Raw genomic sequence first — 56,278 nt, forward strand, 5'->3', positions numbered from 1 at the left:
CCTCGGCCAGCCGCCAGCGCGACCGCGCCTGCTCGTAGACGTGCCCGAAGCCGCCGAACGCCTCGACGCACGTCCGCCACAACTCCGGGGCGACATCCCCGCGCAGCCGAGCAGTCTCGGCCAGCACGCGCGCGTGCCAGGCCTTGCCCTCGAGTCCGGGCTCACCGAACGCCTCGACGTAGATGTCGACGGCGGAGCGGGCCAGCTCCACGAGCGGTTGCGCTTCCTTCATCCAGTGCTCCGCCGTCGCGGTGTCACCCACGAGCCGGGCGGCGCACGCGGCGTCAGCGGCCGGGGCGAGCGCGGTGGCGACCATCCGGAGCACGCCCAGGTGGTCGGTGTCCCAGATGGCCCGCAGCCGGTCGGTGGCGGTCGTGCAGGCCTCCAGCGCGGTGGCCGGATCGCCGGACCACGCCGCGAGGTCGATCTCCGCCGCCGACGTGACGAGGATGAGCATCACGTGGGCTTGGAGCCTGGACACGAGGGCGCGAGCCCAGTCCAGCCGCTCCCGGGCCTCCGGCGCACCGCGCCCCACCAGAACGAGCAGCGCCGCGGCTCGCAGGTGCGCCGCCATGTCCGGTACCCGGGCCAGCTCGTCGGCCTCGGCCAGGCTCTCGTCCCAGCGGCCGGTCATGTACAGGGCGGTGACCCGGAAGTGCCGTAGCTCCACCGGGTAGAAGGCCCACTCCATGCCCTGCTCGCGGGCCTGCTGGATCCCGCGGCCGGTCAGGTCGACGACGTCGTCGAGCCGGCCGTCGTCGAGCGCGAGAGTCGCCAGGTTGAACAGGGCCCGCATCTCGACGTCGACGTCACCGGCGCGACGGGCCCGCACCCGGGCCTCCTCCAGCCGCCGCGTGACCCAGGCGATGTCCTCGCCCGGCCGGTTGCCCGTCTGCGAGATCGCGGTGTCGGCCCACGCGCTGTCGAGGCCCAGCGCGTCGGCCGCGGCCAGCGCCTCCTCGGCCGCCGCGTCGCCTTCCTCCAGCCGACCCATCGCGTAGCTCATCCGTGCGTGCGTCGCCGCGGCCCAGGTGCGCGCCTCCGACGGCGGGTCGGCCGGTACCAGCTGCAGCGCGGCGGCGCTCTGCTCGGCCGCACCGGCCAGGTCCTCGACCCGCACCATCGCCTGCGCGAGCGTGTAGTGCACCCGCGCCCTCGCCGCCGGGTCGCCGTCGGGGCCGAGGGTCTCCAGAGCGGACCGGAGCAGCGCCAGGGCGCGGTGCATCTCACCAGCCGCCCGCGCGGCCACGGCGGTCTCCAGCAACAGCGCCGCCTGGTCTCGGCCGGCGCGCTCCTCGGCGTCCGGCACCGCCGACCACAGCGCCAGAGCGGACTCGAGGTGCTGGAGCTGTTCGGCGGGAGCGCCGACGCAGCAGGCGTCGTCGGCCGCTTCGAGCGCGGCGGTCAGCGCCCCGGGCAGGTCGTTGCTCCCGCGGGAGTGGTGCACCCGCTCGGCGGCGGTGCCCGCACTCGGGTGGGCGGCCAGGTAGGCGGCGATCGCGGCGTGCAGCCGCACCGCCTCGCCGGGGAGGAGGTCGGCCAGCACGGCTTCGCGGAGCAGGGCGTGCCGGAAGCGGTAGCGGCCGTCGTCGTGGACGACGAGGAGGTGGTGGTGGACGGTCTCGGCGAGCGCCCGCTGGACCTCCTCCGGCGTGAGCTCGACGACCGCTGCCAGCCACTCGTGCCGCACCATGCGGCCGGCGACGGCGGCCACGCGCAGCACCTGCTGCGCGGCGGGCGATCGCTGCTCCACCCGCGTCATCAGGACGTCGGCCAGCGCCCACGGCAGTGCCTCGTCGTGCACGCCCGCGGCCAGCAGCTCCTCGGCGAAGAACGCATTGCCCTCGGCCCGGGCGACGACGTCGTCGAGCGCGCTCTCGGTGAGCCCGCCGACCTCTCCGGCGAGCCCCTGCACCAGCTCCCGCACCGCGGTGGAGGGCAGGGGCGAGAGCTCGATGCGCTCGACCCCGGGCAGCCGGACGAGCTCGGCGAGCAGGGGCCGCAGCGGGTGCCGCCGGTGCAGGTCCTCGGAGCGGTAGGAGGCGACCACGAGGATCGGCTCGTCGACCAGCCGGGCCAGCAGGTACCGCAGCAGGTCGCGGCTGGAGCGGTCGGCCCAGTGCAGGTCTTCGAGCACGAGCAGCAGCGGCGCCGTCGCAGCCAGCTCGCACAGGAGATGCGCGGCCGACTCGAACAGCTGCAGACGGCCGTCGTCCACCGGCTGCGGGGCGGCCCGGTTGGGCAGCGGGCGGCCGAGGTCCTGCCCCTCCCCCGGTGGCCGGACGGGCGCCACGGCCCCGGCGCCGGAGAGCAACGCGGTGAGCACCGGGTGCTCCCGCGCGACGGGAGCCAGGCCGGGATCGGCGGCGACCGGCCGGAGCAGGTCGACGAACGGAAGGTAGGGCAGACCGACGTCGCCCAGGTCGACGCAGTGACCGGTGAGCACGCGCAGCCCGGACGCGGCGGCGCGACTGCTCAGCTCGTCGAGCAGCCGGGTCTTGCCGACCCCCGCGTCACCGGCGAGGAGCACCGCGGACGAGCGCCCGGCCACCGCGCGGTCCACGTGCGCGAGCAGCCGGGCGAGCTCCTCGTCCCGGCCGACCAGCGGCGCGTCGTCCCAGCGTGACACGTCGGTGATCGTTCCACGGGGCTCCGACATCTCCGAGGTCCCCGGCCGGGAGGATGTGGTCAGCGGATCTGCCGCCGACGGCGCCACCAGGAGGGTCCGCCGGAGGGACGACGCCGGCCGATGTTCTGGAGGACCTCGCGGCGGTAGCGCAGCTCGGCCTCGAGGCCCGGGTCGATGTAGTAGTCGGTCATGGCCGTTCCTCTCGTCGTCCGGAGTGGACGCGAGGAACGTTCGTCCTGAGTGCACGCCCCGGGCATCGGGCGACCACGCAGTCCTGGTGCTCCCGGCGCCGGCCGAGCGTCTAAGGCCCCTCAGACACACCCCGTTCGAGGGATACGGGCAGGTCAAGCGGTTGGGCCGGCGTTCGGCCGGGCATGCCTCGGCCGCGGCGACCGCCGCCGGTCGGCCTGCCCAGCGTCGTGCGCGCCGGACCGTGAGGAAGGGAGTTCGGCATGCGACTCGGAACTGCCATCGTCCTGCTCGCGCTCGGCGCGATCCTGACCTTCGCGCTGGAGGTGGACGTCAGCGGCGTCGACCTGCAGGTGGTCGGCTGGATCCTGATGATCGTCGGTGCGCTCGGCATCGTGCTCGAGATGGCCGTCTGGGGCCCCCGTCAGCGACGGGTCACCCGGACCGATGCCCACGGCGATCCCGCCGGGGGCGCCCCGGTGCGGCGGAGCACCACCGAAGAGACCTACTGAGCAGCGCTGACCCGCTGCACGGACGAGCCCCGCTCCTGCTGGAGCGGGGCTCGTCTGCGTTCAGGTCCGGACCGGATGACGGCCGCCTCGCGGCGAGATGCACAACGCGGCTCCAGCCCCCGGCCGAGGCCGGGGCGGTAGTCCGTGAAGGCGTAACCAAATGGCACCCGGGGGCACGATGCACCCGGCCCGGACAGGACCCAGGCTACGCGCTCCACGAGGGCCCGTCCTGTCACGCCGAGTGGGCCCCGAAGGGGTCCGCGCAGGCGTGACGCAGCGGCTCCGCGGCGGCCGGGAACGGCAATTGGCCGCGGTGCAGTCCGGAGGACTGCCGTTCAATTGAAGCCGCGGTCGTCCTGCTTGAGCGCCGTGTCGACCGTCAGCGCGGAGGCCAGCACCATGCTCGCCAGCGGCTCGGGCAGCCGGAAGTGGACCAGGACGACGTACCGGTCGGCCGTGGTGAACATCGTGCGGGCCAGGCCCTCCCACTTCTTCGTGATGCGGGCGACCTCGGTGCCGGTCGCGTCGGTGATCGCGAAGTCCCAGGCCCGCCAGTTCTCCGCCTGGATCGCCCCGACCACCTGACCGCCGGCCACCAGGTCGAAGCGGATCTTGCCGAAGACGTTGGCCTGCACGATCTCACCGAGCGGGGTGCCGTCGGGGCGCTCGACGACGACCCGTGACTTCATCAGCTTGGCCGGCCGGGTCAGCACCAGGACCGGGCCGCGGGCGTCGCGCACCTCGAGCCGGTGGGTGAGGAACTGGTCGAAGCTGCTGAACAGCCGCACGGCCTTCTTCATCGTGCTCTGCCCGACCTGGACGACGGCGCCGATCTGCCGGCCGTCGCCGTCGAGCACCGCGTACTCGTTGGTGAGCTCGATCAGCTTCGTCTTCTGGTTCACCAGCAGCACCGGCTGGTCGTACAGCGACGGACCGGTGCCCTGCGGCGCTGCCGGAAGGGGTGCGGGGGGCGGCGGTGGCGCCGCCGGCGGGGCTGCCTGCTGGACGTGCTCGGTCCAGCCCTGCCCGTCCCACCAGCGGGTGCCGGGAGTTCCTGCGGGGTCGGGGTACCAGCCCGGAGGGGGCGGCGGCTGCGTCACGGCCGCACGGTATCGGGACGACATCCGAACGCCGTCCTCCCTCACCGTGCGCCGTCCTCCCTCACCGTGCGGCGTCCTCCCTCACCGCCGACGGCGAGGGAGGACCCTCGATGATCAGGTCACCTGATCATCGCCGGCCCCCCGTGCCAGACTGCCCGGGTGAGCGACCTGGTCGGCTTCGACGCGTGGGCGGCGGTGGCCGGTGACTCCCCCACGTCCCGCACCGAGTGGGCCGCCGTCGTCGCCGCGTGGAGCGAGCCGCACCGCCGGTACCACGACCTCGCCCACCTGGCTGCCGTCCTGGGTCTGGTCGGGCAGCTGTCCGCCGAGGCACCCGATCCGGACGCGGTGGCGCTGGCCGCCTGGTACCACGACGTCGTCTACGACCCGCAGCGCAACGACAACGAGGCGGTGAGCGCCGGGCGCGCCCGCGCGGGGCTGCGCGGCCTGGTGCCGGACGAGCGGATCGCGGAGGTCGAGCGGCTGGTGCTCCTCACCGCCGGGCACGCGGCCGAGCCCGGCGACGAGAACGGCGCGGTGCTCTGCGACGCCGACCTGGCCGTGCTGGCGGGGCCGCCGGACGCCTACGCCACCTACGCGTCGGCCGTGCGGGAGGAGTACGGGCACCTGTCCGACGAGGTGTTCACCGCCGGCCGGATCGCCGTCCTCGAGCAGCTGCTGGCACTCCCCCGGCTGTTCCACCTGCCCGCCGTCGCCGGCGAGTGGGAGCCACGGGCGCGGGCCAACATGACCGCCGAGCTCACCCTGCTGCGGGGTCGCGCAGCTTCCGGACCCGCAACCCCGCCGCCAGCAGGCGGCTGAGCAGCTCCCTGCAGTCCACCGGCTGCGCGCCGGCGGCCACCGCGGCCTCGTAGAGGTCCTCCGGGACGTCGTAGTGGTCGCCCTGGAACGCCCGTCGCGGGATGCCCAGCTCGGCGCCGACGAACGCGTGCAGCTCCTCGTAGGAGACGTCGCTGACCAGGTGCGACCACCTGCGCCCCCGCCACGGCCACACCGGGGTGTCGATGAGCACGGCCACGGCAGCAGTCTGCCTGCCGCGGCTAGCGTGGGAGCGGTGAGCGCGGAGATCCGGTGGGGCGTCGTGGGTCCGGGGCGCATCGCCGAGAGCGTCCTGCCCGACTTCGCGCACGTGCCGCACGCCCGCGTCACCGCGGTCGCCTCGCGGTCGCAGGAGCGGGCCGACGCCTTCGCCGCCCGGCACGGGCTGGAGCGGGCGTACGGCAGCTACGCCGAGATCCTCGCCGACCCCGAGGTCGACGTCCTCTACGTCGCCACCCCGCACGCCCAGCACGCCGCCTTCTCCCTCGCCGCCCTGCGCGCCGGCAAGGCGCTGCTCGTGGAGAAGTCGTTCACGGCGACGACGGCCGGTGCCGCCGAGGTGATCGACGCCGCCCGGCGGTCCGGCGTCTTCGTCATGGAGGCGATGTGGACGCGCTTCCAGCCGGTGGTCGTCACGGTGAACGAGCTGATCGCCGACGGCGCGATCGGCGAGGTGCGCTCGGTCCAGGCCGACCTCGGCGTCTCCCGCGAGTACGACCCGGTGGACCGGCTGTTCGCCCTCGATCTCGGTGGCGGCGCGCTGCTCGACCTCGGCGTCTACGTCGTCTCCTTCGCCCAGATGCTCCTGGGCACCCCGCAGCGCGTCGTCGCCACCGGCTCCCTGTTCCCCACCGGTGTCGACGCCGAGGCCGCGCTGCTGCTCGGCTACGACGACGGCCGCGCGGCCACGTTGCTCGCGTCGCTGCGCCAGGCGCTGCCCGGTCAGGCGCGGGTGTTCGGGACCGCCGGCTGGATCGACGTCCTCCCCCGGTTCCACCACCCGGACACGATCGTGCTGCACCGGGCCGGCGCGGACCCCGAGAGGATCACCCGGCCGCAGACCGGCGTGGGGTACGCGCACGAGCTGATCGAGGTCACCGAGTGCCTGCGCGCCGGCCGGACCGAGAGCGCGGTCATGCCGCTGGCCGACACCCTCGCCGTGCAGGACGTGCTGGGCCGGGCGGCCGAGCAGCTCGGCGTCCGCCACGCCGAGGGCACCGCGGCCTCCATGGCTCCGTTCGGGTGACATCGCTGAAGGTGGCCGTCCGTCCTGCCGAAGACAGGGGGAACGCCGCATTCGCAGCGCCCGCCCGGAGGAGCACAGGTTCATGGCAGTTCTCGAGACACTGGCCGCCGTCGCCGCCAAGATCACCGGTGGGAGCGCCGTCGCCAAGGCAGCTGCCGGTCTGGGGATCGCCGCGGCCAGCGTGACCGGCGCGGGAGCAGCGGGCGTGCTGCCCGCCCCGGTGCAGGACACCGTGGCCGGCGCCGTCGAGACGGTGACGCCCTTCGAGCTGCCCGCGTCGGACGACACGACGCCCGCGGACGACGTGGTCGAGGTCGAGGTGCCGGTCGTCGAGGAACTGCCCGGGGACGACGCCCCGGAGGGCGCTCCCGAGGACGGCACCGCGGACGACGTGACCGACGCCGGTGCCGCGCACGGCCTGGAGAACGCTCTCCAGCACGCGAACGAGAACGCGCACGCCACGCTGCAGCGGAACCTGGAGCGGCACGAGGCGCACGAGGCCGAGAAGGCCACCCGCGAAGCAGCGCGGGCGCAGGAACATGCCGCTCGCGAGGCCCAGCGGGGCTCACGGACGGGAGGCGGAGCGGCGGCCGAGGGGCCGGCCGCCACCTCCGAGCAACCCGCCGGACGTCAGGGTCGGGGCCCCGGCCGCACGGACTGACCACCGCGCGCCCGGTTCACACCGGGGCCCAGGCAGCTCCGGTCGCCTGGTCGGCGGTGGGCACCCGGGTCGGGGTGCCCCCGGCCCGGCGGACGGCGTCGGCGAACCGCACCGCGTCGATGACGGCGTTGCAGCCCGGGTCGTTGTTGAAGTAGACGAGCACATCGCCGTCGCCGTAGGTGCTGACGACGCGGTCCGCCCACAGCTGCAGGGTCTCCTCCCGATAGCCCCAGCTCTCGAAGCCGTGGTGGAAGCGCAGGTAGCCCCAGTCGGTGGTGCGCCACAGCGAGGCGATCGGCTGCTCGTCGCGGTCGGCCCAGCACAAGGCCGCGCCGTAGCGCTCGAGCAGCGCGCGGATCTCGTCGGTCCACCACGACTCGTGCCGCGGCTCGACGGCGACCCGCGTCCCGGGCGGGAACTGCGCCAGGCACTCGCGCAGCAATTCTGCGTCGGCCTTCAGGGTGGGCGGCAGCTGCAGCAGGATCGTGTCGAGCTTCGCGCCCAGGCCGGCCGCCCGGTCCATCAGCCGGCCGACCGGCTCCTCGGGCTCGCGCAGCCGCTTGATGTGGGTGAGGAACCGGCTGGCCTTGACCGCCCAGCGGAAGTCCGGCGGCGTGCGGTCGCGCCACTTCTCGAACGTCTCGCGCTCCGGCAGCCGGTAGAAGGCGTTGTTGCTCTCGACCGTGTCGAAGTGCTCGACGTAGTGCTCGAGCCACAGCCTCTGGGCGAGCTTCGGCGGGTAGAAGGCGCCGCGCCAGTCGCGGTACTGCCAACCCGACGTCCCGATGATCACGGCCACGGATGGCCGCCTACCCTGCCTGCTCATGGCTGACGCACCGGCACGTTTCAAGGACCTCTGCCTCGACGCCGACGACCACCACGCGCTGGCCGACTGGTGGTGCAGTGCGATCGGCTACGTCCGGCGGGACGCGCTCGAGGACGCCGGGACCCCCGAGGACGACGAGCCCCGCCCGCACGACTGGCCCATCCCGATCGTCGACCCCGACGGCGAGGGTCCGCTGATGTGGATCGTGCCGGTGCCCGAGCGCAAGACGATCAAGAACCGCATGCACTTCGACGTCGTCGGCGAGACGTGGCCGCTGCTGGCGGCCGGCGCCACGATGGTGCGCGAGGCCGACGACGAGATCGAGTGGAGCGTCCTGGCCGACCCCGAGGGCAACGAGTTCTGCGTCTTCGCCCCGGAGGAGTGACCGAGCACCGTCCGGACGGACGCGCTCCATGATCAGCACCGGTCCACCGGGGTCTCCCACGCGGGGAGGGCCCGGTGCGCCGGTGGTGATCACGAACTCGTCCGCGAACGCCGACAGGGGCGGCCCGCTCGCAAGCGGACCGCCCCTGCCGGGCAGTGCTGGTGTTACGTGACGGACCTGGAACGGCCCTGCTGCAGGGTCCCGCGCCGAGCGTGCGAGGCGTGGGGGGCAGCGGGGTCCTTCGTCAGAAGTCCATGCCGCCCATGCCACCCATGTCGCCGCCGCCGGGGGCCGGAGCGTTCTTCTCCGGCTTGTCGGCGATGACGGCCTCGGTGGTGAGGAAGAGCGCCGCGATGGAGGCGGCGTTCTGCAGCGCGGAGCGGGTCACCTTGGCGGGGTCGATGATCCCGGCCGCGACCAGGTCCACGTACTCGCCGGTGGCGGCGTTGAGGCCCCAGCCGGTCTCCGAGTTGCGGACCTTCTCCGCGACGACGCCACCCTCGAGGCCGGCGTTGATCGCGATCTGCTTCAGCGGCGCCTCGAGCGCGACGCGCACGATGTTGGCACCGGTCGCCTCGTCACCCTCGAGCTCGAGCTTGTCGAACGCGACGGCCGTGGCCTGCGCGAGAGCGACGCCACCACCGGCGACGATGCCCTCCTCGACGGCGGCCTTGGCATTGCGCACCGCGTCCTCGATGCGGTGCTTGCGCTCCTTGAGCTCGACCTCGGTCGCGGCGCCGGCCTTGATGACGGCGACGCCACCGGCCAGCTTGGCCAGGCGCTCCTGGAGCTTCTCGCGGTCGTAGTCGGAGTCCGAACGCTCGATCTCGCTGCGGATCTGGTTGACCCGGCCCTGGATCTGGTCGGTGTCACCCGCACCCTCGACGATCGTCGTCTCGTCCTTGGTGACGACGACCTTGCGGGCGCGGCCGAGCAGCTCGAGGTCGGCGTTGTCGAGCTTGAGGCCGACCTCCTCGCTGATGACCTGGCCACCGGTGAGGATGGCGATGTCGGTCAGCATGGCCTTGCGGCGGTCACCGAAACCCGGGGCCTTGACGGCGACGGACTTGAAGGTGCCACGGATCTTGTTCACGACCAGGGTCGCGAGGGCCTCGCCCTCGACGTCCTCGGCGATGATCGCCAGCGGCTTGCCCGACTGCATGACCTTCTCCAGCAGCGGGAGCAGGTCCTTGACGGTGCTGATCTTCGAGTTGACGACGAGCACGTACGGGTCGTCGAGGACGGCCTCCATGCGCTCGGTGTCGGTGACGAAGTAGGGCGAGATGTAACCCTTGTCGAAGCGCATGCCCTCGGTGAGCTCGAGCTCGAGACCGAAGGTGTTGCTCTCCTCGACGGTGATGACACCTTCCTTGCCGACCTTGTCCATGGCCTCGGCGATGAGCTCACCGATGGCGGGGTCAGCGGCGGAGATCGAGGCCGTGGCCGCGATCTGCTCCTTGGTCTCGACGTCCTTGGCGGTCGAGAGAAGGTACTCCGAGACCGAGGCGACGGCGGCCTCGATGCCCTTCTTCAGGGCCATCGGGTTGGCGCCGGCGGCGACGTTGCGCAGACCCTCGCGCACGAGCGCCTGGGCCAGCACGGTGGCGGTGGTGGTGCCGTCACCCGCGACGTCGTCGGTCTTCTTGGCGACCTCCTTGACGAGCTCGGCCCCGATCTTCTCCCACGGGTCCTCGAGCTCGATCTCCTTGGCGATGCTCACACCATCGTTGGTGATGGTGGGCGCACCCCACTTCTTCTCAAGAACGACGTTCCGGCCACGGGGGCCGAGGGTCACCTTGACGGCGTCGGCGAGGGTGTTCATCCCTCGCTCGAGGCCGCGGCGCGCCTCTTCGTTGAACGCGATCATCTTGGCCATGTGGTGATGTCCTCCGAGCATGGATCGCTGCACGGCCGGGTGGGTGCCCGCGACGGACGACACCGGGGGACGCGGACTCCCTTTCGTCCGCGCGCCGGTGCCTCACCGTTCCGACCTGATTGGCACTCAGGAGCCCCGAGTGCCAGAAACGAGTTTGGCACTCGGCCCCTGCGAGTGCAAGAACGGGGGTCGGAGGGGGCTCTTCCACCCGGGAGCGGGAACGACGGAGGCCCGGCCCCCCGCACGGGGAACCGGGCCTCTGCCGGGCGATCGGTCAGGCGCTGCGCACCGCGTCGGCCTGCGGACCCTTCGCGCCCTGGACGACCTCGAACTCCACCCGCTGGCCCTCGTCGAGGGACTTGTAGCCGTCCATCTGGATGGCCGAGTAGTGGACGAAGACGTCCTGGCCGCCGTCGACGGCGATGAAGCCGAAACCCTTCTCGGCGTTGAACCACTTCACGGTGCCCTGTGCCACGTGTGCTCCCACGTTCGTGCGTGCGGTCACCCCACCGCTGCTGATGGGGCGAGGTCTCGCTCTTCCGCCCGCGAACACGAACATGGAGGTCGAACCGAACGGGACCGTACAGGAACGAGTGGCCAAGGTCACTCTCCGAACGCGCACGAACCCGCAAGGTGTGATACGGCGTGGCGGCCCGACCGTCAGCCGATGAGGCCGGCCTGCCGCGCCGACTTCAGCGACGGCTCGACGTGGTGCGTCGGGCCGACCACCGGCTCCAGCGGGTCGAGCGTCTTGAGCCCCTCACCGGTGTTGAGGACGACGGTCTCCTTGGCCGGGTCCAGCCGCCCGTTCTCCACCAGCTGCCGGAGGACGGCGACGGTGACGCCGCCGGCGGTCTCGGCGAAGACGCCGGTGGTGCGGGCGAGGTCGCGGATGCCCTGCACGATCTCGTCGTCGCCCACCCGGCCGACCGCGCCGCCGGTGCGGCGGATCGCGTCGAGGGCGTACGGGCCATCGGCGGGGTTGCCGATGTTCAGCGACTTCGCGATGCCCGTGGGCTTCACCGGCTTCACGACCTCCCAGCCGTTGTCGAAGGCCGTCGCGATCGGGTCGCAGCCGGCCGACTGCGCGCCGAAGATCGTCCACCCGGTGTCCTCGACGATGCCGGCGGCGGCCAGCTCGCGGAACGCCTTGTCCACCTTGGTGAGCAGCGACCCCGACGCCATGGGGATGACGACCTGGGCCGGGATGCGCCAGCCCAGCTGCTCGGCGAGTTCGTAGCCCATCGTCTTGGAGCCCTCGGCGTAGTAGGGCCGCACGTTCTGGTTGACGAAGGCGGTGTCCTCGAACTCGTCGGTCTCGGCGAGCTCGCTGGTCAGCCGGTTGACGTCGTCGTAGGAGCCGTCGACAGCGACCAGCGTCTGGCCGTAGACCGCCGACTGCACGATCTTCCCCGGCTCGAGGTCGGAGGGGACGAAGACGAAGGAGGGCAGGCCCATCCGCGCGGCGTGGGCGGCGACGGAGTTGGCCAGGTTGCCGGTGGAGGCGGCGGCGATCTTGCGGTATCCGAGCCCCTTGGCGGCGGTGGCGGCGAGGCTGACCACGCGGTCCTTGAACGAGTGCGTGGGGTTGGCCGAGTCGTCCTTGACCCACAGGCCGCCGGTGATGCCCAGCTCGTCGGCGAGGCGGTCGGCGCGGACCAGCGGTGTCATGCCCGGGTCGAGCGAGACGCGGTCGGCGGGGTTCTGGCCGACCGGCAGCAGGGCCACGTAGCGCCAGATGTTCTGCGGGCCGGCCTCGATCTGCTCCCGGGTGACGGCGCGCATCACCTCGGGGTCGTAGTCGACCTCCAGCGGGCCGAAGCACTCGGCGCAGGCGTGCTCGGCGATGAGCCCGAACGTGGCCCCGCAGTTGCGGCAGACCAGGCCGCGGGCGGGACAGGGCGGCACGGGGCCGCCGGCGCTCGAGTCCGCCTGGGCGGCTGCGCTGATCCTGGTGCCATCAGGAGCGGTCAGTGTCATGCGACGACTACCTCCTCATCTTCCCTGCGTCGGGCCGTCGAGCCGCACAGGACGGAATTGGCACCTCCCGCTGCGCTGACGCGCAGGCGGCGGTTGCCGGGGCTTCATCGGGCCGTGTCCCTCTGCCCCTCTGGATGAGTGAACGCCCGAACTCTACCCACCGGATGCGGCGGCGAGGGCGGCGGACAGGATGGAAGGCGTGGCAGCCCGCATCGTCTACACCGACCTCGACGGCACGATGGTGGGTCCGCGCGGCTCCTTCTGGCACACGGCCGCACGCGACCTGACCGCGGATCCGGCCGCGGCCCTGCTGGATCTGCACCGCGCGGGCATCCCGCTGGTGCTGGTGAGCGGGAGGACGTTCGAGCAGGTCGTGGAGGCCGCGCGCATCTTCGCCGCCGACGGCGCGATCGCCGAACTGGGCGCGACGGTCGCCTGGGACGCCGGCCGGAACGTGCACCGCCTCCGGGGCGACTTCCCCGAGGGGTTCGGCGACCGGACACCGATGGCGGCCATGGCCGAGCTCGGGATCGTCGAGGAGCTCATCGCCGCGCACCCCGGAGAGCTGGAGTGGCACGCGCCGTGGCACACCACGCACGACACCGACGCCCTGCTGCGCGGCCGGGTCGACCCGATGGCCGTCGACGCGTGGCTGGCCGAGCGGGGAGCAGGCTGGCTGACGCTCAAGGACAACGGCGCCATCCCGGCGACGTCACGGATGTCGCTGGACCCCGACCCCGCGCCACCGCGGGTCTACCACCTGATGCCCCGCGGCATCTCGAAGGGCGCAGCGATCGCATGGGACCTGGAGCGCCGCGGCATCGCGGCCGCCGACGCGGTGGCGATCGGCGACAGCGTGAGCGACCTGGAGATGGCGCCGGCGGTGGGCCGGCTGTGGATCACCGCCAACGGTGCGGGGGTCGACGGGATGACCGACCGGATCGCCGCCGTCCCCAACGCGACCGTCACCGACGGGGCGATGGGCGAGGGCTGGGCCCAGGCGGTCCGCGCGGGCCTCTAGATCAGGGCTGCCAGTCCCCGGCGGCGACGATGACCAGGCCGGGCGCGGTGACGTCCGCCGGGAGCTCGAAGAACCGCGGCGCCGGGCCCTGCAGCTCGGGGAACTGGTCGACCAGCTGGATGGCGGCCTGGCGCTGGGTCTCGTCGCCCTCGGTGAAGAAGACCGTCGTCACGGGGACGTCGGTGCCCTGGTAGGCGCCGACACCCGCCGACTCCCAGCCGCCGGCGCCCACGGTGCCGGCGATCTTGGCCGCGAGTCCGTTGACGGTGGTGGCGTTCAGGACGACGAACGGCGCACGCACCGGCGTCGTCACGGGCGGCTCCACGGGCGCGGTGTCCTCGGGCAGCTCCGGGAGCGGAGCGACCGGGGCGACCGGAGCCGGTGCGGGGGCCTGCTGCGTCGTGGCCGCGGCCTCGTCGGTCTGCGGCGAGGTGAACTGGTAGACGCCCAGCACGCCCAGGGCGACGACGCCCATGGCGACCAGGCCCTTGGCCATGCGGCGGGGAGCGCGGCGGGGCTCCTCGTCGAGGAGGTCGACGCCGCCGGCCTTGGCGGCCTTCTTGCGGGCGACCTCGGCGGCCTGCCGCTCGGCGCGCAGCGCCGCCCGGCCACCGACCGGAGGGCGGGAGGACGCGCGCTGGGCACGCGGCGCGGGGTAGTCGTCGAGGAACGGGATGTCCTCGTCACGAGCGGCCACCGAGCGGTCGGGGATCGCGGAGGTGGCCGGAGCCAGGGCCGCGCGCATCTCCTCCTCGGAGGGCAGGCCGCGGGGCGCCCTGGTCCAGTCCCCGTGGTGCGAATCGGAGGCGCTGGAGGACGTGGTCTGCCGGGGGACACGCGGCGCGGGCGCGCCGGACCGGACAGCGGAGCTCGCCGGCTTCGCCGGGCGGCCCGACGTGGGCACGGGCGGCAGCGGGAGACGCGAGCGGGAGACCTGCGGCGGGTCGACGGTGCGGGCGGCGACGGCGGCCGCGGTGGGACGCCGCGAGGGCGCCGCGCTCACCCGGGCGCGGTCGCGGCCGGGGGCGGTCGGATGGTCGCTCAGCCGCTCGTCGGTCCCATGCCAGAGACCGTCGGGAAGGTCCGTCCGACGACGGCCACCGGCCACCGGAGCGCCCATCCCGTCACTGCCTGATCCCGCGTGCCTGCCCACGGTGACGGAATCTAGTGGTTGAGAGCCTCATTGCCCAGGACCTCGGGACGGACGCGTCCGTTGCCGCGCCGCGCGGACGCGTCGGAGCCGCCGCACCAGGAGAGGGTCCGCCGCCAGGGCCTCGGGGCGGTCGACCAGGGCGTTGAGCACCTGGTAGTAGCGGGTCGGCGCGACCTCGAAGAGGTCCCGGATCGCGGTCTCCTTGGCGCCGGCGCGACGCCACCACTGACGCTCGAAGTCGAGCATCGACCGCTCCCGCGTGGTCAGCCCCACCGTCGTGACCTGCGCAGATGCCGGCTCGGCCGGGATCGCGGGCACGTCGGCCACGGACGAGGCCATCGCCGTCGACGGGTCGGTGCTCATGTTCGGTCCATCTCCTGCCGGGCTCCGCCGGCCCTGGGTGCGGGCGGCTCGGGAGGAACCGTAGACCGGCCCACCGACGGTTTGCTGCTGCGCCGCGTGGGACGAGCGTGACGACGACGGGCGGCGGCGCAGGTCACAGACCGGCCGGCACGACGGCCGGAACCGCCCGGCGTGTCCCCGCACGGGCGTGTCGCAGGGTGTCCGCCGTGAAGACGGCCAGCGCGAGCCAGACGACGGCGAACCCGGCGAGTCGCGCCGGAGGCATCGGCTCGTCGTAGACGAAGACGCCGACGGCCAGCTGCATGAGCGGCGTGAGGTACTGCAGCAGGCCGATCGTCGACAACGGGATGCGCCGGGCCGCCGCGGCGAACAGCAGCAGCGGGACGGCGGTCGCGATCCCGGAGGTCACCAGCAGCAGCGCGTGCCCCGCGCCCGCGTTGCCGAACGTCCCGGCGCCGTCGGCGTGCAGGAGGGTCAGCACCGCGACGGCGGGCAGCGTCACCAACGCCGTCTCGACGAGGAGCCCGGGCGCGGCCTCCACCCGCACCAGCTTCTTCATCAGCCCGTACAGCCCGAAGGTGCCCGCCAGGCTCAGGGCGATCCACGGCGGACGGCCGTAGTCGATCGTCAGCACGGCGACGGCGACGGCGGCGATGGCGACGGCGACCCACTGCCAGCGGCGCAGCCGCTCGCCGAAGACCACGACGCCGAGCAGCACGCTCACCAGCGGGTTGATGAAGTAGCCCAGCGACGTCTCGACGACGTGCCCGGAGTTCACGCCGTACACGAAGATCAGCCAGTTCCCGGCGATGAGGACGGCGGCGCCCGCGAGGACGAGCAGCGTCCGACGGTCGGCGACGGCGGAGCGCACGTGGGGCCAGCGGCGGACGGCCGTCAGCAGCAGGGCGACGAACAGCAGGGACCACAGCACGCGGTGCGCCACGATCTCCAGGCCGCCGGCGGGCTCCAGCAGCGGGAAGTACAGCGGGAACAGACCCCACATGGAGTAGGCGGCCAGCCCGAAGACGACCCCCAGGCGACGCTCGTCCACGAGGCGCCACCGTACGCGGGGAACGGCCCCGCCCCGCCGACCCGTACCGGCCTACCGTCGGAGGCGTGAGCGGCGAACGACCCAACCCGGCGCAGTGGGTCTGGTACGCCCTCGGCGGGGGGCTGCCGCGGCACCTGTCGCCGTGGGTGCTCTCCGACACCACGGGGCGCACGTGGGTGTGGCGGCACCTGGCCCGTGCGCTGGTGCAACTGCTGCCGGTGCTCGTGCTCGTCGTCGTGGTCGTCCCGGTGCCGTTGCCGTACCGGGTGTCGGCGGCCGTCGGCGGGCTGCTGCTCGGGCTCTTCTTCTCGACGGCGTACATGACCGAGACGACCGAGCACCGGGTGGTGAAGGCCGGCTACCCGCCGGGCACGGCCGGGCGGGTCCGCGCGGAGCGAGCCGAGCGGGAACGCCTGGAGCGGCGCTCGCGCTACCGCCGCGACGGCGCCGGGAGCTTCGACTGAGCCGACGAGGGGACTTGAACCCCTAACCGCCCGATTACAAGTCGGGTGCGCTACCAATTGCGCCACGTCGGCGGAAGAGCGGGACCGGGTCCCGGCCCCAGGATAGGTACAGCGCGCGGATGGACCGTCCCGGCGCCGTACACCCCTTCCCCGGGGCCGCGCCTGCTCACCGGTCCCCCGGCCGCCAGACGTAGCGGACGTCGGGTTCGCCCTCCTCGTTGCCCGCCCCGTCGGTCCGCTCGACGGCGTCGAAGCCCTGGCGCTCGTAGAACCGCTGCGCGGCCCGGTTGACCTGGAAGGTCCACAGCTGCAGCCCCGCGGACTGCCGCTCCTTGGCCAGCCCGACGAGGCGGGCGCCGACGCCGCGCCCCCACCAGGAGGGGGCGAGGTAGAGCTGGTCGAGCCAGCCGTCGGAGAGCGCGAGGACGCCGATCACCGCGTCGTCCGCGGTCGCCACCCACGCGTCGTGCCGCGGGAGGAGGACGTCGCGGATCCAGCGCCGCACGTCGTCGTCGGGATGCGCGCGGCGCACCGTCGGCAACGCGACGTCGAAGGCGCGCAGCCACACGTCGGCGACGGCCCCGGCGTCGGCGGCCGTCGCGGGGCGGAGCACCACGGGTGGAGCGGTCACCCGGTGGACGCTGCCAGGTTCGGCCGTCGCCCTCGACCGGATTGCGCCGGGTCAGGCGGCGCCGGTGCCCGCCGCCGGGAGATCGCGCACGTGGTCGGCCGGATTGCCCGGTGCCGGTCCGGCGGCCAGCCAGCGCGCGAAGCCGCCCGGGTCGCGACGCTCCAGCTCGTCGAGCACGGTCGCCCGGCGCGCGACGACCGCCTGCCGGACGACGGGATCCAGGCGCCCCGCCAGCGCGGCACTGGTACGCATCCACTCCTGCCCGAGCGAGTCGGTCGCGAGCCCACCCACCGGGGGCAGGAGCAGGGCCATCGGCCGTCCGGACGGGCTCGGTGCCGGGCCCGGGGGCCGTGCGGCGGCACCGCCCGGACCGCCGGCCCGCGTGCCGGTGCCGCCCGCCGCAGCCGGGCCACGACGATCCACGCGACGACGGCGGCGATGACGAGCGCAGCCACCACGCCGCCGGCGAGGGCCGACGTCCCGACGAGCACCAGGACCAGGCCGGTGGTCCACCCGGCGGTCCTGACACCGACGTCGGCGGCCGAGTGCCGGGTCCCCGGCACCTCCCGCGCCATGACGGCCGCGCCCGATCCCACGACCGCCGCCGTCACCAGCAGCAGGACCAGCCCCGGCCCGCGGAGGACGAACGCTCCGGCGACGGCCAGGACGAGCCCGGCACCCGACACGAGCAGGAGAGCGGACCGGGCGAGCGGACCGGGCACGGGCGGCCTCCGAGGTGCGCGGGGACGGCCGGTCGGCCGTCCGCCCGGGCCCCCTACCCGGTCCGCGCACCGGCCACGCCCCGACACGGGGCGGCAGGCAGGATCGACGCCCGTGGGCTCATCCGTCGTCGACCCGGACCTCCGGCTGGCCCTCGTGCTCGTCGCCCTCACGGTGATCGCGGCGGCCGCTGGATGGCTCTCCGGTCTGGGCGAGCACCGGTCGATCCTCGTCGCCGCGGCCCGCGCCACGGTGCAGCTCGCGGTCGTCTCCGCCGTGCTGGTCGCCGTCGTCGGGTCGCTGGCCCTCTCCGCCGCCTTCGTCGTCCTCATGACCGGCATCGCGTCGGTCACCGCCGCCGGGCGGGTGACCGGACGTCCGCTGCGCTCCCCCGGTGTCCGCGGCCGGCTGGTGGCCGCCGCGCTGCCGATCGCGTGCGGCGCCGGACCCGTCGTCCTCCTCGTGCTGGCCAGCGGAACCGTTCCCCTGCGCGGCGAGGCGGTCATCCCCATCGCCGGCATCCTCATCGGCGGCGCCATGACGGCCACCTCCCTGGCCGGACGCCGGCTGCGCGAGGAGCTCGGCCAGCGGCGGGGCGAGGTGGAGGCGGCCCTCGCCCTGGGACTGATGCCGCGCGACGCCGTCCTGCTCGTCGTCCGGCCGGTCGCGGCCACCGCGCTGATCCCGCCGCTGGACCAGACCCGCACCGTCGGTCTGGTGACCCTGCCCGGCGCCTTCGTCGGCGTCCTGCTCGGCGGCGGCACGCCGCTCGAGGCGGGAGCCGCTCAGCTGCTGGTCCTCGTGGGGCTGCTCGCCGCCGAGATGCTCGCGGTCTGGATCGTCACGGAACTCGTCGGCCGCGGGGCATTGTTGGACGACGTCCCGCGTTGACCCGTCCAGGCACCTCACAGGGAGCCTCCAGCCGCGCGGCAGCGCGTGGCGGGACAGTGGGGCCGTGGCGCCGGTCGGATGGCCGCGCCAAGGGAGGAATCGACCAGTGAGCGAACACGGACCCTCGGGTCCCACCGGCCCGGCCGAGCCGTCCGACGGCGCCGTCGAGCGGCCCGACGACGGCCAGCAGCGGCCGGAGGCCTCGGCGGCTCCCGGACCGCAGCCCTACGGCTCCGGTCCGTACCCCCGGACTCCCTACGGCCCACCCGCGTACGGGCAGTCCCCGTACACCCGCCCCTACGGCCAGGCCGGACCGGGCCAGCCGGCACCGCAGCCGTACTGGGGCCCCCCACGGATGCAGACGACGCCCGTGCCCACCGGCTACGGGACGCCGCCGCCCGCCGCTCCCGGCGCGTCCGAGCCGGCAACGCGCCGCACCGGTCGCTTCCGCACGGGGCTCGCGGGGCTCGTGGCCGGCGCACTGATCGGCGGAGCCGCCGGCGCCGGCGTCGTCACGCTCGTCGACGACGGCGGCACCTCGGGCGGTTCACCCGCCGCGGCCCAGAACGTCGTCATCGAGAACCCCGAGTCGGCGACCACCGCGACCGCGGCGGCCGCGAAGGCCGCGCCGAGCGTCGTCACCATCTACGTCACCGGGACCGGGGGCTCCGGCAGCGGGTCGGGCGTCGTCCTCACCGAGGACGGCTTCGTCCTCACCAACAACCACGTCGTGGCCGGTGAGGACGGGCGCTCCGGCACGGTGCAGGTGCGCACCAGCGACGGCACCCTCTTCGACGCCGACGTCGTCGGCACCGATCCCGCCTCCGACCTGGCAGTGGTCCGCCTCGACGCCGAGGGGCTGACCCCGGCCACCTTCGCCGACTCCGACGACGTCCAGGTGGGCGACATCGCCGTCGCCATCGGCGCCCCGCTGGGTCTGTCGAACACGGTCACCGACGGCATCGTCAGCGCCACCGGCCGCGCCGTAGCCACCGGCGGGGGGCAGGACGAGGCCACGGTCATCGACGCCATCCAGACCGACGCCGCGATCAACCCGGGCAACTCCGGGGGCGCCCTGGTGAACGGCGCCGGTGAGGTCATCGGCATCAACACCGCCATCGCCACGGTCGCCTCGGGCAGCTTCGGCGGCGAGGCGCAGAGCGGCAACATCGGCGTGGGCTTCGCCATCCCCAGCAACAGCGCCAAGCGGATCAGCGACGAGCTGATGGAGACCGGCGAGGCCACCCGCGCCTACCTCGGCGTCAGCGCCCGCACCGCGTCCGACGGCGGCAACCGCGAGGTCGGCAGCGGCGCGGAGGTCGTCAGCGTCGAGTCCGGCACCGCCGCCGAGGACGCGGGCATCGAGGTCGGCGACGTCGTCACCGCGGTGGGCGACCGTCCGGTGACCACCTCCACCGAGCTCACCGCCGCGGTGCGCAGCCAAGCCCCGGGCGAGACCGTCGAGCTGAGGGTCCGGCGGGACGGGAACACCCGCACCATCGAGGTGACGCTGGGCTCCACCAGCTGAGTCCGCCGGCGCGGGTGGCGGGTCGGGGTCCTTAGGCTCGGTGCGTGCCGGACCTCCTGCCGTCCCTCCCGCTGACCGCCTCGCTGGACGATCCGCAGCGGGCGCGCGACCTGGCCCGGATGAAGCGGATGGCGACCGGGCTGTTCGTGCTCGCCGCCGTCGTCTTCGTCGTCTGCACGCTCGTGGGCACCGAACAGGGCGCCTGGATCGGCTACGTGCGCGCCACGGCCGAGGCGTCCATGGTCGGCGCCCTGGCCGACTGGTTCGCCGTCACCGCGCTGTTCCGGCACCCCTTGCGGCTGCCGATCCCGCACACCGCGATCATCCCGCGCAAGAAGGACCAGATCGGCGCCAGCCTGGGCACCTTCGTGCAGGAGAACTTCCTCACCCGCACGGTGATCGAGGAGAAGCTCGGCACCATGGACGTCCCCGGGCGGCTCGGGATCTTCCTCGCCGCTCCCGGGCGGGCCGAGCGCCTCTCCGGGGACGCAGCCGCCGCGCTGTCCGCCCTCACCGACCTGCTCCGCGACGAGGACCTCGAGCCCGCCGTCGCCGCCCTGGTGCAGCGCAAGCTGCACGAGACCCCCGCCGCCCCGGCGCTGGCGCGGGTGCTGGAGCTGGTGGTCGACGGCGACCGGCACCAGGAGGTCCTCTCCGCGGCCCTCCGGCTGATGTCCCGGTTCCTCGAGGACAACCGGCTGGTCTTCCGCGCCCAGCTCGGCGACGCCTCCCCCGCGTGGGTGCCCGACTGGGTGGACGACCGGGTGTTCGACCGTGCGTTCGCCGGCATCCAGCGCTTCCTCGACGAGGTCGGCGCCGACCCGCGGCACCCGCTGCGCCACGACTACGACGTCCGCCTGCGGGCGTACGCGGAGGCGCTGCGCACCGACCCGGACGCGGCCGCCCGCGTCGAGGGGCTGAAGAAGGAACTGCTCGAGCACCCGGCGGTGCGCACCTGGTCGGGCTCGCTCTGGGGCAACGCGAAGACCGCCGTCCTCGCCGCGGCCGCCGACCCGGACTCGGAGCTGCGCGCCCGGGTCACCGCCCTGATCCTCGAGGGCGCCCGCATGCTCGAGTCCGACCCCACGGTCCGCGAACTGGTCCAGCGGCACGCGGCCGGCGTCGCCGGCTACCTGGCGGAACGGTTCTCCGGCGACGTCGCCGACCTGGTGAGCAGCACCGTGGCCCGCTGGGACACCGACGAGACCAGTCGCCGGATCGAGCTGCAGGTCGGCCGTGACCTGCAGTGGATCCGGGTCAACGGCACCGTCGTCGGCGGGCTCGCCGGCCTGGTGATCTACACCGTGGCCCAGCTCATCGGCTGAGCCCGCCGGCCGTCAGGGCGTCTGGATGTAGTCGACGAGCTGCCGGCGCTCCGTCTCCAGCTCGTCGAGCCTTGCCTTGACGACGTCGCCGATCGACACGATGCCGACCAGCGCCCCGTCGGCGACGACCGGGACGTGCCGGACCCGCTGGTCGGTCATCGTCCGCGCGAGGCCGTCCACGCTGGCGTCCGGCGGGCAGGTGTGCACCGACTGCGTCATCACGCTGGAGACCGGTTCGGCGAGGAGCCCGGCCCCGTGCTCGTGGAGTCCGCGGGCGACGTCCCGCTCGGAGATGATGCCCTCGACGCGGCGGCCGTCGGAGGACACGACGAGCGCGCCGATGCCCTTCTCGGCCAGCAGTTCGAGTGCGGCCCGGACGCTGTCCGACGCATCGATGGTGGCGACCTCGGGACCCTTGCGGCGGAGCAGTTGGCTGATCTGCACAGGTTCCTCCTCGGGAGCGGTGCCGCGGAGTGTGCCCTGGATCACGTGGTCAGGGCAACGTTCGCCGGATCAGCGGCGGGCCATCCCCGCGGCGTACAGCGCGATTCCCGCCGCGACGCTGACGTTGAGCGACTCGGTGTCGCGATCGATCGGGATGCGGACGACGACGTCGCACTTCTCCCGCACCAGCCGCGACAGCCCGGTGCCCTCGGCCCCGACGACGAGCGCCACCGGGTCGGCGAACCCGTCGTACTCGTGCAGGTCGACGTCGCCGTCGCCGGCCAGACCGACCGTCTGCAGGCCGGCGTCCTGGTAGCTCCCCAGGGTGCGGGCCAGGTTGACCGCCCGCGCCACCGGGATGCGCGCCGCGGCGCCGGCGCTCGTCCGCCAGGCCGAGGCGGTCATCCCCACCGCGCGACGCTGCGGGACGACGACGCCCTGGGCGTCGAAGGCGGCGGCCGACCGGACGACCGCACCCAGGTTCCGCGGATCGGTGACGCCGTCCAGCGCCACGATCAGCGGGGGCCGGCCGGAGTTGCGGGCCAGGTCGACCAGGTCGTCCGGGTGCGCGTAGTCGTAGGGCGGCACCTGCAGGCCGATGCCCTGGTGCAGCGCGCCCTGGGACATGCGGTCGAACTCGGCCTTGCCGACCTCCATCAACGGCAGCCCGCGGTCGGCGGCCAGGGCCAGCGCCTCGGTGATCCGCTCGTCGGTGGCCCGTGCGGTGTCCCCGGTGACGACGTACAGCGCGGTCGCCGGGATCTGCGCCCGCAGCGCCTCGACGACGGGGTTGCGGCCGAGGAGGAGCTCCGGCGACTCCTCCTGCCGCTGGCGGGCACGGGCGCGGTCGGCGCGCTGCCGCTCCTGGGCCTGCGCCTTGCGCTGGGCGGGATGGCCGTAGCGCTGCTCGGCCGGCGGGGTGGCACCGCGTCCGGCCAGCGAGCGACGGTTCTTGCCGCCGGTCCCCGCGGTGGCGGTCTTCTTGCCGGCGCCGGTCGAGCGGCCGCGGCGCTGGCTGTTGCCGGCCATCAGCGGGTCAGCTCCCATCGGGTTCCTTGCGGGGTGTCCTCGACGGAGACGCCGAGAGCGGTGAGCCGGTCGCGGATCGCGTCCGCGGCCGTGAAGTCCTTGCGGGCGCGGGCGGCCTGGCGCTGCTCGAGCGCGAGCGCGAGCAGCCCGTCGGTGGCCCGCCCGAGGCGGTCGTCGGCGCCGGCCGCCCACTGCGGGTCGAGCGGATCGAGGCCGAGGACGCCGAGCATGGCGCGGGTCGCGTCCAGCGCGGCGCGGACGGCCGCGTCGTCGTCGTCGGCCAGGGCGGTGTTGCCCTGTCGCACGGCCTCGTGGACGGCGGCGATCGCCGCCGGCGTCCCCAGGTCGTCGTCCAGGGCGGCGCGGAAGGCGTCGGGCAGTTCGTTGGTCGCGATGTCCCCGCCCACCCTCTCGGCGGCGCGCTTCACGAACGACTCGATCCGCCGGTAGCCGGCGGCCGCCTCCTCGAGCGCGGTGTCGGTGAACTCGATCGCGGAACGGTAGTGCGGCGCGACCAGGTAGTAGCGCAGCTCGACCGGTCGCACCCGCTGCACCACCTCGTCGACCAGCGCGGTGTTGCCCAGCGACTTGCTCATCTTCTCGCCGCCGAGGGTGACCCAGCCGTTGTGCAGCCAGTACCGGGCGAAGCCGTCACCGGCGGCGCGCGACTGCGCCTGCTCGTTCTCGTGGTGCGGGAAGCGCAGGTCCAGGCCGCCGCCGTGGATGTCGAACTCGGCCCCGAGGTACTTGCCGACCATGGCCGAGCACTCGAGGTGCCAGCCCGGACGGCCGCGGCCCCACGGCGTGTCCCACGACGCGGTCTCGGGCTCGCCCTCCTTGTGGGCCTTCCACAGGGCGAAGTCGCGAGGGTCGCGCTTGCGGTCGTCGCTGTCGGTGTCGGCGGCGGGCTCGAGGTTCTCCAGCTTCTGCCCGGTCAGCGCCCCGTACTCGGGGAAGGAACGGACGTCGAAGTAGACGTCGCCGTCGACGGCGTAGGCGTGCCCGCGGTCGATCAGCCGCTGCATCAGCGTGACCATCTCCGGGATGTGGCCGGTGGCGCGCGGCTCGTACGTGGGCGGCAGGACGCCGAGGACGGCGAGCGCCCGCGTGGCGGCCAGTTCGTTGTCGTACGCCCAGGCCCACCACGGGACGTCGTGCTCGGCCGACTTCGCGAGGATCTTGTCGTCGATGTCGGTGACGTTGCGGACGTAGGTGACGTCCAGGCCGCTGTGCGTCAGCCATCGACGGAGCACGTCGAAGGCGAGCGCGGCGCGGACGTGACCGATGTGCGGGCGTCCCTGCACGGTGAGCCCGCAGACGTAGACGGAGGCCTGACCGGCACGCAGGGGCGTGAAGTCGCGGACCGCGCGGGCGGCCGTGTCGTACAGGCGGAGGCTCACCGCCCGGAGTCTACGGAGTGGCGGAGGGCCCTTCTGCCTGCGGAGAGCCCGCATCCCTCGTCCGGACCACCAGCGCGGTCGCCACGGCGGCCCGCCCCTCGCCCCGGCCGGTCAGCCCGAGCCCGTCGGTGGTGGTGGCGCTCACGCTCACCGGGGCACCGAGCGCGGCGGAGAGCACCGCCTCGGCCTCCGCCCGGCGCGGGCCGACCTTGGGGGTGTTCCCGATCAGCTGCACCGACGCGTTGCCGACCTGCCAGCCGGCGTCCGCGAGGACCTCCCGGACGTGGGCGAGGACGTCGGCGCCCCGGGCGCCGGACCAGCGCGGGTCGTCGGTGCCCAGCAGCCCGCCGATGTCGCCCAGGCCCGCGGCGGAGAGGACGGCGTCGGTGAGGGCGTGGGCCACGACGTCGCCGTCCGAGTGCCCGGCGCAGCCGTCGGCGTCCGGCCACTCCAGACCCGCCAGCCAGCAGGGGCGACCCGGCTCGACCGGGTGCACGTCGGTCCCGGTGCCGACGCGGGGCAGCCCGGTCACCGGGCCACCTGCGCCTCGGCCAGCGCGAGGTCGTGCGCGACGGTCACCTTCGCGGCCCGCTCGTCTCCGGGGACGGTGACCACCGGGACCCCGGCGGCGCGGACGACCGCGGCGTCGTCGGTGAGATCGGCGTCGGCCGGGAGACCGGAGTACGCGGCGGCGAGGACGGCGCGGTCGAACCCCTGGGGGGTCTGCACCCGGCGGAGCGTCGCGCGCGGAGGCACCTCGGTGATCACGCCGGCATCGTCCACGACCACCGTGGTGTCCACGACCGGCAGGACCGGGACGACGGCCGGGTGGCCGTCCCCGAGGGCGGCCAGGACCCGGCGCACGAGGTCCGGCGGGGTCAGCGGACGGGCCGCGTCGTGCACGAGGACGACGTCGGCGCCCGCGGTCGCGGCGGCGAGACAGGCGCGCACCGAGCCGGTCCGGCTGGCCGCTCCGTCGACGAGGCGGACACCGGGCAGGGCGGCGGCGAACGCGTCCCGCTGGGCCGCGGGCACCGCGACGACGATCTCGGCCACCCCGCCGGCGCGCAGCGCGTCGACCGACCAGGCGACCAGCGGTCGACCGGCCAGCGGAACCAGCGCCTTCGGCAGGTCCGCCCCCAGACGCGAACCACTCCCGGCCGCTGCGACGATCGCGACAGCGTGCACGGGAGTGGTCCGGTTCGTCCTGGGGTGCTGAGGAGTGCTCAGCTGGCGAGGACCTCGTCGAGCAGGATCTCGGCCTTGTCCTCGTTGGTGCCCTCGGCGAGCGCGAGCTCGCTGACCAGGATCTGGCGCGCCTTGGAGAGCATGCGCTTCTCCCCGGCGGAGAGCCCGCGGTCCTTGTCGCGGCGCCACAGGTCGCGGACGACCTCGGCCACCTTGTTCACGTCACCCGAGGCCAGCTTCTCGAGGTTCGCCTTGTAGCGGCGCGACCAGTTGGTCGGCTCCTCGGTGTGAGGCGCGCGCAGCACCTCGAAGACCTTGTCCAGGCCCTCCTGACCGACGACGTCGCGGACGCCGACGATCTCTGCGTTGTCAGCCGGTACCCGCACGGTGAGGTCGCCCTGGGCGACCTTCAGCACGAGGTAGGCCCTCTCGACGCCCTTGATGGTCCGCTGCTCGATCGCCTCGATCAGCGCGGCACCATGATGCGGATAGACGACGGTCTCGCCGACAGTGAAGCCCATGTGAATGTGACCCCTTTCGCTGACTCCAGGCTACCACGGCAGACTGACCGAACGGACCTCGGTCGTGCCGTAAAGGTGCAGGTCAGAGGCCCGATCCGCTTCGGAGAGGGGGTTGACAGAGCCATGCCCGGTGTGCGTCAGCCCACGCCGCGGACCCCGTCGGCGGCCGCACTGGCGCGCGCGACGCACCTCGGTCCGGCGGTCGCGGTGACCACCGTGGCGACCCTGCTCGCCGTCGCCGCCGGCGCGGGCGCCGGCCGGGCGGCGCTCGTCTGCGCGGCCGTTCTCGCAGGTCAGGCGTCCATCGGCTGGAGCAACGACTGGCTCGACGCCGACCGGGACCGCGCCGTCGCGCGGCCCGACAAGCCGGTGGTGCAGGGTGCCCTCGACCCCGCGGCCCTGCGCGCGGCCGCCCTCGCCGCCGTCGCCGCCGCCGTTCCGCTGTCCCTGCTCCTCGGGGTCGTGCCGGGGTTGCTGCTCCTGGTCCTCGTGGCCAGTGGCTGGGCGTACAACGCCGGGTTGAAGCGCACCGCCGCGTCCGTACTGCCCTACGTCACCGGGTTCGGGGCCCTGCCGGCCGGAGTCGTCGCCGCGGCCCCCGGCACGCCGTCGGCCCCCTGGTGGCTGGTCGCCGCGGGCGGCGCACTGGGGGCCGCGGCCCACTTCGCGAACGTGGCCCCCGACCTCGAGGACGATCTCGCCACCGGGGTCCGGGGACTCCCCCACCGGCTGGGCGCCGTTCCCTCCGGCGCGCTCTGCGCCGCGCTGCTGCTGGCCGCGTCCGTCGCACTGGTCCTCGGCCCCGACGGCCCCCCGACCGCGGCCGGCTGGACGGGGCTCGCGATCGCCGTCCCGGTCGCCGCCACGGCCGCCCTCGCGGGCACCGGTCGAGCGCGGCGGCTGGCCTTCCCCGCCGTCATGCTGCTCGTCGTCCTCGACGTGGTCCTCCTGCTGGCCGGCGGCGCCGGCGTCACCTGAACCGCGCCCGCGCGCGGGCCCGGAAGGATCGCCCCCCTTCCCTGCGGGCGGTCCCCCGGGGGCGACCGTTAGGCTCCAGTCGATCCTCGCGCCACCCGTCCCGCGGTGGCCGGACCGAACCTGTGTGGAGGTCGACGGCTGTGAACCGCGCTCTGCGCGCCGCCACCCTGTGCGTTGCGCTGCTCTCCCCCGTCGCGCTCTCCGCGTGCAGCGCGGGGCAGGTCACGCAGACGGCGACCCAGGACCGGGACCGGACCGGGGCGATGGCCCAGGTCGGCGACATCACCCTGCGCCAGGTGCAGGTCGTCAACCCGCGCGGCGGAGGCTCGTACGACGCCGGCGACGACGTCGATCTGCGGATGGCGATCGTGAACACCGGTCGGGAGGACGACACCCTCACCTCCATCGAGGGTGAGGGCTTCTCGTCGGTCGAGATCACCGGCAGCGAGACGGAGGCAAAGAACCGAGGCGTCTCGCTGGGCCAGCTGCCCGTCGGGTCGTCCGGCGAGATCGAGGTGCCCGCCGGCACCACGCTGATCATCGGCGAGGACGACCTGACCGTCACCCTGACCGGCCTGGACGAAGCGCTCACCGTCGGCAAGTACCTCACCCTGGTCCTCACCTTCGAGAACGCGGGTGAAATCACCGTGCAGGCCACGGTCGCCACCCCGTCCCGGACGATCGAGCGGGCCGAGAGCTTCGACTTCCACCACTCGGAGGAAGCCAGCGAGGGCGCGGAGGACATCGCCCGCGAGCGCGAGTCCGACATCGGCGACGAGGACTGACCTCCCGGCCCCCCGGCGCTTCCCGCTTCCTGTCGTAGGCGCGGGTTAGCGTCGCCGCGTGCCGCCCGCCGGAGTGAAGACAGCCCGCCCTGCCCACCGCTGCACGGAGTGCGGCTACGCCTCGGCGAAGTGGGTGGGTCGCTGCCCGGAGTGCCAGGCGTGGGGCACGATCCAGGAATCCGGCTCGACCGCTCCTGCGCTCCGGTCGGTCGCCGCCGGCCCCGTCACCGCCCCTGCCCGGCCGATCGCCGAGGTGGAGCTGGCCGGCGCCCGCGCGGTGCCGACGGGCATCGGCGAGTTCGACCGGGTCCTCGGCGGCGGGCTGGTCCCCGGCGCCGTCCTGCTGGTCGCCGGCGAGCCCGGCGTGGGCAAGTCCACGCTGCTGCTCGAGGTGGCCCACCGCGTCGCGGCGAACAACGGCCCGGCGCTCGTCGTCTCGGGCGAGGAGTCCGCCGGCCAGGTACGCCTGCGGGCCGAGCGCATCGGTGCCCTGCACGAACGGCTCTACCTGGCCGCCGAGACCGACCTGTCGGCCGTGCTGTCCCACGTCGAGCAGGTGAACCCCACGCTGCTCGTCCTCGACAGCGTCCAGACCGTGCGCTCGCCCGGCGAGGGCACCGACGGCGGCGCCACGCAGGTGCGAGCCGTGGCCGGAGCGCTGACCGCCGTCGCCAAGAGCCGCGGCATGACCACCATCCTGGTCGGGCACGTGACCAAGGACGGCGCCATCGCCGGCCCGCGCACCCTGGAGCACCTCGTCGACGTCGTCATCGCCTTCGACGGCGAGCGGCACTCCACGCTGCGGCTCGTCCGCGCCACGAAGAACCGCTTCGGCCCGGCCGACGAGATCGGCTGCTTCGAGATCGGGGACGCCGGCGTCGTGGGCGTCCCCGACCCGTCGGCGTTGTTCGTCTCCCGCCGCGCCTCCCCGGTCCCCGGCAGCTGCGTGACCGTCACGATGGAGGGCAGCCGGCCGCTGCTCGCCGAGGTGCAGGCGCTGGTCGCCAGCTCCAGCGGTGGTGGCTCCCCGCGTCGGGCGGTCAGCGGCCTCGACGCCCAGCGGGTGGCGATGGTCAACGCCGTCGTCGAGCGCCGAGGGGGCGTGAAGCTGGCCGACGCCGACGTGTTCGCGGCCTCCGTCGGCGGCGTGCGCATCGCCGAGCCCGCGGCCGATCTCGCCCTCGCCCTGGCCATCGCCTCGGCGTCCCGGGACCGCGCGCTCCCCTCCGGGATGATCGCCCTGGGCGAGGTGGGGCTCTCCGGCGAGATCCGGCGGGTGGGCGGGACCGGCCGTCGCCTGGCGGAGGCCGCCCGGCAGGGCTACCGGGTGGCGTTCGTGCCCGAGGACTCCGGCAACCCGCCGCCCGGGATGAGGCTGATCGAGGTGCCCGATCTCGGCTCGGCCTTCCAGCGGGTGTTCTGAACCCGACCGTCTCGCATCTGGCATCCTGACCCCGGGCCGATGACCGGACGGTGCTCCGGAACCGCCCCGGCACGTAGACTCGCCTCGTCCACCCCGACCGTCAGGAGTGCTCGTGCCAGCCGCTGAGGACCCCGACGTCGCACTGCGCGAACTCCTCGGTCGCATCGCCCCAGGGACCGCGCTGCGCGACGGGCTGGAGCGGATCCTCGCCGGTCGCACCGGTGCGCTGATCGTCCTGGGCTACGACCGGGTGGTCGAGTCGCTGTGCACCGGCGGGTTCGCCCTGGACGTGGCCCTCTCGGCCACCCGGCTGCGCGAGCTGGCCAAGATGGACGGCGCGGTCATCGTGTCCTACGACGGCTCCCGGATCGTGCGTGCCGGCGTGCACCTCATGCCCGACCCCACCGTCCCCACCGAGGAGTCGGGCACGCGGCACCGCACGGCGGAGCGGGTGGCGATCCAGACCGGCTTCCCGGTCATCTCGGTCAGCCAGTCGATGCACATCATCAGCGTGTACGTGGCCGGACGCCGCTACACCCTCGAGCACCCCACCACCATCCTGGCCCGCGCCAACCAGGCCCTGGCCGCCCTGGAGCGCTACAAGCTGCGCCTCGACGAGGTGGCCAGCACGTTGTCGGCGCTGGAGATCGAGGACCTCGTCACCGTCCGCGACGCGATGAGCGTCAGCCAGCGGCTGGAGATGGTCCGCCGGATCGCGGACGAGATCGAGGGCTTCGTCGTCGAACTGGGCACCGACGGCCGCCTGCTCGCGCTGCAGCTGGACGAGATGCTGGCCGGCGTCGAAGAGGACCGCGGCCTGCTGGTCCGCGACTACCTGCCCGGCGGCGGGCGCCGGACCCGCTCCATCGACCAGGTCCTCACCGACCTGCGGGCGCTCTCGGCCACCGAGCTGCTCGACCTGTCCGCGGTGGCCCGCTGCTACGGGCTGCCCACCTCGCCCGACGCCCTCGACTCCCCCGTCAGCCCACGCGGCTACCGGCTGCTCAACCGGGTGCCGCGGCTGCCCTCGGGGATCATCGACCGGCTGGTCGACCACTTCGGCGGCCTGCAGAAGCTGCTCGCGGCCACCATCGAGGACCTGCTGGCCGTGGAGGGCGTGGGCGAGGCCCGCGCCCGCGGCATCCGCGAGGGCCTGTCCCGCCTCGCCGAGACCTCGATCCTCGACCGCTACAGCTGACCGAAGACCCCGTCGCTCAGGTGAGCGCGAGAGACGCGTCCGGCGAGCTCTTGGTGTCCAGCCGGCCCCGCACGGCGTAGCTGCCCGGGGGCGGAGTCGACCGCGGGGCCGCGCAGCCCGGCAGGCTGGTCAGCCCGCCCCAGACCACCGGGAAGACGACCGCCTCGCCAGGCGCGAGCGTGCGGACATCGCTGCTGGCCTCGGGGAAGCAGTCGTTGCTGCCCCAGACCCGCTCGCCGGCGGCGTCGAGCATGATCAGCTCCTGCAGGTTCTTGTCCAGCGCCCGGACGCACGGCACCGCCGACGCGTTGGTGACCACCAGGTCGAACGTCGGCTTGCTGCCGACGGCCGCGGAACCGGGGGTGCGCACCTCGATCGCCAGCATGTCGTCCGTGCAGGGTCCACCGGCCACCGGGGCCGGAGGTGCCGCGGTCACCGGCTCGGCCGCCGCCTCCGCCGCCGCGGCAGCGGGCGGGACCGGCGCCGGCGTGCGCACGGCGGTCAGCGACGGGACGACCTGCTCCAGCGCCGGCGAAGGCATCTGCCCGCCCACGGTGTCCGTCGCCGTCGTCGCGCCGCTCGTGGCCCGGCCGGACACCAGCGCGATCCCGCCGACCGCAGCCCCGCCCAGCACGGCCACGAGCAGGGTCAGCACGAGCAGCCGGCGGCGCCAGTAGACGCGCGCCGGCAACGGCCCGACCGGGTGCAGCACGCGCGGAACGCTAACGGCGGCCCACCCCCGCCCCGCACCGGCACGCCGCTGCCGGGACGGCACACTGGACACCCGTGACCAGCCTTCCCACCCGCCCCCCGGGTCCCGACGTCGGTGACGTCGTCGTCGACTGGTTCGCCACCGCCGCCCGGGACCTGCCGTGGCGTCGGCCCGGCGTCGACGCGTGGGCGGTGCTGGTCAGCGAGGTGATGCTCCAGCAGACACCGGTCGCGCGCGTGGAGCCGGTCTGGCGGGAGTGGCTGGAGCGCTGGCCCACCCCGTCGGCACTGGCCGCCGCGAGCCCCGCCGAGGTGATCCGTGCCTGGGGGAAGCTCGGCTACCCGAGGCGGGCGCTGCGGCTGCGCGACGCCGCCGCGGCGATCGCCGAGCGGCACGGCGACGTCGTCCCCGCGGACGTGACCGCGCTGGAAGCGCTACCCGGCATCGGCACCTACACCGCGCGGGCGGTGGCCTGCTTCGGCTACGGGCAGCGGCAGCCGGTGGTGGACACCAACGTCCGCCGGGTCGTCGCCCGCCTCGCACACGGCCGGGCCGAGGCGGCGCCGGCGCGGGCCGCCGACCTGTCCGACGTGGCGGCGCTGGCACCGGACGACGACGCCCGGGCGGTGCGCTTCTCCGTCGCCGTCATGGAACTGGGGGCGCTGGTGTGCGTCGCCGGCACGCCGCGCTGCGGGGCCTGCCCGGTCCGCGACCGGTGCGCGTGGCGGCTGGCCGGCTCCCCGCCGCACGACGGGCCGGCCCGGCGGGTGCAGAAGTTCGCCGGCACCGACCGGCAGGTGCGCGGCCGGCTGCTCGACATCCTGCGCGCGGCGTCCGAACCGGTGGACGCCGCCGCGCTGGAGCCGGCGTGGGACGACGCGGTCCAGCGCAGCCGCTGCCTGGACTCACTGCTCGCCGACGGCCTGGTGGAGCAGACCGAGGACGACCTCTTCCAACTCCCGGGCTGAACGGCGAAGGGGCCGCCCCCACCTCGCGGTGAGAGCGGCCCCTGTCGTTCGTGCCGGGTTACTCGGCGGCCGGGCGGTCCTCGTCACCCTCGGCGCCCGAGAGGGCCACCGGCGGGGTGTCGGGGAGGTCGATCGGCTTGGCCTCGCCGCGGAAGGTGAACTTCTGCGCGGCACCCTCGGCGTCGTCGACGTCCACCACGATGATCTGACCGGCGGTCAGCTCGCCGTAGAGGATCTTCTCGCTCAGTGCGTCCTCGATCTCGCGCTGGATGGTCCGGCGCAGCGGCCGGGCACCCAGGACGGGGTCGAAGCCCCGGGAGGCCAGCAGTCGCTTCGCCGCGGGCGTGATCTCCAGCGCCATGTCCTTGTTCCCCAGCTGGGTCTCGAGCCGGGCGACCATCAGATCGACGATCCGGATGATCTCGTTCTCGGTCAGCTGGTGGAACACGACGATGTCGTCGATGCGGTTGAGGAACTCCGGCCGGAAGTGCTGCTTGAGCTCCTCGTTGACCTTCAGCTTCATCCGGTCGTAGTTCGACTGGTCGTCGTTGCCGGCCTGGAATCCGAGCCCGACGGCCTTGGAGATGTCCCGCGTACCAAGGTTGGTCGTGAGGATCAGGATCGTGTTCTTGAAGTCCACGATCCGGCCCTGGCCATCGGTGAGGCGGCCATCTTCCAGCACCTGCAGAAGTGTGTTGAACACATCCGCGTGCGCCTTCTCGATCTCGTCGAAGAGCACCACCGAGAACGGCTTGCGGCGCACCTTCTCGGTCAGCTGACCACCCTCGTCGTAACCGACGTAACCGGGAGGGGCACCGACCAGACGCGAGACGGTGAACTTGTCGTGGAACTCGCCCATGTCGATCTGGATGAGCGCGTCGTCCTCACCGAACAGGAACTGCGCCAGAGCCTTCGCCAGCTCGGTCTTACCGACACCCGAGGGGCCGGCGAAGATGAACGAGCCGCCCGGACGGCGGGGGTCCTTGAGGCCCGCCCGCGTACGCCGGATCGCCTGGCTGACGCTCTTGATGGCCTCTTCCTGGCCGATGATCCGCTTGTGGAGCTCGTCCTCCATGCGGAGCAGACGCGAGGTCTCCTCCTCGGTGAGCTTGAAGACGGGGATGCCGGTCCAGTTGGCCAGCACCTCGGCGATCTGCTCGTCGTCGACCTCGGCGACGACGTCCATGTCGCCGGCCTTCCACTGCTTCTCGCGCTCGGCCTTCTCGCCCAGGAGGGTCTTCTCCTTGTCGCGCAGCGACGCGGCCTTCTCGAAGTCCTGCGCGTCGATCGCCGACTCCTTCTCGCGGCGGACGGCCGCGATCTTGTCGTCGAACTCGCGCAGGTCCGGCGGGGCGGTCATCCGCTTGATCCGCATCCGGGCGCCGGCCTCGTCGATCAGGTCGATCGCCTTGTCCGGGAGGAAGCGGTCGGAGATGTACCGGTCGGCCAGCGTCGCGGCGGCCACGAGCGCGCCGTCGGTGATGCTGATCCGGTGGTGCGCCTCGTACCGGTCGCGCAGACCCTTGAGGATCTCGATGGTGTGCTGCAGCGTCGGCTCGCCCACCTGGATCGGCTGGAAGCGGCGCTCGAGCGCGGCGTCCTTCTCCAGGTGCTTGCGGTACTCGTCGAGCGTGGTGGCACCGATGGTCTGCAGCTCGCCGCGGGCCAGCATCGGCTTGAGGATGCTGGCGGCGTCGATCGCGCCCTCGGCGGCACCGGCACCGACGAGGGTGTGGATCTCGTCGATGAACAGGATGATGTCGCCGCGGGTGCGGATCTCCTTGAGCACCTTCTTGAGGCGCTCCTCGAAGTCACCGCGGTAGCGGGAACCGGCGACCAGGGCGCCGAGGTCCAGCGTGTAGAGCTGCTTGTCCTTCAGCGTCTCGGGCACCTCGCCCTTGACGATGGCCTGCGCCAGGCCCTCGACGACGGCGGTCTTGCCGACGCCGGGCTCGCCGATGAGGACCGGGTTGTTCTTGGTCCGCCGCGACAGGACCTGCATGACCCGCTCGATCTCCTTGGCGCGCCCGATGACCGGGTCGAGCTTGGAGTCGCGCGCGGCCTGGGTCAGGTTGCGGCCGAACTGGTCGAGGACCAGCGAGGTCGACGGGGTGCCCTCGGCGGGGCCGCCGGCCGCGGCCGGCTCCTTGCCCTGGTAGCCGGAGAGCAACTGGATGACCTGCTGGCGGACGCGGTTGAGGTCGGCGCCGAGCTTCACCAGGACCTGGGCGGCGACGCCCTCGCCCTCGCGGATCAGGCCGAGCAGGATGTGCTCGGTGCCGATGTAGTTGTGGCCGAGCTGGAGCGCCTCGCGCAGCGAGAGCTCGAGCACCTTCTTCGCCCGCGGGGTGAAGGGGATGTGGCCGGACGGGGCCTGCTGGCCCTGGCCGATGATCTCCTCGACCTGCTGGCGGACGCCCTCGAGCGAGATGCCGAGGGACTCCAGTGCCTTGGCAGCGACGCCCTCACCCTCGTGGATCAGACCCAGGAGGATGTGCTCGGTGCCGATGTAGTTGTGGTTGAGCATCCGGGCCTCTTCCTGGGCCAGGACGACGACACGGCGGGCTCGGTCGGTGAACCGTTCGAACATCTGCTGCTTCTCCTTCGACCGGCTGGTCCGGCACTGCCCTCCCCGTGCTGGGAAGGAGCACCCGACATTCCGTCGGCGCTGGGGGCACCGGTCATTCCACTGTAGTCGCGAACCATGCCGTCCTGTCGCGGTGCGACCGGTGCGGTGGATGGCTGCTCGGTGCAACCGAGGGTGCCCAACAGGTGTTCCGATCCCGTTACGCCGTCAGCGGACGACCCGGCGCGTCGTCCATCCCTGCGCTGGCGCCCCAGGACACACGTTCGGCCCGGCTCCCCGAGGGGGAACCGGGCCGAGACGGTGACCCGTCGGTGCGACGGGTGCTGGTTCAGTGAGCGGCTTCGTAGGCCTCGACCACGCTGGCCGGGATCCGGCCGCGGTCGCTGACCTGGTGGCCGTTCTTGCGCGCCCAGTCACGGATCGCGCCGGCCTGCTCGCGGTCCATGCGGCCGCCGGTGGCCCGCGAACGACCGCCGCCGGAGGCGCCGCGGCTGCCGCGACCCACCTTGCGAGCGGCGGAGACGTACCGCGAGAACACGTCGCGCAGTTCCTTGGCGTTCTTCTCCGCCAGGTCGATCTCGTACGAGGTCCCGTCCAGCGAGAAGCTCACGGTCTCGTCGGCGGGGAGATTCTCGTCGAGGTCGTCGCTCAGAATGACCTGAACCTTGCGCGCCATCGAGTTCCTCACATTTCATTGCAGGCCGGAAGGCCGTTGGGAATCGCCCTCCGAAGAGAGCCGACGTGATCATTGCACCATACGGCGCTGCAATTCCACCACAGCGGGGGCGCGCGATCCTTTGTGGTGAATCGGATCCGATTGGTTCCACTCAGGAACTGATTGGCCTGACCAGCGGGAACAGGATGGTCTCGCGAATTCCGAGTCCGGTGAGTGTCATCATGAGACGGTCCATCCCCATGCCCATCCCGCCGGTCGGTGGCATTCCGTACTCCAGGGCCTCGAGGAAGTCCTCGTCGAGCGCCATCGCCTCCGGATCGCCGGCCGCGGCGAGCACGGCCTGCGCGGTGAAGCGGTCCCGCTGCACGACCGGGTCGACCAGCTCCGAGTACGCCGTCGCCCGCTCGATGCCGCCGATGTAGAGGTCCCACTTCTCGGCCAGACCCGGCGACGAGCGGTGCCCCCGCGTCAGCGGCGAGGTGTCCAGCGGGTAGTCGACGACGAAGGTCGGCGCCTGGAGGGTGTGCTGCACCAGCGCCTCGAACAGCTCCTCGACGACCTTGCCGTGGATCCATGCCGGGTCGATGCCGACGTCGTGCCGGTCGGCGAGGGTCCGCAGCACCTCGATCGGGGTCTCGGGGGTGATCTCCTCCCCCACCGCGTCCGACACCGCCGTGTAGAGCGGGACCTGCGGCCACTCCCCCGACAGGTCGACCTCGGTGCCGTCGTGGTGGCGGGCGGTGTGGTCGCCGAACAGCGCCACCGAGGCGTCCTGGATCAGCTCGCGGGTGAGCGTGGCCATCACCTGGTAGTCGGCGTAGGCCTGGTAGGCCTCGAGCATCGCGAACTCCGGGGAGTGCGAGCTGTCGGCGCCCTCGTTGCGGAAGTTCCGGTTGATCTCGAACACCCGGTCCAGCCCGCCGACGATGCACCGCTTGAGGAACAGCTCCGGCGCGATGCGCAGGTAGAGGTCGAGGTCGAACGCGTTCATGTGCGTCCGGAACGGCCGGGCGGCGGCACCGCCGTGCACGGTCTGCAGCATCGGGGTCTCGACCTCGAGGTAGCCGCGGGACACCAGCCCGGCGCGCAGCGAGGACATCACCGTCGCCCGCTGGCGCACGGTGCGGCGCGCCTCGTCGCGCACGATGAGGTCGACGTAGCGACGTCGGACCCGCAGCTCCTCGCTCATCGGCTTGTGCGCCACGGGCAGCGGGCGCAGCGCCTTGGCGGTCAGCTGCCAGGAGTCGGCGAACACCGAGAGCTCGCCGCGCCGCGACGTCCCCACCTCGCCGCTGACGAAGACGTGGTCGCCGAGGTCGACGTCGGCCTTCCAGGCCGCCAGGGACTCCTCGCCGACGCGGTCGACCGACAGCATGACCTGGAGCTCGGCGTCGCCCTCGCGCAACGTCGCGAACGCCAGCTTGCCGGTGTTCCGGGAGAAGATGACCCGGCCGGTGATGCCCACCTGCTCGCCGGTCATCGTGTCCGGCTCCAGGTCGGGGTGCGCGGCGCGGACGGCGGCCAGCGTCGTGGTGCGCGGAACGGTCACGGGGTACGGGTCGATGCCCGACTCCCGGAGCCGGTCGAGCTTGGCGCGGCGGACCCGCATCTGCTCGGGCAGCTCGTCGTCCAGCGGACCAGGGGGTTGCTCGCTCACGGGCACGGAGCCTACGGGGAGGTGGGCGGCCGGCTAGCGGGCCTGCTGGCGCTCGAAGGCCAGCCGCAGCCCGTGCACGGTGAGGTCGGGCTCCCGCTCGGCGATGGTCCGGCAGCTGTCGGCCACCAGCGGGGCCAGCCCGCCGGTGGCGACGACGAGCGGCGCGACCCCGAACTGGCCGACCAGCTCCGCCGCGATCCGGCCGACGAGGCCGTCCACCAGCCCGGCGAAGCCGAGGACCATGCCCGACTGCAGCGCGGCGACGGTGTTCTTGCCGATGGCCTGCGCCGGCACGGTCAGCTCCACCGAGCGCAGCTGCGCGGCCCGGGAGGCCAGCGCGTCGAGGCTCACCTCGACCCCGGGCGCGAGCGCGCCGCCGAGGAACTGACCGTCGGGGCCGACGGCGTCGACGTTGGTGGAGGTGCCGAAGTCGACGACGATCACCGGCCGGCCGCCACCGTCGGCACGACGGCCGAACAGCTCGTGCGCGGCCAGCGCGGTGACCACGCGGTCGGCGCCCACCTCGCGCGGGTTGTCCACGTGCAGCGGGACACCGGTGCGGACCCCGGGTCCGATGAGGACGACCGGCACGTCGAGGGACTCCATGAGCTGGCGCAGCGCCGGCAGCAGCGCCGGGACGGCCGAGCAGGCTGCCACGCCGGTCACCTTCGTGTCCCGCAGGAGACCGCGCCAGAGCATCAGCAGCTCGTCGGCGGTGGCCCGGGGGGACGTCGTCACCCGCCAGCAGCCGAGGCGGACCGGCCCGTCGAAGGTCGCGAGGACGGTCTGGCTGTTGCCGACGTCGACCGTCAGCAGGGTCACCGGACCGGAACGCCCAGGTCGCTGCGTCGCTGGTCGTCGGCGCCGGGCACCGGTGCCGACGGGTCGCCGCCCAGCTCGACGACGCGGTTGCCGGCGTCGACGTGCACGACCTTCGGGATGTAGCTCTTGGCCTCGGTCTCGTCCATGAGCCCGTAGCTGATGAGGATCACCAGGTCGCCGGGGTGCACCAGGTGCGCGGCCGCTCCGTTGATCCCGATGACGCCGCTGCCCCGCTCGCCGGGGATGACGTAGGTCTCCAGCCGGGCGCCGTTGGTGATGTCGACGATCGCGACCTGCTCGCCGGGCAGCAGGTCCGCGGCGTCGAGGAGGTCCTCGTCCACGGTCACCGAGCCCACGTAGTGCAGATCGGCCTGGGTGACGGTCGCGCGGTGGATCTTGGACTTGAGCATCGTGCGCATCATCGGAGGTCTCCCAGTTCCACTGCGGTGTTGTCGAGAAGTCGGGTGCTGCCGGCGCGGACCGCCACCAGCAGGCGGGCGGGGCCGGTGGCGGGCGCCGGTCCCAGATCGGTATCGGTGAGTTCGAGGTAGTCCTGGAGCAGGTCGGGGCGTTCGTCGAGCACCGCGCGGGCTGCCGCCAGGACGGCGTCGGCCCCCTGCGGGCCGGCGGCGCCGCCGGCGCGCAGCGCGGCGGAGATCGTGGCGGCCGCGGCCCGCTGGTCCGGGTCGAGGTAGCGGTTGCGGCTGGAGAGGGCCAGGCCGTCGTCCTCGCGCACGGTCGGGACGCCGACCACCTCCACCGGCAGCGCCAGCTCGCGGGCCATGGCCCGGACGAGGGTCAGCTGCTGGTAGTCCTTCTCGCCGAACAGGGCGAGGTCGGGCCGGACGAGACCGAACAGCTTGGCGACGACGGTGAGCACACCCGCGAAGTGCCCGGGGCGCACCGCGCCCTCGAGCACCGTCCCCAGGGGGCCGGGGTCGACGGTCACGCCCACCGAGCGGGGCGGGTAGACCTCGTCCACCGGCGGGTGGAAGACCACGTCGGCGCCCTCGTCGGCCACCGCCGACAGATCGGCGTCCCAGGTGCGCGGGTACCGGTCGAAGTCCTCGCCGGGACCGAACTGGGTCGGGTTCACGAACACCGACACCACGACGGTGGCCGCCCGCTCGCGGGCGACGCGGACCAGCATCCGGTGCCCCTCGTGCAGTGCGCCCATGGTGGGCACCAGCGCGACCGGGCCGGGCAGGTCGGCGAGCAGCCGGCGGAGGTCGGCGGCCGTCTCCGCGACGGCGGGGCTCGTGCGGACGGCGGTCACCGGGAGCCCGCCTGGTTCCGGCTGGCGTCGAGCAGGTCCAGCAGCGGAGCGCCGTCGTGCCGCTTGAGCCGACCCGCGGCCAGGGCGCGCTCGGTGGTCCGCCGGGCCATCGCGACGTAGGCGGCGACCGACTCCGGAGCCCGCTCGGCGAGGGTCTCGAGGTGGCCGCGGACGGTGCCGACGTCGCCCCGGCTGACCGGACCGGTGAGACCGCGGTCGCCGCGGCGCAGCCCGTTGTCCAGCGCCGCCGTCAGCAGCGGCGTGAGGATGCGGGCGGGCTCGGCCACGCCGGCGCTGCGCAGCAGGTCGGCGGCCTCGGCGACGAGGGTGACCAGGTGGTTGGCGCCGGTCACGAGGGCCGCGTGGTACAGCGTGCGGTCGGCCTCGGCGACGAAGAAGGGTTCGCCACCCATCTCCAGCACGAGGGTCTCGGCGACCGGGCGGTACGCCGGGTGGCTGGTCACCCCGAAGGGGGAGCCGACGAGCCGGTCGGCGTCCTCGGGAGCGCCGGAGAACGTCATCGCCGGGTGCAGCGCCAGCGGCAGCACACCGGCGATCTCCGCGGGGTCCAGCACGGCCAGCCCGTGCGCGCCGGAGGTGTGGAAGGCCAGCTGGCCGGCCCGCCAGGCGCCCGTCTCGGCCAGGCCGGAGACCAGTCCGGGAAGGGTGTCGTCGGGGACGGCGAGGACCACCAGGTCCGCGGCGGCGACCACCTGGTCCGCGGGCAGCAGCGGCACTCCGGGCAGCAGGCGGGCGGCGCGCTCGGCGGAGGCTGCGGACAGGCCGGAGGCGGCGACGACGTCGTGACCTGCGGCCGAGAGTGCGGCGCCGAGGACGGCGCCGACGCGGCCGGCGCCGATGATGCCCACGCGGAGGCGCGCGGGCGCATCGGCCGGGGGCTGGAGTCCGGCAGCGCGGACGTTCCTGCGGGCAGCAGGCATCGGTGCACCTCTCGTTCCAGTCCCGGACGGGTACCGGACGTCGGTTCACGGCTCCCAGGTCGGGAGCCGGGTCGGGCTGTCGTGCAGGCCGTGCGTGTGGTGCCGTGGCGCGTCCTGCTGCAACCGGATGTGTCGCGCAGGGAGAACGCCGAAGGCGAGTGTGGAATGCCCATTCCTCCCCCGCAACGCACACGGGGTGTGGCATGGCTCACCCGAGGGGGGTGCCGAGCGTGTTCGGCCCGCCCCTAACGTGACCGGCGACACCCCTACAGCGACGGGAGACGGCGTGGACAGCTTCGAAGGACGGACGGCCCTGGTGACCGGCGGCAGCCGCGGCATCGGCCTGGGCATCGCCCAGAGCCTGGTGGATCGGGGCGCGAAGGTCGTGATCACCGCCCGCAAGCCCGAGGCGCTCGCCGAGGCGGTGGAGACCCTCGGCGGTTCGGAGGTCGCCGTCGCGGTCGCGGGCAACGCCGGCGACGCCGAGCACCGCGCCACCGCCGTGCGCACCGCCGTGGAGACCTTCGGCAGCCTGGACATGCTGGTCGGCAACGTCGGGATCAACCCGGTCTACGGGCCGATGATGGACCTCGACCACGACGCCTTCCGCAAGATCCTCGACACCAACGTCGTCGCGTCCCTGGACCTGGTGCAGCAGGCATGGCGGGCGTGGATGTCCGAGCACGGCGGCTCGGTCCTGTTCGTGGCCTCGGTGGCCGGCCTGCGATCGTCGCCCATGATCGGCGGCTACGGCGTGAGCAAGGCGGCCGTCATCAACATGACCACCCAGCTCGCCGTGGAACTGGGGCCCAAGGTCCGGGTCAACGCCGTGGCCCCGGCCGTGGTCAAGACGCGCTTCGCCGAGGCCCTGTACGAGGGGCGGGAGGCCGAGGTGGCCGCCGGCTACCCGGTGGGCCGGCTGGGCGTGCCGGAGGACGTCGGCGAGGCCGCGGCCTACCTGCTCGGCGACGGCGCGGGCTGGGTCACCGGCCAGACGCTGGTCCTCGACGGCGGATCGGGCTCGCGCGGCCGCTGACGGACGGCCCGCGTCCCGTTCGGCCTCGGCGGTCCGCTCAGCCCTGGCCGAGGACGCGGGCCAGCACGTCGTCGGCATCGCCGTCCTCGCGGTACCGGCGCCGCCGCCGTCCACCGGACGGCGGCGTCACGCCGTTCTCGGCCAGGATCTCGGACAGCCGCTTCTCGCTGCCCGGTGAGGTGACGGGCCCGGCGGCCGGCGGAGCGGCCACCGGCGGGGCGGGCACCGGCCGGCCGGGCGCGACCCTCGGCTGCTGGGTGGTGGGCGCCTGCGCCACTGGCACCGGAGGCAGGACCGGCTCGTCGCCCCGGCGACGCCGCGGCGAGGGTCGCGGCGGCACCGGCGGGAGCGCCTCCGGCGGCTGCGGGGCGTCGAGCAGCGAGCGGGACGCCAGCCAGTCGAGCGGGGACGGCGCCGGCTCGGGCGGGGGCGCCAGTGGGAACGAGGTGGTCGCGGGAGCCGGCGGCGGCCCGGCGGGCGAGGGCTCGGCCGGGGCCTGGGTGGGCGGGCTGCTCGCCGTCGACGGCGGCGGTCCCAGCCGCGAGGGCTGCGGTCCGGCGAACATGGACGTGGCGGGTGCCGACGGCGTCCACGAGGCGGACGTGTGGGTCTCCCACGGTCGCGGCTCGGGCTCCGGCGGCACCGGACGGGACTCGGTCCGCTCGACCCGCACCTGCTCGAAGTGCCGGGTGTCCCCCGGCTCGTCGAGGCGGACGGCCGGCCAGCCGCCGGTCAGCTCGCGGGGCGGGTCCTCGTCCCACGTCACGCCCTCCACCGTGCGGGGAGGGGCGTCGAGCCGGCCGGCGTCGCCCGGGAGCCGGCTGGCCTGCGTGCGCATGACGATCCGCTCGACCAGCATCTCGGAGGAGAGCTGCTCGGTGAGCTCGGCGCGCAGCCGGCCCATGTCGTCGCGGAGCTCGTGCAGCTGCCCCAGCTCGTGACGCAGGGACCCCAGGGCGGCGATGTCCTCGCGCAGCGCGGCCACCCGGGCCACCTCGTCGCGCAGGGCGGAGAGCGCGGCGACGTCGTCGCGCAGGGCGGCGACCCCGGCGACCTGGTCGCGCAGGTCGGCCAGCGCGGAGAGCTCGCCCCGGAGGGCGTCCAGCTCGTCGCGCATGGCCTCCTCGGTCTCCCGGCGCAGCTCGTTCTCCAGCTCCAGCTCGTACTCGCGACGAGCGGCGACCTCGAGGTCCAGCTCGTGCTCGTAGACCCGGCGCAGCTGCGCCTCGCGGGCGGCGGCGGCCGCCCGGTCACCGCTGCGGCGGCCCACGGCGAAGGTGGCCAGCACGAACGCCCAGGCGACGGCGACGACGGCCAGCCGCAGGAGCTGCGGGTTGTCGGTGAGGAAGACCGCCAGCGTGGCTCCGGCCGCCAGGAGGAAGCCCGCGGCGACGGGGACGATGCGCATCCCGGGGAGAGCGGACCCCGCGGCGGCGGCGTCGTCCTCGCGGCGGGGCATGCACCAAGCGTAGCGGCGCGCACCCCTCCTGTTCACCCTCCAGCGGCGGCCGGTCCGGTGTCGCGGGCGCGGGCTGGGACAGTGGCCCGGTGACCCTGTCGTTGCTCGACTGGCGCCGCCGCACCGGCGCGCTGTACGCCGCCGCCCGCTCGGCGGCCGATCCCGAGCGCGGCTGGCGGATCTGGCGCGACGGCCGGGACGAGCTGTTCGCCGGCCACCCCGACTCACCCCTGGACGAGGCGGCCCGGGCCGCCTTCAGCGGCCTCCCGTACGCCCCCTACGACCCGGGCCTGCGGTTCGAGGCGCGGCTGGAGCCGGCCCCCGCGGAGCGGCTGGAGATCCCCACGGCCGCCGACGGGACGGTGCAGTTGGACCGGATCGGGCGGGTGGCGCTCGGCGACGTGGGACGGATCGACGTGTGGTGGCTGAGCGGCTACGGCGGCGGGGTGTTCCTGCCGCTGCGCGACGGCAGCGCGGGAGGGACGACGTACGGCGGTGGCCGCTACCTGCTCGACACCGTCAAGGGCGCCGACCTCGGCGGCGACGGCACCCGCCTGGTGGTCGACCTCAACCTCGCCTACCACCCGTCCTGCACCTACGACCCGCGCTGGTCGTGCCCGCTGGCCCCGGAGGGGAACCGGGTGACGGTGCCGGTGGCCGCCGGGGAGCAGCTGCCCCCCGGCGGCTGGTACCAGCTCACTCCCCTGCCTGGGTCACCGATCCGTCGGTGGTGAACACCAGGCCGACCGAGACCTTGCCCTGGCGGATCGCCGACTTGACCAACGGGCCGCCTGCGTCCAGCTCCTCGAAGCCGGCGAACTGCAGCCCGTAGGTCTCCTCGAGTCCGACCTGGCAGAACGGCCGCGTCGGGCACTCCCCCGGTCCACCGAGGATCAGCGACCCGTCGCCGCAGGCGTCGGCCAGCTCCGACAGGGTGCTCACGCCGAGCTCGTCGGCGAACTCCTGGGTGACGGCGAAGGCGTTCTGGTTGGCGGCCTCGGACGGCGTGCCGAACACCAGCCCGGCCTCCTCGGCCAACGGCTGCAGCGCCTCGTAGGTGGCGTCCACGTCGTTGGAGGCGACCTGGTTGTCCTCGTCGCCGTCGAGGTGCTCGGTGACGGTGGCCAGGTACTCCGGGTGCACCTGGAGCTCGCCGCGCTGCACCGCCGGCAGGTAGAGCTCGCGGTTGCCGGTGGCCTGCGTGGACACCTGGAAGCCGGCCGCCTCGAGCACGTCGGCGTAGATGTTGGCGAGGATCTCCGGCTCGGAGAAGTTGCCCGCGCCGATGGCGATCGACCCGCTGCCCTGCTCCAGGGCGGCGACGTCGATGTTCTCCTCGACCCAGCCGGCCGCGGCCTCCTCGGCGGACTGCCGCTCGACGTCGACGGCGACGTTGAGGTCGCCCAGCTCGTCGAGGGACAGTGCCTCGGACACCGCGTCCAGCGCGGGCAGCAGCGCCGGGTTGGCCTCGGCGGCGGCCGCGTTGACCGCCGGGAGGAGGTTGTCGGCGTTCTGGAGCTGCTCGTCGTCCTCGAGGACGACGAGCTGCTCGCCGGCGATCGGGGCGCAGGCCTCGCCGGAGGCCTGGCCTCCGCCGCCGTCCCCACCGGTGCCGGAGGAGCCGGACTCGCCACAGGCCGCGGTCAGGGCGGCGGCGAGAGCGAGGGGGAGGAGCAGTCGACTGCGCGTACGCATGGAACCCGCCTTCTGTGTCCCGTGGCCCGTGCTGGACCACGCGTGTCTGGCGGGAGTTCTCCCGCACCGTCATGCAACTGCTCGTTCGGTCCGAGAGCAACCGCTGGATGCATGCCTACAGCGGAATTCCCGACGCCGTGGGCTCCGGGGTCCCGGTGGCCCGCCGGGCGGAGAGGAACGGTAGCCGCTTCTCGCCCGGGGTGAGCGCCCACGACGCCACGACCAGCAGCAGCTCGGTCAGCACGGCGAGGGCCGCCACGAGGATGGCCCCCGCCAGCACCACGCCGTAGTCCTGCTGCGCGAAGGCCAGCGTGATGATCCGGCCGAGCCCCCCGCCGGCCACGAGCGCCGCCAGGGTCGCGGTCGCGACGACCTGCACCGCCGCCGTGCGGACCCCCGTCATGAGCAGCGGCGCCGCCAGCGGCAGCTCCGCGCGCAGCACCACCTGGCGGCCGTTCATGCCCATGGCCCGCGCCGCCTCGACGACGTCGCGGTCCACCGAGCGGAACCCGACGTAGGTGTTGGTGAGGATCGGCGGGACGGCGAAGACGGCGAGGGCGATGGTGGTCGCCGTCGGGCCGAAGCCGATCGGGGTGACCGCGAAGAGGGTGAGCAGGGCCAGCGTCGGGACGGCGCGCGAGACGTTCGAGAGGCCGACGGTGAAGCCGCCGCCGCGACCGGTGTGCCCGAGCAGGACGCCGACCGGCAGCGCGACGAGCATGGCGGCGAGGACGGCCAGCACCGAGATCCGCAGGTGCTCGCCGAGCAGTTCGAGGATGCCGCCGCGGCGGGTCCAGTTGAACGGGTCGTTGAGGTAGCGGACGGCCTCGCCGAGCAGGTTCACGCCGTCCGCCGCCGGGTCCAGGGCGTGAGCACGCGCTCGGCGCCGGCCAGCAGGAGGTCGGCCAGGAGCGCCAGGAGCACGCAGCCCAGGGCGCCGGTGACGATCTCGGCCCGGTAGAAGTTGGCGTTGAAGCCGCCGGTGATCAGCTGGCCGAGCCCGCCGTGCCCGACGATGACCCCGACCGTGGTGAGCGCGACGGTGGTGACCGTGGCGACGCGGATGCCGGCCATGAACGCCGGCAGCGCGAGGGGCAGGTCCACCTGCCAGAACAACCGGACCGGGCCGTAGCCCATCCCGCGCGCGGCCTCCCGGACGTCGTCCGGGACGCCCTGGAGGCCGGCGAGGAAGTTCCGCACCAGGATCACCAGGGAGTAGAGCACCAGCCCGACGAGCACGGTCGTCGCGGTCAGCCCGGTGACCGGCGCGACGAAGGCGAACATGGCCAGCGACGGGATCGTGTAGATCAGCGTGGACAGGCCGAGGACGGGCCCGGCCAGGAAGCGGCTGCGGCGGGCCAGCACCGCCATCGGCAGCGCGAGGAGCGTTCCGAGGACGACGGCACCGATCGTGAGCCTGACGTGCTCGCCGAGGTACCCCATGATGGAGTCCCAGTTGTCCGTCACGTAGGACGGGTCGAACCAGGGGTTCGGCGCCTCCTCCACCGCGAGCACCGCCGCGCTCACCACCGGGCGCGTCCCAGGAAGGCCACCTCGTGGACGCTACTGCTCCCCCCTCCTCCCCCGCAGCTCACGGGTCCGCCGAGGAGATCCGGCTCGAGGGCGTGAGCAAGGTGTACGCCGACGGGACCGTGGGGGTCGCCGAACTCGACCTCACCTTCGCCGCCGGCGAGCTCACCGTCCTCGTCGGCCCCTCGGGGTGCGGCAAGACGACGACGATGAAGATGATCAACCGGATCATCGAGCCGACGACCGGGCGGATCCTGCTGGGGGGCGAGGACGTCACCGGCGTCGACCCCGTGCGGCTGCGTCGCCGCATCGGCTACGTCATCCAGAACGTCGGGCTCTTCCCGCACCAGACCGTCCGGGCCAACGTGGGCACGGTGCCGCGGCTGCTCGGCTGGGACCGGGCGCGCACCCGTGCGCGGGTGGACGAGCTGCTCGAGCTGATCGGCCTGGACCCCGCGGTGCACGCCGACCGCTATCCGCACCAGCTCTCCGGGGGGCAGCGCCAGCGGGCCGGCGTCGCCCGGGCGCTGGCCGCGGACCCGCCGGTGCTCCTCATGGACGAGCCGTTCTCCGCCGTCGACCCGGTGGTGCGCGAGCGGCTGCAGGCGGAGTTCCTGCGCCTCCAGCAGGCGGTCCGCAAGACGATCGTCTTCGTCACCCACGACATCGAGGAGGCCGTGCGGCTCGGCGACCGGATCGCGGTGATGAGCACCGGCGGCCGGGTCGAGCAGTTCGCGACGCCGGCCGACCTGCTGGGCCGCCCGGCCACCGAGTTCGTCGCGGACTTCGTGGGGGCCGACCGCGGGCTCAAGCGACTCGCGGTCACCGAGATCGACACCGTCGACCTCGAGCAGCCACCGGTGGTGCACGTCGACGACGGCCTGGCCGACGCCCGCAGCGCGCTGGAGCGGGTGGGTGCCCGCTGGGCCGTCGTCCTCGACGACCGGGAGCGCCTGCACGGCTGGCTGTCGGCCGAGCGGGCCTCGGGCGCCGGCACCGTGGGCACCGCGGCCCGCCGGATGGACGCCTGGGTGCCCGCGGACGCCTCGCTGAAGACCGCCTTCGCCACGATGCTGCAGCACGAGGCCGGGTGGGTGGCGGTGCTCGACGGCGACCGGTTCCTCGGCGTCCTCACCCCCGAGTCGCTGCACGCGGCGCTGCGCCGCTCGGTCGAGGGCACCGTCCCGGAGACGGCAGGGGCTACCCAGGCCTGATCGCGCCGAGCGGGCCCGGAGGGTCCCGCGCAGGCGCGATGGACACGCTCAGCGGGTCAGGGGGACGGCTCCTGGCCGCGATGTCATCCGGAGGATGACGATGTCGCCGACGGATCAGGCGGCACCCGGCACACCGACTCCAGCCAGAGCGCGGCGCCCAGCAGCCCGAGCGAGCAGAGCACGCCGATGACCGCGGTGACGGTGTCGCCGCGGGCGGCGTCCAGCCGGTCGGCCGCCGGCGCGACGTGCACCAGCAGCCCGGTCCAGGCGCCCGTGACGACGGCACCGACGTAGGCGCTGGCCTGGGCGAGCACCGCCAGCCGCGCGACGAGCAGCGGCTCCACCGGCTCGACCGCGCGGGCGGCTGGGTCCCCCGCCGGCGGCCGGGGTGCCCGTCCCGCTCGGGCCGCCCGCTCGGCGGCAAGCCGCGACCGCAGGATCCGTGCGGCCAGCGCCTCGGCGACGGCGAGGACCGCCAGGGGCATCGGGAGCCACCAGTCCAGCGGCGGCAGGTCGCCGTACCAGGTCCGGACCAGCAGCCAGGCGGCCACGGCCAGGCCGACGGCGAGGACGACGAGATCGCGACGGCGCACCGGGGTCATGGGCCTCGGGTCACCCGCTCCAGGGCACGACGGCACCGACGTCGGCGGGGTCGAGGGCGGCGAGCAGGTCGCCGACCCGTCCGTGTCCGGGGAGCTCGGCGTCGGCGTCGGCGGCCAGCCACGGGACGAGCACGAACGCCCGCTCGTGCGCCCGCGGGTGCGGCAGCGTGAGGTCGGGGTCGTCGGAGAGCTCGGCCGCGCCGTCGTCCCCGCTCACCGTCACGACGTCGACGTCGAGGGTGCGGGCGCCCCAGCGGACCTCCCGGGTGCGCCCGGCGGCCTGCTCCAGTTCGTGCGCCCGGGCGAGCCACCCACGTGCGTCGCGGTCGGCGTGCACCACCGCGACGGCGTTCAGGTAGGGCGGCTGCTCCACCGGTCCCCACGGCGGGGTCTCGTACAGACCGGAGGAGGTCACCGGCCCGTCCTGGGCCAGCGCCGCCAGGGCGGCCCGCAGGGTGCCGGCACGGTCGCCGAGGTTGGCGCCCAGCGAGAGGACGGCCCGGGTCACGGGCGCTCGCGCCGGATCTCGACGGCGACGTCGTCGAAGGGCACACCCAGCTCGGCCTGCGGCTTGTGCACCGTGATCTCGACGGCCTGCACCAGTGGATCGGCGAGGCAGACGTCGGCCAGCCGCTGGGCGAGGGTCTCCAGCAGGTCGACCGGCTCGCCGGCGAGCGCGGCGTGCAGCCGCTGCGCGAGGTCGGCGTAGTTGACGGTCAGGGCGAGGTCGTCACCGGCGGCCGCGGGAGCGGTGTCCAGCTCGAGGACGGCGTCCACGCTGAACAGCTGCCCCCGCTCGCGCTCGAAGGCGTAGACGCCGTGGTGCGCGTGCGCGCGCAGTCCGCGCAGCGTGATGCGGTCGGGACGGGGGCGGTGGGGACGGGGATCAGCCACGGCCGGACCTCCTCGCCGCCCGCACGGCCTCCACCGTGCGCAGCGCGTCGACGGACGCGGCGGCGTCGTGCACCCGTACCCCCCAGGCGCCGGCCTGCGCGGCCAGCACGGTGGTGGCGAGGGTGGCCGCGTCGCGCTCGTCGGCGGGGCGCGGTGCCCCGTCGGGCCCGGCGAGCAGCCGGCCGAGGAAGGACTTGCGCGAGGCCCCGACCAGCACGGGCAGCCCGAGGGCGGTCATGCGGTCCAGGCCGGCCAGCAGCGCCCAGTTGTGCTCGGCGCGCTTGGCGAAGCCCAGCCCCGGGTCCAGCACGAGCTGCTCGGGCGCCACCCCTGCGGCGACGACGTCCTCGACGCGGGCGGTGAGCTCCGCGCAGACCTCGGTGACCACGTCGCCGTACTGCGCGGCGGCGTACATCTCCCGGCTGTGCCCGCGCCAGTGCATGAGCACCCAGGGGACGCGCGCCTCGGCGACGAGCTCGGCCATGTTCTTGTCGGCGAGACCGCCGCTGACGTCGTTGACCAGTTCGGCGCCGGCCGCCAGGGCGGCCTCCGCGACCTCGGCGCGGGTGGTGTCCACGCTCGTCCGCACCCCGGCCGCGGCGAGCTCGCGGATCACCGGCACGACCCGGCCGCACTCCTCCCGGGCGTCGACGCGGTCGGCGCCGGGCCGGGTGGACTCCCCGCCGACGTCGACGTAGTCGGCCCCCGCGGCATGCATCTCCAGGCCGTGCGCGACCGCCGTCGCCGGATCGGAGAAGCACCCCCCGTCGGAGAAGGAGTCCGGCGTCACGTTGAGGACGCCCATCACCACGCACCGCCCCGGCCGGGGCAGCGGGATCAGCGGGTGCTCGGTCACCGGCCCAGCACGAGGCTCATCGCCTCGGCGCGGGTCGCGGGGTTGTCCCGGAAGATGCCCCGGACCGCGGAGGTGACCGTGGTGGTGCCGGGCTTGCGGATGCCGCGCATCGCCATGCACAGGTGCTCCGCCTCGATGACCACGATCACGCCCTGCGGCTTGAGGACGTCGGCCAGCGCGTCGGCGATCTGGCGGGTCATCCGCTCCTGCACCTGGGGGCGCCGGGCGTAGACCTCGACCAGCCGGGCCACCTTCGACAGCCCGGTCACGCGTCCGTCGGCGCCCGGGATGTAGCCGACGTGCGCGACCCCGTGGAACGGCACCAGGTGGTGCTCGCAGGTCGAGTACAGCGCGATGTCCTTGACCAGCACGAGCTCGTCGTGGTTCTCGTCGAACGTCGTCGCCAGGATGTCGTACGGGTCCTGCCAGAGACCGGCGAACGTCTCGGCGTACGCGCGGGCGACCCGCGCCGGGGTGTCCTGCAGACCGGGGCGGTCGGGATCCTCCCCGATCGCGAACAGCAGCTCGCGGACGGCCGCCTCCGCGCGCGCGGAGTCGACGCGGTCGAGCGCGGGCTCGACCCGGTCCTCGGGTTCGCCGGGGATCTCGCTCACGCGCCCACCCCGGCCGTCATCGCTGGACCGGTGCGCCGACGTCCCCGACCGGCGTCGTGTCGTGACCGGCCGATCCGTTGTGCCCTGCCCGCTCCGACGGCGTGAGGATCGGCGGCTGGTCCGACGGCGTGCGCTTGCCGAAGCCGTTGTACGGCGCGAGCGAGGGCCGCTTGGCGACCGGCGCGCAGATCCGGGCCATGTCCTCCTTGGAGAGGGTCTCCTTCTCCATCAGCTCGAGCACGAGCTGGTCCAGGACGTGCCGGTACTCGACCAGGATCTCCCAGGCCTCGTCGTGGGCGGCCTCGATCAGCGCCCGGATCTCGCCGTCGATGTCCGCGGCGACGGCCTCGGAGTAGTCCGGACGGGACCCCATGTCGCGGCCCATGAAGGGCTCGGCGGCGTCGCTCCCGTACTTGACCGCGCCGAGCTTGGCGCTCATGCCGTACTGGGTGACCATCGCCCGGGCCATCGAGGTGGCCTTCTCGATGTCGTTGCCCGCTCCGGTGGTCGGCTCGTGGAAGACCAGCTCCTCGGCGGCGCGACCACCCAGCGCGTAGGCCAGGGTGTCGATCATCTCCGAGCGGGTCTGGGTGTACTTGTCCTCGACCGGCAGGACGAGCGTGTGCCCCAGTGAGCGGCCGCGCGGCATGATCGTGACCTTGTGCACGGGGTCGAGGTTCGGCAGCGCGTGGGCCACCAGAGCGTGCCCGCCCTCGTGGTAGGCGGTCACCTTCTTCTCCTTCTCGCTCATCGCCCGCGTCTTGCGCTCGGGGCCCGCCGTGACCCGGTCGATGGCCTCCTCGAGCGTCTCGTCGGTGATCAGCGAGCCGTTGTGGCGGGCGGTGAGCAGCGCGCCCTCGTTGAGCACGTTCGCGAGATCGGCGCCGGTGAAGCCCGGGGTGCGGCGGGCGAGGGTCTCCAGGTCGACGTCGGGGGCGAGCGGCTTGCCCTTGGCGTGCACGGAGAGGATCGCCTTGCGGCCCTCGAGGTCGGGCCGGTCGACGGCGATCTGCCGGTCGAAGCGGCCCGGGCGCAGCAGCGCCGGGTCGAGGATGTCCGGCCGGTTCGTCGCGGCGATCATGATCACGCCGCCCTTGGCGTCGAAGCCGTCCATCTCGACGAGCATCTGGTTGAGGGTCTGCTCGCGCTCGTCGTGGCCGCCGCCCATGCCCGCGCCGCGGTGCCGGCCGACGGCGTCGATCTCGTCGACGAAGATGATCGCCGGGGCGTTCTCCTTGGCCTCCTTGAACAGGTCGCGAACGCGGCTGGCACCGACACCGACGAACATCTCGACGAAGTCCGAGCCGGAGATGGAGAAGAACGGGACCCCGGCCTCGCCGGCGACGGCGCGGGCGAGCAGGGTCTTGCCGGTCCCGGGGGGACCGAACAGCAGCACGCCCTTGGGGATCTTCGCGCCGACGGCCTGGAACTTGACCGGGTTCTGCAGGAAGTCCTTGATCTCGTGCAGTTCCTCGATGGCCTCGTCGGCCCCGGCGACATCCGAGAACGTCGTCTTCGGGGTGTCCTTGGTGACCTGCTTGGCCTTGGACTTGCCGAAGGCCATGACGCCGCGGCCGCCGCCCTGCATCGAGTTGAACAGCCAGAACAGCAGGAGCAGCAGGATCAGGAACGGCAGGAAGCCGATGAGCAGGCTGACCAGGAGGCTCTCCTGGGTGACGTTGGTGTCGAAGTCCTCGGTGTCGCCCTCGCGGAGCAGCTCGACCAGGGTCTCCTCGACGGCCACCGGGTAGGAGGCGGTGACCTCGGTGCTGCCCTCGACCTCGTCGCGCAGCTGCAGCTCGAGGGTCTGCTCCTTGGTGTTGAGCGTCGCGGACTCGACGTTGTCGTCCTCGATCTGGGCCAGGGCAGTGGCCGTCGAGACCTCCTGGAGGGCGCCGTTTCCGCGGAAGAGGGACGACAGCGTGAGGGTCAGGATGATGACGATGACGACCCAGAACCACACGGAGCGGTAGAACTTCTTACGTTCCATACACCGATGCCGGGCACCGGCGTGGCCGGTCTGCCCGTCGACCCTCCCGATCGTCCGGTGACACTGCCTGCAACTGGGGCAGGAGACCCCGGCGCCGGAGCAGCGTCGTCACGATCGACGGTACACCGGGCGACCTGTGGATTCCCCGGCCGTGACACTGTCGCCCTACCGGGCGACACCGCGGCCAGGTGCCGTCCCCCTGCGGCGCGGAGCCGCTGCGTCAACTACGCGTAGATCTCTTCCTTGAGCGTCGCGATGTAGGGCAGGTCGCGGTAGCGCTCGGCGTAGTCGAGGCCGTAGCCGACGACGAACTCGTTCGGGATGTCGAACCCGATGTACTTCACCGGCACCTCGACCTTGACGGCGTCGGGCTTGCGCAGCAGCGCGCAGACCTCCAGGGACGCCGGCTGGCGGCCACCCAGGTTCTTGAGCAGCCAGGACAGGGTGAGCCCGGAGTCGATGATGTCCTCGAGCACCAGCACGTGCTTGCCGGTGATGTCGCGGTCGAGGTCCTTGAGGATGCGCACCACGCCGGAGGAGCTGGTCGCCGACCCGTAGGACGACACGGCCATGAACTCCATCTGCGTGGGCAGTTGCAGCGCGCGGGCGAAGTCGCTCATGAACAGCACCGCGCCCTTGAGGACGCCGACGAGGAGGACCTCCCTGCCGGCGTAGTCGATGGCGATCTGGGCGGTGAGCTCGCCGATCTTCGCCCGGATCTGCTCCTCGCTCAGCAGCACGTGGTCGATGTCGGGCCCGTAGCCGTGGTCGTTGCCCAGGGCCCCGGTGCTGCTGCCGGCGTCGGTCACTACGGCTCCTCGAACTCTGCAGATGTGTCGTGCGCACGAGCTGCCCGCGGAGCGGGGCCCTGCAGGACCAGCCTGCCAGACGTGCGGACGACGCCCGCGCCGCCCGGCAGATCCACTCTCCCCTGACCGCTCCAGCGCACCAGGAGGGCGTCCACGGCGGTCAGGTGCACCGCCTGCAGGTCGGGCACCCCACCGGCGCGCAGCCAGCCGCGGAGCACCCTCGTCCGCAGTGCCACGGGGAGCGCCGCGACGTCGACGGCGGGCAGTCCTTCCTCGTCGGCCAGGCGGGCGAGATGTGTGCCGGCGAGGTCGTCGAGAGCGTCGAGGTCCGCGCGCAGCAGCGCCGCGGTGCGCGCGAGGGCCGGCGCGACCCCTCCCCCGAGCACGTCCTCCAGCAGCGGCAGCACCTCGGTGCGCAGCCGCACCCGGGTGTAGGCGGGGTCGTCGTTCCAGGGGTCGTCCCAGACCGGCAGCTCCTGGGCGGCGCAGGCGGCGCGTGTCGTCGTCCGCCGGACCTGGAGGAGCGGCCGCCACCAGGTGGTGCCGCCGTCCACCCGCTGCTCGACCATCCCGGCCACCGAGCGGGGCCCGGAACCGCGGCCGAGTCCCAGCAGCACGGTCTCGGCCTGGTCGTCCAGGGTGTGGCCCAGCGCCACCCGCGCCCCGTGCTCGTCCGCGGCCGCGGCCAGCGCGGCGTACCGAGCCGCCCGCGCCGCGGCCTCCGGGCCGCCCGCGCCGCGCACGTCCACGCGGGTGACCAGCACCGGCGCGAGGCCCATCCCGCGCAGCAGCGTCGCGGTCCGCTCGGCGCGGTCCGCCGAGCCCGGCTGCAGTCCGTGGTCCACGGTGACCGCCCCGGCCGGCACTCCGGCCCGGGGCGCCTCGAAGGCGACCGCCGCGGCCAGCGCCAGGGAGTCCGCTCCCCCGCTGCACGCCACCAGCACCGGCTGCTCCGCCGCGACCAGCCCGGGGCGGACCGCGCTGCGGACCTGCGCGACCGCCGGGGACGGGCCGGCCACGCTCAGGCCGGGATGGCCGGCCGGCCCAGGACCCGCTCGACCCAGCGCTCGGGAGCGGTGAGCTCCTCGATGAGCGGCAGGTTCGCCGGCTTCACCCACACCTGGTTGAAGCCCTCCATGCCGACCCGGTCGATGACGCCGCCGACGAACACCCGGCCGTCGGCGTACTGCTTCATCTTCTGCTCCAGCCCGAGCAGCCGGCGCAGCACGCGGTCGAGCGGGCCGCGGCCCTTGCGACGCTGGGCGAAGCGCTTGCGCAGGGTGCGCACCGTCGGCACGACGTCCGGGCCGACGCCGTCCATCACGTACTCGGCGTGGCCCTCGACGAGGCTCATCACTGCGGTGACCCGGTCGAGCACCTCGCGCTGGCGGGGATCGCGGACCAGCGCCATCAGGCCCTCGGACTCGCCGTCGGCGCCCCGGATCGCGTCGCCGACGCCGCGGAGCAGGTCCTGCAGGCGGTCGCGCAGGACGTCGGCGGTCAGGTCGGTGGCGTCGACGAACTCCGCGATCTGGCTCTCGAGGTAGGGCCGCAGCCACGGGACGGCGGTGAACTGGAGTTGATGGGTGACCTCGTGAAGGCACACCCAGAGCCGGAAGTCCGAGGGGTCGACGCCGAGCTTCTGCTCGGTGGCCACGATGTTCGGCGCCACGAGGAGCAGCCGGCCGCCGGTGCCGAAGACCTCGTACTGACCGAGCACGCGGGAGCTGAGGAAGGCCAGGACGCCGCCGGCCTGGATCCCGGTCGCCCGCGAGCCGATGGCGGTGGCGAGCGCACCGGGGCGGCTGCCCTGCTTCTCGGCGAGCGCGTCGACGAGCGGGTCGAGCAGCGCCGACATCCCGCGGGCGTTGGCATCGACCCAGCCGGGACGGTCGACGACGGCGACCTCCGGGAGCGGTCCCCCGGCGACGGCGGTCATGCCGGTGAGGCGCTCGACGTGCGCGACGGCAGTGGCCGCGGCCTCGTGGAGTTCGCGGACGACCGCGGCGGCCTCCTCGCGGGTGGTGCTCGGTCCTGGCCCGGCGAGCCGGCGGGCGGTCCGGCCGGCGAGGTCCCAGTCGACCATCGAGGAGGCGCTGCTCATCGCCTCACCGTACCCGCGGCGGCGGCTGCGCTCCGGCCGTCGCTACCTGCAGCCGCAGGCGGCCAGGGCGGCGGCGACGTCGTCGAGCGCGTCCTCGGCGGCCGCCTCGCTGCCCGACCCGTCGGCGAGGACGGCGAAGGCCAGTAGGCGACCGTCCGCGGTCACCGTCGTGCCGGCGAGGGCGTGCACGCCCAGCAGGGTCCCGGTCTTGGCGCGCACCGCGCCGGGCGCGGTAGCGGCGTCGCCCCGGTCGAACAGCGTGCCGTCGTACCCGGCGACCGGCAGCCCGGACAGCAGCGCCGAGGCGCCCGGGATCGAGCCGTCGGCCGCGCCGGCCACCACCTCGGTGAGCACGCCGGCGGGGACCTGGTTCAGCCGGGAGAGGCCGCTGCCGTCGGACAGGTCGACGCCGCCGGTCCCGACGCCGGCGTCCGACAGCGCGGCGACGACCGCGTCCGCCGCGCCCTCGAAGGAGGCCGGCAGGTCGCGGGCCAGCGCCACGTGGCGCGCCAGCGCCTCGGCGAGCACGTTGTCCGACATCGACAGCATCTGCTCGACCAGCCGGGCGACGGGTGCGGACTGCACGGTGCCCAGCGTCTTGGCTCCCGCGGGCGCCTCCCCCAGCACGACGGTGGCCCGGGGCGCGCCCAGCGCGTCGGCGAGCGCCGCGCCGGCGTCGATGCCGGGCTGGCCGCTGCGGGCCTGAGAACCCGGGCTGACCCGTGCGCCGTCGACCGCGGTCGCGGTGATGGGGGCGGCGTAGCTGGACGGCGCGTCGGCCGGGCCCCAGCCTGCGGCGGTGAGCGGACCGGTGAACAGCGAGCTGTCGACGACGACCCGGGTCACCGTGGTGCCGGCGGGGAGGGCGGCGACCACCTGCGCGGCGAGGTCGGCGACCGTCGGGGCACCGGAGTAGGTCTGCGAGGGCGAGGTGCGCGAGAGCGTCGGGTCGCCGCCGCCGACGAGGACCACCTCCCCTGGAGCGGCGCCGGCGACGACCGTCGTCGGCAGGGTCTCGGAGGGGTCGATCGTGGTGAGCGCGGCGACGGCGGTCAGGAGCTTGGCGGTGGACGCCGGGACGGAGGGGTCGTCGGCGTCGAGGCCGAGCAGGACCTCCCCGGTGGCGACGTCGAGGACCTCCGCGGAGACGCCCGTCCCGAGGCCCGGGGCCGCCAGCAGCGGCTGCAGGCGGGCGGCGAGGACCGCGGGATCGAGGGCGGGCGCGGCGCTGTCGAGGGACGCCAGCACCGGCGTCACCTCGCCCAGCTCGGGCAGCTCGGCGTCGGGGACCGTCACCGTCCCGGTGGCGGTCGACTCGCCCCCACCACCGAGGCCGCCGGCGAGGGCCACACCACCGCCGGCGAGGAGGACGACGAGTGCGACGCTCCCCAGTGCGATGCGCCGACGGAACCGTCCGGTCTTCGCTGTGACGATCGTCGAACCGCTCGACGCGATGGTGCCCACCCCCCAATCGGTACC

59 protein-coding genes, 1 tRNA gene and 1 riboswitch are annotated in these 56,278 nt (G+C 73.9%); of the genes, 18 read left to right on the plus strand and 42 right to left on the minus strand.

The window, feature by feature from the left end:
• Both BN344_RS06445 and BN344_RS21000 read right to left on the minus strand, forming a co-directional pair.
• Window positions 1-2,629, minus strand: a 2,629-nt coding sequence (locus tag BN344_RS06445; RefSeq protein WP_040338055.1) for an ATP-binding protein, incomplete at its 3' end; no start/stop codon positions are given.
• A gap of 59 nt (window positions 2,630-2,688) precedes the next feature.
• A complete protein-coding gene (locus BN344_RS21000) occupies window positions 2,689-2,820 on the minus strand; it encodes a hypothetical protein (RefSeq protein WP_269319878.1) in 132 nt (43 codons plus the stop codon).
• A 261-nt stretch (window positions 2,821-3,081) separates the two neighbouring features.
• Between BN344_RS21000 and BN344_RS06450 the strand changes: the two genes are divergently transcribed.
• A complete protein-coding gene (locus BN344_RS06450) occupies window positions 3,082-3,330 on the plus strand; it encodes a DUF6458 family protein (protein ID WP_040337415.1) in 249 nt (82 codons plus the stop codon).
• A gap of 335 nt (window positions 3,331-3,665) precedes the next feature.
• Here BN344_RS06450 and BN344_RS06455 read toward each other — a convergent pair whose 3' ends face one another.
• On the minus strand, window positions 3,666-4,430 hold the full coding sequence (locus BN344_RS06455; protein WP_040337416.1) for a phospholipid scramblase-related protein: 765 nt from the start codon (window positions 4,428-4,430) through the stop codon (window positions 3,666-3,668).
• Window positions 4,431-4,589: 159 nt separating this feature from the next.
• Between BN344_RS06455 and BN344_RS06460 the strand changes: the two genes are divergently transcribed.
• Window positions 4,590-5,252, plus strand: a complete 663-nt coding sequence (locus BN344_RS06460) for an HD domain-containing protein (RefSeq protein WP_040337417.1) — start codon at window positions 4,590-4,592, stop codon at window positions 5,250-5,252.
• Here the strand turns inward: BN344_RS06460 and BN344_RS06465 are convergent.
• Entirely contained in the window at window positions 5,191-5,469 is a 279-nt protein-coding gene (locus tag BN344_RS06465) for a DUF4031 domain-containing protein (protein ID WP_040337418.1), read from the minus strand. The genes BN344_RS06460 and BN344_RS06465 overlap by 62 nt on opposite strands.
• 36 nt (window positions 5,470-5,505) lie before the next feature.
• Here BN344_RS06465 and BN344_RS06470 point away from each other — a divergent pair, with 36 nt between their 5' ends.
• Both BN344_RS06470 and BN344_RS06475 read left to right on the plus strand, forming a co-directional pair.
• Window positions 5,506-6,516: a Gfo/Idh/MocA family protein gene (locus BN344_RS06470; protein ID WP_040337419.1), complete on the plus strand. Its 1,011-nt coding sequence runs from the start codon at window positions 5,506-5,508 to the stop codon at window positions 6,514-6,516.
• An 82-nt stretch (window positions 6,517-6,598) separates the two neighbouring features.
• Window positions 6,599-7,177, plus strand: a complete 579-nt coding sequence (locus BN344_RS06475) for a hypothetical protein (RefSeq protein ID WP_040337420.1) — start codon at window positions 6,599-6,601, stop codon at window positions 7,175-7,177.
• Between the two features lie 16 nt (window positions 7,178-7,193).
• Here the strand turns inward: BN344_RS06475 and BN344_RS06480 are convergent, their stop codons facing one another.
• Window positions 7,194-7,976 (minus strand): DUF72 domain-containing protein, encoded by a 783-nt coding sequence (locus tag BN344_RS06480; protein ID WP_040337421.1) that lies wholly within the window; start codon window positions 7,974-7,976, stop codon window positions 7,194-7,196.
• A 25-nt stretch (window positions 7,977-8,001) separates the two neighbouring features.
• On the opposite strand from BN344_RS06480, the gene BN344_RS06485 reads away from it, so the two are divergent.
• On the plus strand, window positions 8,002-8,388 hold the full coding sequence (locus BN344_RS06485) for a VOC family protein (protein WP_040337422.1): 387 nt from the start codon (window positions 8,002-8,004) through the stop codon (window positions 8,386-8,388).
• A 244-nt stretch (window positions 8,389-8,632) separates the two neighbouring features.
• On the opposite strand, the gene groL is transcribed toward BN344_RS06485, so the two are convergent.
• The 3 genes from groL to thrC all read right to left on the minus strand — a co-directional run bounded on the left by groL (window position 8,633) and on the right by thrC (window position 12,244).
• Window positions 8,633-10,264 (minus strand): chaperonin GroEL, encoded by a 1,632-nt coding sequence (gene groL, locus BN344_RS06490; RefSeq protein WP_040337423.1) that lies wholly within the window; start codon window positions 10,262-10,264, stop codon window positions 8,633-8,635.
• A 274-nt stretch (window positions 10,265-10,538) separates the two neighbouring features.
• Window positions 10,539-10,739 (minus strand): cold-shock protein, encoded by a 201-nt coding sequence (locus BN344_RS06495; RefSeq protein WP_040337424.1) that lies wholly within the window; start codon window positions 10,737-10,739, stop codon window positions 10,539-10,541.
• 185 nt (window positions 10,740-10,924) lie between these two features.
• On the minus strand, window positions 10,925-12,244 hold the full coding sequence (thrC, locus tag BN344_RS06500; RefSeq protein ID WP_197022244.1) for a threonine synthase: 1,320 nt from the start codon (window positions 12,242-12,244) through the stop codon (window positions 10,925-10,927).
• A 12-nt stretch (window positions 12,245-12,256) separates the two neighbouring features.
• A riboswitch (SAM riboswitch) is annotated at window positions 12,257-12,385 on the minus strand.
• 49 nt (window positions 12,386-12,434) lie between these two features.
• On the opposite strand from thrC, the gene BN344_RS06505 reads away from it, so the two are divergent.
• A complete protein-coding gene (locus BN344_RS06505; protein ID WP_231486537.1) occupies window positions 12,435-13,265 on the plus strand; it encodes an HAD family hydrolase in 831 nt (276 codons plus the stop codon).
• A gap of 1 nt (window position 13,266) precedes the next feature.
• On the opposite strand, the gene BN344_RS06510 is transcribed toward BN344_RS06505, so the two are convergent.
• The 3 genes from BN344_RS06510 to rarD all read right to left on the minus strand — a co-directional run bounded on the left by BN344_RS06510 (window position 13,267) and on the right by rarD (window position 15,832).
• The gene (locus tag BN344_RS06510) at window positions 13,267-14,268 is read right to left on the minus strand and encodes a LytR C-terminal domain-containing protein (RefSeq protein ID WP_155858773.1); all 1,002 of its coding nucleotides are present in this window, start codon (window positions 14,266-14,268) and stop codon (window positions 13,267-13,269) included.
• Window positions 14,269-14,445: 177 nt separating this feature from the next.
• On the minus strand, window positions 14,446-14,781 hold the full coding sequence (locus BN344_RS06515) for a DUF3263 domain-containing protein (protein ID WP_081788391.1): 336 nt from the start codon (window positions 14,779-14,781) through the stop codon (window positions 14,446-14,448).
• A gap of 133 nt (window positions 14,782-14,914) precedes the next feature.
• Window positions 14,915-15,832: an EamA family transporter RarD gene (gene rarD, locus BN344_RS06520; RefSeq protein ID WP_040337427.1), complete on the minus strand. Its 918-nt coding sequence runs from the start codon at window positions 15,830-15,832 to the stop codon at window positions 14,915-14,917.
• 65 nt (window positions 15,833-15,897) lie between these two features.
• Here rarD and BN344_RS06525 point away from each other — a divergent pair, with 65 nt between their 5' ends.
• Window positions 15,898-16,296: a DUF5313 family protein gene (locus BN344_RS06525; RefSeq protein ID WP_040337428.1), complete on the plus strand. Its 399-nt coding sequence runs from the start codon at window positions 15,898-15,900 to the stop codon at window positions 16,294-16,296.
• Here the strand turns inward: BN344_RS06525 and BN344_RS06530 are convergent.
• From BN344_RS06530 to BN344_RS06540, 3 genes are all read right to left on the minus strand, one after another.
• Window positions 16,296-16,368 (minus strand) — tRNA-Thr (locus BN344_RS06530). The genes BN344_RS06525 and BN344_RS06530 overlap by 1 nt on opposite strands.
• A gap of 94 nt (window positions 16,369-16,462) precedes the next feature.
• Window positions 16,463-16,927 carry a GNAT family N-acetyltransferase gene (locus BN344_RS06535; protein WP_081788392.1) on the minus strand — a complete coding sequence of 155 codons (465 nt, stop codon included), beginning with the start codon at window positions 16,925-16,927 and terminating at the stop codon, window positions 16,463-16,465.
• 51 nt (window positions 16,928-16,978) lie between these two features.
• Window positions 16,979-17,239: a hypothetical protein gene (locus BN344_RS06540; RefSeq protein WP_051515593.1), complete on the minus strand. Its 261-nt coding sequence runs from the start codon at window positions 17,237-17,239 to the stop codon at window positions 16,979-16,981.
• Window positions 17,240-17,761: 522 nt separating this feature from the next.
• Between BN344_RS06540 and BN344_RS06545 the strand changes: the two genes are divergently transcribed.
• The 3 genes from BN344_RS06545 to BN344_RS06555 all read left to right on the plus strand — a co-directional run bounded on the left by BN344_RS06545 (window position 17,762) and on the right by BN344_RS06555 (window position 21,391).
• Window positions 17,762-18,538 (plus strand): ABC transporter permease, encoded by a 777-nt coding sequence (locus tag BN344_RS06545; RefSeq protein ID WP_051515594.1) that lies wholly within the window; start codon window positions 17,762-17,764, stop codon window positions 18,536-18,538.
• 106 nt (window positions 18,539-18,644) lie between these two features.
• Complete coding sequence (locus tag BN344_RS06550) at window positions 18,645-20,066, plus strand: S1C family serine protease (RefSeq protein ID WP_231486539.1); 1,422 nt, start codon at window positions 18,645-18,647, stop codon at window positions 20,064-20,066.
• Between the two features lie 44 nt (window positions 20,067-20,110).
• Window positions 20,111-21,391, plus strand: coding sequence for a DUF445 domain-containing protein (locus BN344_RS06555; protein ID WP_051515595.1), 1,281 nt, complete (start codon window positions 20,111-20,113; stop codon window positions 21,389-21,391).
• 12 nt (window positions 21,392-21,403) lie between these two features.
• On the opposite strand, the gene BN344_RS06560 is transcribed toward BN344_RS06555, so the two are convergent.
• From BN344_RS06560 to BN344_RS06585, 6 genes are read right to left on the minus strand one after another with little or no spacing between them, the layout of a single operon-like run.
• Complete coding sequence (locus BN344_RS06560) at window positions 21,404-21,880, minus strand: CBS domain-containing protein (protein ID WP_231486542.1); 477 nt, start codon at window positions 21,878-21,880, stop codon at window positions 21,404-21,406.
• A 24-nt stretch (window positions 21,881-21,904) separates the two neighbouring features.
• A complete protein-coding gene (rlmB, locus tag BN344_RS06565; protein ID WP_231486543.1) occupies window positions 21,905-22,882 on the minus strand; it encodes a 23S rRNA (guanosine(2251)-2'-O)-methyltransferase RlmB in 978 nt (325 codons plus the stop codon).
• The gene (gene cysS, locus BN344_RS06570) at window positions 22,864-24,264 is read right to left on the minus strand and encodes a cysteine--tRNA ligase (protein WP_040337431.1); all 1,401 of its coding nucleotides are present in this window, start codon (window positions 24,262-24,264) and stop codon (window positions 22,864-22,866) included. The genes rlmB and cysS overlap by 19 nt, the downstream gene beginning before the upstream one ends.
• 10 nt (window positions 24,265-24,274) lie before the next feature.
• Window positions 24,275-24,796 carry a 2-C-methyl-D-erythritol 2,4-cyclodiphosphate synthase gene (gene ispF, locus BN344_RS06575; protein ID WP_051515596.1) on the minus strand — a complete coding sequence of 174 codons (522 nt, stop codon included), beginning with the start codon at window positions 24,794-24,796 and terminating at the stop codon, window positions 24,275-24,277.
• Entirely contained in the window at window positions 24,793-25,452 is a 660-nt protein-coding gene (ispD, locus tag BN344_RS06580) for a 2-C-methyl-D-erythritol 4-phosphate cytidylyltransferase (RefSeq protein WP_040337432.1), read from the minus strand. Before ispD ends, ispF begins: the two co-directional genes overlap by 4 nt.
• Before the next feature lie 38 nt (window positions 25,453-25,490).
• Window positions 25,491-25,973 (minus strand): CarD family transcriptional regulator, encoded by a 483-nt coding sequence (locus BN344_RS06585; protein WP_040337433.1) that lies wholly within the window; start codon window positions 25,971-25,973, stop codon window positions 25,491-25,493.
• A gap of 123 nt (window positions 25,974-26,096) precedes the next feature.
• Between BN344_RS06585 and BN344_RS06590 the strand changes: the two genes are divergently transcribed.
• The 4 genes from BN344_RS06590 (at window position 26,097) to disA (ending at window position 30,357) form a co-directional block, all read left to right on the plus strand.
• Window positions 26,097-26,951, plus strand: coding sequence for a UbiA family prenyltransferase (locus BN344_RS06590; protein ID WP_051515597.1), 855 nt, complete (start codon window positions 26,097-26,099; stop codon window positions 26,949-26,951).
• Window positions 26,952-27,091: 140 nt separating this feature from the next.
• Complete coding sequence (locus BN344_RS06595; RefSeq protein WP_040337434.1) at window positions 27,092-27,736, plus strand: copper chaperone PCu(A)C; 645 nt, start codon at window positions 27,092-27,094, stop codon at window positions 27,734-27,736.
• A gap of 58 nt (window positions 27,737-27,794) precedes the next feature.
• Complete coding sequence (gene radA, locus BN344_RS06600; protein WP_051515598.1) at window positions 27,795-29,159, plus strand: DNA repair protein RadA; 1,365 nt, start codon at window positions 27,795-27,797, stop codon at window positions 29,157-29,159.
• A gap of 112 nt (window positions 29,160-29,271) precedes the next feature.
• A complete protein-coding gene (disA, locus tag BN344_RS06605) occupies window positions 29,272-30,357 on the plus strand; it encodes a DNA integrity scanning diadenylate cyclase DisA (protein ID WP_040337436.1) in 1,086 nt (361 codons plus the stop codon).
• 16 nt (window positions 30,358-30,373) lie between these two features.
• Here the strand turns inward: disA and BN344_RS06610 are convergent, their stop codons facing one another.
• Entirely contained in the window at window positions 30,374-31,069 is a 696-nt protein-coding gene (locus BN344_RS06610; protein WP_040337437.1) for a MucR family transcriptional regulator, read from the minus strand.
• Between the two features lie 74 nt (window positions 31,070-31,143).
• Between BN344_RS06610 and BN344_RS06615 the strand changes: the two genes are divergently transcribed.
• Entirely contained in the window at window positions 31,144-32,037 is an 894-nt protein-coding gene (locus tag BN344_RS06615) for an HhH-GPD family protein (protein WP_040337438.1), read from the plus strand.
• A 58-nt stretch (window positions 32,038-32,095) separates the two neighbouring features.
• On the opposite strand, the gene BN344_RS06620 is transcribed toward BN344_RS06615, so the two are convergent.
• The 7 genes from BN344_RS06620 to BN344_RS06650 all read right to left on the minus strand — a co-directional run bounded on the left by BN344_RS06620 (window position 32,096) and on the right by BN344_RS06650 (window position 39,996).
• Complete coding sequence (locus BN344_RS06620) at window positions 32,096-34,627, minus strand: ATP-dependent Clp protease ATP-binding subunit (RefSeq protein ID WP_040337439.1); 2,532 nt, start codon at window positions 34,625-34,627, stop codon at window positions 32,096-32,098.
• Between the two features lie 325 nt (window positions 34,628-34,952).
• Window positions 34,953-35,300 carry a histone-like nucleoid-structuring protein Lsr2 gene (locus BN344_RS06625; protein WP_040337440.1) on the minus strand — a complete coding sequence of 116 codons (348 nt, stop codon included), beginning with the start codon at window positions 35,298-35,300 and terminating at the stop codon, window positions 34,953-34,955.
• Between the two features lie 151 nt (window positions 35,301-35,451).
• Window positions 35,452-36,957, minus strand: a complete 1,506-nt coding sequence (lysX, locus tag BN344_RS06630) for a bifunctional lysylphosphatidylglycerol synthetase/lysine--tRNA ligase LysX (protein WP_040338065.1) — start codon at window positions 36,955-36,957, stop codon at window positions 35,452-35,454.
• Between the two features lie 33 nt (window positions 36,958-36,990).
• A complete protein-coding gene (locus tag BN344_RS06635) occupies window positions 36,991-37,779 on the minus strand; it encodes a type III pantothenate kinase (RefSeq protein WP_231486544.1) in 789 nt (262 codons plus the stop codon).
• Complete coding sequence (panD, locus tag BN344_RS06640) at window positions 37,776-38,201, minus strand: aspartate 1-decarboxylase (protein WP_040337441.1); 426 nt, start codon at window positions 38,199-38,201, stop codon at window positions 37,776-37,778. Before panD ends, BN344_RS06635 begins: the two co-directional genes overlap by 4 nt.
• A complete protein-coding gene (gene panC, locus BN344_RS06645; RefSeq protein WP_040337442.1) occupies window positions 38,198-39,055 on the minus strand; it encodes a pantoate--beta-alanine ligase in 858 nt (285 codons plus the stop codon). The genes panD and panC overlap by 4 nt, the downstream gene beginning before the upstream one ends.
• Entirely contained in the window at window positions 39,052-39,996 is a 945-nt protein-coding gene (locus tag BN344_RS06650) for a Rossmann-like and DUF2520 domain-containing protein (RefSeq protein ID WP_040337443.1), read from the minus strand. The genes panC and BN344_RS06650 overlap by 4 nt, the downstream gene beginning before the upstream one ends.
• A 286-nt stretch (window positions 39,997-40,282) precedes the next feature.
• Between BN344_RS06650 and BN344_RS06655 the strand changes: the two genes are divergently transcribed.
• On the plus strand, window positions 40,283-41,032 hold the full coding sequence (locus BN344_RS06655) for an SDR family oxidoreductase (RefSeq protein ID WP_040337444.1): 750 nt from the start codon (window positions 40,283-40,285) through the stop codon (window positions 41,030-41,032).
• Window positions 41,033-41,069: 37 nt separating this feature from the next.
• On the opposite strand, the gene BN344_RS06660 is transcribed toward BN344_RS06655, so the two are convergent.
• A complete protein-coding gene (locus tag BN344_RS06660; protein ID WP_040337445.1) occupies window positions 41,070-42,491 on the minus strand; it encodes a DUF6779 domain-containing protein in 1,422 nt (473 codons plus the stop codon).
• An 89-nt stretch (window positions 42,492-42,580) separates the two neighbouring features.
• Between BN344_RS06660 and BN344_RS06665 the strand changes: the two genes are divergently transcribed.
• Complete coding sequence (locus BN344_RS06665; RefSeq protein ID WP_051515599.1) at window positions 42,581-43,225, plus strand: DUF1684 domain-containing protein; 645 nt, start codon at window positions 42,581-42,583, stop codon at window positions 43,223-43,225.
• Here the strand turns inward: BN344_RS06665 and BN344_RS06670 are convergent.
• The 3 genes from BN344_RS06670 to BN344_RS06680 all read right to left on the minus strand — a co-directional run bounded on the left by BN344_RS06670 (window position 43,188) and on the right by BN344_RS06680 (window position 45,716).
• On the minus strand, window positions 43,188-44,186 hold the full coding sequence (locus BN344_RS06670) for a glycine betaine ABC transporter substrate-binding protein (RefSeq protein ID WP_040337446.1): 999 nt from the start codon (window positions 44,184-44,186) through the stop codon (window positions 43,188-43,190). The genes BN344_RS06665 and BN344_RS06670 overlap by 38 nt on opposite strands.
• Window positions 44,187-44,301: 115 nt before the next feature.
• Window positions 44,302-45,030, minus strand: coding sequence for an ABC transporter permease (locus BN344_RS06675; RefSeq protein WP_040337447.1), 729 nt, complete (start codon window positions 45,028-45,030; stop codon window positions 44,302-44,304).
• On the minus strand, window positions 45,027-45,716 hold the full coding sequence (locus tag BN344_RS06680) for an ABC transporter permease (protein WP_040337448.1): 690 nt from the start codon (window positions 45,714-45,716) through the stop codon (window positions 45,027-45,029). The genes BN344_RS06675 and BN344_RS06680 overlap by 4 nt, the downstream gene beginning before the upstream one ends.
• A 95-nt stretch (window positions 45,717-45,811) precedes the next feature.
• On the opposite strand from BN344_RS06680, the gene BN344_RS06685 reads away from it, so the two are divergent.
• A complete protein-coding gene (locus tag BN344_RS06685) occupies window positions 45,812-46,930 on the plus strand; it encodes an ABC transporter ATP-binding protein (RefSeq protein WP_231486545.1) in 1,119 nt (372 codons plus the stop codon).
• Window positions 46,931-47,013: 83 nt separating this feature from the next.
• On the opposite strand, the gene BN344_RS06690 is transcribed toward BN344_RS06685, so the two are convergent.
• From BN344_RS06690 to dacB, 10 genes are all read right to left on the minus strand, one after another.
• Entirely contained in the window at window positions 47,014-47,532 is a 519-nt protein-coding gene (locus BN344_RS06690; RefSeq protein ID WP_040337449.1) for a DUF3180 domain-containing protein, read from the minus strand.
• 10 nt (window positions 47,533-47,542) lie between these two features.
• Window positions 47,543-48,040 (minus strand): 2-amino-4-hydroxy-6-hydroxymethyldihydropteridine diphosphokinase, encoded by a 498-nt coding sequence (gene folK, locus BN344_RS06695; RefSeq protein ID WP_040337450.1) that lies wholly within the window; start codon window positions 48,038-48,040, stop codon window positions 47,543-47,545.
• A complete protein-coding gene (folB, locus tag BN344_RS06700) occupies window positions 48,037-48,426 on the minus strand; it encodes a dihydroneopterin aldolase (protein ID WP_040337451.1) in 390 nt (129 codons plus the stop codon). The genes folK and folB overlap by 4 nt, the downstream gene beginning before the upstream one ends.
• Complete coding sequence (folP, locus tag BN344_RS06705; protein ID WP_231486546.1) at window positions 48,419-49,282, minus strand: dihydropteroate synthase; 864 nt, start codon at window positions 49,280-49,282, stop codon at window positions 48,419-48,421. The genes folB and folP overlap by 8 nt, the downstream gene beginning before the upstream one ends.
• Entirely contained in the window at window positions 49,279-49,896 is a 618-nt protein-coding gene (gene folE, locus BN344_RS06710; protein WP_040337452.1) for a GTP cyclohydrolase I FolE, read from the minus strand. Before folE ends, folP begins: the two co-directional genes overlap by 4 nt.
• 16 nt (window positions 49,897-49,912) lie before the next feature.
• Complete coding sequence (gene ftsH, locus BN344_RS06715; protein ID WP_040337453.1) at window positions 49,913-51,886, minus strand: ATP-dependent zinc metalloprotease FtsH; 1,974 nt, start codon at window positions 51,884-51,886, stop codon at window positions 49,913-49,915.
• Window positions 51,887-52,110: 224 nt separating this feature from the next.
• The gene (gene hpt / locus BN344_RS06720) at window positions 52,111-52,695 is read right to left on the minus strand and encodes a hypoxanthine phosphoribosyltransferase (RefSeq protein ID WP_331279632.1); all 585 of its coding nucleotides are present in this window, start codon (window positions 52,693-52,695) and stop codon (window positions 52,111-52,113) included.
• Window positions 52,695-53,714 (minus strand): tRNA lysidine(34) synthetase TilS, encoded by a 1,020-nt coding sequence (gene tilS / locus BN344_RS06725; RefSeq protein ID WP_040337454.1) that lies wholly within the window; start codon window positions 53,712-53,714, stop codon window positions 52,695-52,697. The genes hpt and tilS overlap by 1 nt, the downstream gene beginning before the upstream one ends.
• A 2-nt stretch (window positions 53,715-53,716) precedes the next feature.
• Window positions 53,717-54,799 carry a zinc-dependent metalloprotease gene (locus BN344_RS06730; protein ID WP_040337455.1) on the minus strand — a complete coding sequence of 361 codons (1,083 nt, stop codon included), beginning with the start codon at window positions 54,797-54,799 and terminating at the stop codon, window positions 53,717-53,719.
• A gap of 42 nt (window positions 54,800-54,841) precedes the next feature.
• Entirely contained in the window at window positions 54,842-56,263 is a 1,422-nt protein-coding gene (dacB, locus tag BN344_RS06735) for a D-alanyl-D-alanine carboxypeptidase/D-alanyl-D-alanine endopeptidase (RefSeq protein ID WP_040337456.1), read from the minus strand.
• Between the last annotated feature and the right edge of the window lie 15 nt (window positions 56,264-56,278).

The organism is Candidatus Blastococcus massiliensis AP3, assembly GCF_000582785.1.
Lineage (GTDB): Bacteria > Actinomycetota > Actinomycetes > Mycobacteriales > Geodermatophilaceae > Blastococcus > Blastococcus massiliensis.

Coding starts and splice junctions, on each gene's coding strand:
- BN344_RS21000 (WP_269319878.1), bottom strand. CDS start 2,820: ATGACCGACTACTACATCGACCCGGGCCTCGAGGCCGAGCTGCGCTAC.
- BN344_RS06450 (WP_040337415.1), top strand. CDS start 3,082: ATGCGACTCGGAACTGCCATCGTCCTGCTCGCGCTCGGCGCGATCCTG.
- BN344_RS06475 (WP_040337420.1), top strand. CDS start 6,599: ATGGCAGTTCTCGAGACACTGGCCGCCGTCGCCGCCAAGATCACCGGT.
- BN344_RS06485 (WP_040337422.1), top strand. CDS start 8,002: ATGGCTGACGCACCGGCACGTTTCAAGGACCTCTGCCTCGACGCCGAC.
- groL (WP_040337423.1), bottom strand. CDS start 10,264: ATGGCCAAGATGATCGCGTTCAACGAAGAGGCGCGCCGCGGCCTCGAG.
- thrC (WP_197022244.1), bottom strand. CDS start 12,244: ATGACACTGACCGCTCCTGATGGCACCAGGATCAGCGCAGCCGCCCAG.
- BN344_RS06505 (WP_231486537.1), top strand. CDS start 12,435: ATGGAAGGCGTGGCAGCCCGCATCGTCTACACCGACCTCGACGGCACG.
- BN344_RS06515 (WP_081788391.1), bottom strand. CDS start 14,781: ATGAGCACCGACCCGTCGACGGCGATGGCCTCGTCCGTGGCCGACGTG.
- BN344_RS06540 (WP_051515593.1), bottom strand. CDS start 17,239: ATGGCCCTGCTCCTGCCCCCGGTGGGTGGGCTCGCGACCGACTCGCTC.
- rlmB (WP_231486543.1), bottom strand. CDS start 22,882: ATGGGAGCTGACCCGCTGATGGCCGGCAACAGCCAGCGCCGCGGCCGC.
- BN344_RS06585 (WP_040337433.1), bottom strand. CDS start 25,973: ATGGGCTTCACTGTCGGCGAGACCGTCGTCTATCCGCATCATGGTGCC.
- BN344_RS06590 (WP_051515597.1), top strand. CDS start 26,097: ATGCCCGGTGTGCGTCAGCCCACGCCGCGGACCCCGTCGGCGGCCGCA.
- BN344_RS06620 (WP_040337439.1), bottom strand. CDS start 34,627: ATGTTCGAACGGTTCACCGACCGAGCCCGCCGTGTCGTCGTCCTGGCC.
- BN344_RS06625 (WP_040337440.1), bottom strand. CDS start 35,300: ATGGCGCGCAAGGTTCAGGTCATTCTGAGCGACGACCTCGACGAGAAT.
- panD (WP_040337441.1), bottom strand. CDS start 38,201: ATGATGCGCACGATGCTCAAGTCCAAGATCCACCGCGCGACCGTCACC.
- BN344_RS06650 (WP_040337443.1), bottom strand. CDS start 39,996: ATGCCTGCTGCCCGCAGGAACGTCCGCGCTGCCGGACTCCAGCCCCCG.
- BN344_RS06660 (WP_040337445.1), bottom strand. CDS start 42,491: ATGCCCCGCCGCGAGGACGACGCCGCCGCCGCGGGGTCCGCTCTCCCC.
- BN344_RS06670 (WP_040337446.1), bottom strand. CDS start 44,186: ATGCGTACGCGCAGTCGACTGCTCCTCCCCCTCGCTCTCGCCGCCGCC.
- BN344_RS06690 (WP_040337449.1), bottom strand. CDS start 47,532: ATGACCCCGGTGCGCCGTCGCGATCTCGTCGTCCTCGCCGTCGGCCTG.
- ftsH (WP_040337453.1), bottom strand. CDS start 51,886: ATGGAACGTAAGAAGTTCTACCGCTCCGTGTGGTTCTGGGTCGTCATC.
- BN344_RS06730 (WP_040337455.1), bottom strand. CDS start 54,799: ATGAGCAGCGCCTCCTCGATGGTCGACTGGGACCTCGCCGGCCGGACC.